Raw genomic sequence first — 57671 nt, 5'->3', positions numbered from 1 at the left:
CGGCGGCCGATGGCCTTGCCGACGAAATACGCGCCGATATCGGCCACCCAGACCAGCACCGCGACCGACAGCAGCACGGCGATGCCCTGCCCCCGCAGCACCATCACGGCATGACCGAATGCCGGCAGCATGATGACGCCGAGAATCGCCCCGAGACCCGTGAAGCCCGGCGTGGCCGTACGCACCCCGCGCGACAGCAGGACCAGCGCGACGGCCCACGCGACCACGGCGGCCGCGAGCAGCACCATCACCGAACGCGGATCCGGCGCGGCGTCCCACACCAGCAGCACGAGCAGGCAGACCACGGCGTAGACAACGGGCATCGACCCTTTCAGGCCGATCAGGCGGCCGAATTCCCACCCGGCCAGCAGCACGATAAGGGCGACAAGCCCCGCCAGCGCCACCGGCGGTGCCAGAAACAGGATCGGCAGGATCAACAGCAGCAGGCAAACGGCGGTGATGACGCGGGTAATGAGCATGCGCTGCGGTGTCCCGTAAGTGAATGGCCCGTGAACGGCAGGAGCGCCCCGAAGGCGCTCAGGCGGTTCCCGACAGACCCGGCGCGACCAGCTGCGCGCTGGTACGGCCGAAACGCCGTTCCCGCTGCCGGTACGAGGCGAACGCCTTGTCGAGTTCGGCGGCGTCGAAATCGGGCCAGTAGGTATCGGTGAAGTAAAGCTCGGAGTAGGCGAGCTGCCAGAGCAGGAAATTGCTGATGCGCTGTTCCCCGCCGGTGCGGATGAACAGATCCGGTTCCGGCGCGTAGGCCATCGCCAGATGCGGCGCGAGCACCGATTCGTCGATGGTTTCGGGATCCAGCATGGGCTGGCGCGCGAGCATCTTGCGCATGGCCTGCAGCAGGTCCCAGCGGCCGCCATAGTTGGCGGCGATGGTCACCGTCAGGCCGGTGTTCCGCGCGGTGCGCGCCTCGGCATCGGCAATGAGCTGCTGAATGCGCGGGCTGAAGCGGGACAGGTCTCCCACCACGCGCAGACGGATATTGTTGGCGTGCATCTTGACCACCTCGCGGCGCAAGGCGGTCATGAACAGGCGCATCAGGAACGAGACTTCGTCCGCGGGGCGGCGCCAGTTCTCGGAACTGAAGGCGAACAGCGTGAGGAACTGCACGCCACGCGCGGCGCTCGCCTCCACCACGGCCCGAACCGCGTCGAGGCCGCGGTTGTGGCCGGCGATGCGGGGCAGATGGCGCTGTGTCGCCCAGCGGCCATTGCCATCCATGATGATGGCAACGTGCTGGGGCACATAGCTGGTATCGGGAACGCCGAGCGTAGAACTGATGTGCTGCATGGTGTCAGACGGCTTCACACCGTCATGATCTCCTTCTCTTTTTCGGCGACAAGCTTGTCGATCTCGGCCACGAACTTGTCCGTCAGCTTCTGGACTTCGTCCTGGCCGCGGCGCTCGTCGTCCTCGGAAATCGTCTTGTCCTTGACCAGCTTCTTGAACTGTTCGTTGGCGTCGCGGCGCAGGTTGCGCACGGCGATCTTGGCGCCTTCGGCCTCGCCCTTGACGACCTTGGTCAGTTCCTTGCGGCGCTCTTCGGTCAGCGCGGGCATCGGCACACGGATCACGTCGCCCATCGTGGACGGGTTCAGGCCGAGGTCCGCGTCGCGGATGGCCTTCTCGACGGGCTGCACCATCTTCTTTTCCCACGGCTGCACGCTGATCGTGCGGGCATCGGCCAGGCCGACGTTCGCCACCTGGCTGATGGGCACCGGCGAACCGTAGTAATCCACTTGCACGTGATCGAGCAGGCCGGCATGGGCACGGCCCGTGCGGATCTTGGCCAGATCGGCCTTGAAGGCCTCGATCGACTTCTGCATCTTCTGCTCGACGCTCTTCTTTGTGTCGGCGACGGTCATGTTTACCTCCGGAAATGCCAGACAGGATCCCGCCCTGGGCGGAATCGAAAATGAACCATTCTACTCTCAAGGACCGCGCGAATTGCCATTCTGCCCCGGTCCGTCCACGTCAAACGTGCACTAGCGTACCTTCGTCTTCACCCTGGATCACGCGCAACAGGGCGCCCGGCTTGACGATCGAAAAGACCTTGATCGGCAGCTTCTGGTCGCGGCAGAGCGCGAACGCGGTAGCGTCCATGACCTGCAGATTGCGGGAGATCGCCTCGTCGAACGAGATCGTGGCATAGCGCGTGGCGCTCGGATCCTTCTTGGGATCGGCCGTGTAGACGCCATCCACCTTGGTCGCCTTCAGCACGATCTCGGCGCCGATTTCGGAGCCGCGCAGCGCGGCGGCCGTGTCGGTCGTGAAGAACGGATTGCCGGTGCCGGCCGCGAAAATCACGACCTTGCCCTCTTCGAGCTGGCGGATCGCGCGGGGGCGGATGTAAGGCTCGACCACCTGGTCCATGCGGAGCGCGGACTGGACGCGGCCCTCGATGTTGGCGTGGCGCATGGCGTCCTGCAGGGCCAGCGCGTTCATCATCGTGGCCAGCATGCCCATGTAGTCGGCCGTCGCGCGGTCCATACCGGCCGCGCCGCCCGCCACGCCGCGGAAGATATTGCCGCCGCCGATGACCACCGCCACCTGGACGCCCAGCTTCACGATCTCGGCGATGTCGTTGACCATGCTTTCGATGGTGGAGCGGTTGATGCCGAAGGCATCGTCGCCCATCAGGGCCTCACCGGACAGTTTCAGAAGGACGCGCTTGTAGGCTGGCATGTTCACCCTCGGGCAAATTTAACTGGGAACGCCGGTCGGTAACCGGTTTTCGTCGTGACCCGGGCGACGGGCGGGGCCCCGGATCACGACGAAAACTGGCTGCGGTGCTACTTGTGCAGAGGGGCACCTTGCGGCGCCCCTCGGCATTATACGGTGGCAGCGCCGGCATTCCGCATGGAACGCCCGCTTGCCACCCGGAACATCAGCCCTTCTGGGCAGCGGCCACCTGGGCGGCCACTTCGGCAGCGAAGTCGTCCTGCTTCTTCTCGATGCCCTCGCCCACCACGAACAGCGTGAAGCCCTTCACGGTCGTGTTGGCGGCCTTCAGCATCTGCTCGACGGTCTGCTTGTCGTTCTTCACGAACGGCTGGTTCAGCAGCGACACTTCCTTCAGGTACTTCTGCACCGAACCTTCGACCATCTTGGCGGCGATTTCAGCCGGCTTGCCCGACTCGGCAGCCTTCTGCTCGGCGATGCTGCGCTCCTTGGCGATCAGCTCGGCCGGCACGTCCGCCGACGACAGCGACACCGGCTTCATGGCGGCCACGTGCATGGCCACGTCCTTGGCGGCGGTTTCGTCGCCGTCGAACTCCACGACCACGCCAATGCGCGTGCCGTGCAGGTACGAGGCCAGCTTGCCGCCATTGGCGTAGCGCTTGAAGCGGCGGATCGCCAGGTTTTCACCGATCTTGCCGATCAGCGCGGTGCGGGTGGCTTCCACCGACACGCCGTCGATCTCGAGCGCCGACAGCGCGGCCACGTCGGCCGGGTTTTGCTTGGCGATCAGTTCGGCGATCTTGGCCGAGAAGGCCAGGAAGTCGTCGTTCTTCGAAACGAAGTCGGTTTCGCAGTTCAGCTCGACCAGGGCGCCGGTCGTGCCGTCGATGAACGTGGCGACCACGCCTTCGGCGGTCACGCGCGAAGCGGCCTTGCTGGCCTTGTTGCCCAGCTTGACGCGCAGGAGTTCTTCAGCCTTTTCTAGGTTGCCTTCGGCTTCCGTCAGGGCCTTCTTGCACTCCATCATCGGCGCGTCGGTCTTCGCGCGCAGTTCTGCAACCATGCTTGCGGTAATTGCCGCCATTTGTCACTCCTTGGTTGGTTCAGCGTCATCGGCGGGAAAGGGTACACGCCGCGGATGACAACTTGTCAGCTTGAAAAAAGGGGGCGACCATAGTGCCCCCTGTTTCGGGACGCGCGCCCGGCGCGCACCCCTGAATCCTGGACTCGCGCGCCGATCCGGCGCGCAAGCCCCGAATCATCAGCCTTCCTGCACTTCGACGAATTCGTCGCCTTCGCGAGCGGCTTCCACCACTTCCTGCACGGCGTTCGCACGGCCTTCCAGGATCGCGTCGGCCACGCCGCGCACGTACAGCGCCACGGCCTTGCTCGAGTCGTCGTTACCCGGGATCACGTAATCGATGCCTTCCGGCGAGTGGTTCGTATCGACCACGCCGATCACGGGGATGCCCAGCTTGTTGGCTTCGGTGATGGCGATCTTGTGGTAGCCGACGTCCACCACGAAGATGGCGTCAGGAATGCCGCCCATGTCCTTGATGCCGCCGATCGACTTCTGCAGCTTGGTCATTTCGCGCTCGAACATCAGCGCTTCCTTCTTGCTCATGGTTTCCAGCGCGCCGGCTTCCTTGGCGGCTTCCATGTCCTTCAGGCGCTTGATCGAGATCTTGACCGTCTTGTGGTTGGTCAGCATGCCGCCGAGCCAGCGGGCGTCAACGTAAGGCATGCCGGCACGGCCAGCTTCCTCGGCGAGGACTTCGCGCGACTGACGCTTGGTGCCCACGAAAAGGATGGTGCCGCGGTTTGCAGCCAGCTGACGCACGTACTTCAGTGCGTCCTGGAACATCGGCAGCGTCTTTTCGAGGTTGATAATGTGGATCTTGTTGCGATGACCGAAGATGAAGGGGGCCATCTTGGGGTTCCAGAAGCGGGTCTGGTGGCCAAAGTGGCAACCGGCTTCCAGCATTTCGCGCATGGTCACGGACATGTGAGGTGCTCCAATAGGGTTAGGTCTGAAGTCCGCCCCGACATTTCTGAAAAGAAACACCCCGGATGGGCGGACCAGCGATTTACAAAAGGTTCTCTGACATCAAGTCAGCCTGCGATTGTAGCAACAAACCCGGGTTTCCTTCAAGCAGACCCGCAAATCCCTGCCAAGCGACCGTGTTGGTGAGATAATCCTACTTTGCGATTTGATACTCGACAGGGTTTTTATGATCCTGTCGTCACATTTTCCCCAGCGCAGCATGAGCATCTATCTGAATACGGCCGAGGACGTGGCGCAAATGCGCGTCGCTTGCCGTCTGGCCTCCGAGGTTCTCGACTACATCACCCCGCATGTGAAGGCCGGCGTGACCACCGGCGAGCTCGACCGCCTGTGCCATGCGTACATGCGCGACGTGCAGGGCACCGTGCCCGCCCCGCTGAACTATGCGCCCCCCGGCTATCCGCCCTTCCCCGGCGCCATCTGCACGTCCGTCAACGACGTGATCTGCCATGGCATTCCCGGTGACCGCGTGCTCAAGAACGGCGACGTCGTGAACCTCGACATCACCGTGATCACGAAGGAAGGCTATTACGGCGACACGAGCCGCATGTTCGTGGTCGGCGAAGGCTCGATCCTCGCCAAGCGCCTGGCGCAGGTGACCTACGAATGCATGTGGAAGGGGATCCAGCAGGTGCGCAACGGCGCGCGTCTCGGCGATATCGGCCATGCCATCCAGACGCACGCGGAGGCCGCCGGCTACAGCGTGGTGCGCGAGTACTGCGGCCACGGCATCGGCAAGAACTTCCACGAAGATCCGCAGATCCTGCACTACGGCCGTCCGGGCACCGGCGCCGAGATCAAGACCGGCATGATCTTCACGGTGGAGCCGATGATCAACGCGGGCAAGCGCGACATTCGCACGATGCCCGACCACTGGACCGTCAAGACGCGCGACCGCAGCCTGTCCGCGCAATGGGAGCATACGGTGCTGGTGACGGATACCGGCTACGAGGTGCTGACTTTATCGGCGGGGTCGCCGGTACCGCCCGCCTTCATCACCGAACCCGTCGCGGCCTGAGGCCGCCATCGAACCCGGGGCGCCGACGATGGCGCCCTTTGTGCTTTCAGCCGTGAAGAATTCACTCGCCCACGCCATGGACACCACGCCGGAACTGCTGCTGTGCCAACGCATCCGCGACAGGCTGCGTGCCGACAAGCAGGCGCTGTTCGCCGAGTTCGAGGCGAGCAACCAGGTGCATCCGCTCGTCACCAGGCTGCGGCGCGCCGTGGATGCCGCGCTCATCGAGGCGTGGACCGGGCTCGAGCTGCCGCGCGATGCCGCGCTCGTCGCGGTCGGCGGGTATGGGCGTGGCGAGCTGTTTCCGCATTCGGACGTGGACGTGCTGCTACTGCTGCGCGCGGAGCCCGATGCCGAGTGCGCGTCCAAGCTCGAACGCTTTATCGGCCTGTGCTGGGATCTGGGGCTCGAGATCGGGTCCTCGGTGCGTACCGTCGACGACTGCATCCGCGAGTCCGCGGCCGACATCACGATCCGCACCTCGTTGCTCGAAGCGCGCCTGCTGACCGGCAGCCGCAGGCTGTTCGAGGAACTGCGCACGCGCTATGACGCCGACATGGATGCCGGCGACTTTTTCCAGGCCAAGCTGCTGGAAATGCGCCAGCGCCACGCGAAGTACCAGGACACGCCCTACGCGCTCGAGCCGAACTGCAAGGAGAGCCCGGGCGGCTTGCGCGATCTGCAGGTGATCCTGTGGATGACGCAGGCGGCAGGCCTTGGCGACAGCTGGAAGCAGCTGTTCGAGCGCGGGCTGCTGACCGAGCGCGAGGCGCAGGAGCTCACGCGCAACGAGCGCCTGCTGCGCACGATCCGCGCGCGCCTGCATCTGCTGGCCGGGCGCCGGCAGGACGTGCTCGTGTTCGATCTCCAGACGGCGCTGGCGGAGGCCTTCGGTTATCGCCAGAACAACCACAAGCGCGCGAGCGAGCAGCTCATGCGCCGCTATTACTGGGCGGCCAAGGCCGTTACGCAGTTGAACAGCGTGCTGCTGCTCAACATCGAGGCGATGCTGTTCCCCACCGAGTCGAAGGTGACGCGCGTGCTGAACGACCGCTTCGTCGAGCGCCAGGGCATGCTCGAGATCACGAGCGACGATCTCTACGAGCGCGAGCCGCACGCGATCCTGGAGACGTTCCTGCTCTACGAGCGCACGCCCGGGGTGAAGGGGCTTTCGCCGCGGACGCTGCGGGGGCTCTACAACGCGCGCACCGTGATGGATGCGTGCTGGCGCAACGATCCCGAGAACCGCCGGCTGTTCCTCGCCATCATGCAGGAGCCGCAGGGCATCACGCATGCGATGCGGCTGATGAACCAGACAAGCGTGCTCGGCCGCTATCTGATCAATTTCCGCCGGATCGTCGGGCAGATGCAGCACGACCTGTTCCACGTCTATACCGTGGACCAGCACATCCTGATGGTGCTGCGTAATCTGCGGCGATTCGCGATCGTCGAGCATACGCACGAGTTTCCGTTTTGCAGTCAGCTCATCGCCAGTTTCGATCGGCCCTGGGTACTGTGGACAGCGGCGCTGTTCCATGACATCGCCAAGGGACGCGGCGGCGACCATTCCAAGCTCGGCGTGGTCGATGCGCGGCGCTTCTGCAAGCAGCATGGAATCTCGCGCGAGGACACCGATCTGATCGCCTGGCTCGTCGAGCATCACCTGACGATGAGCCATGTCGCGCAGAAGCAGGATCTGACCGATCCCGAGGTCGTGCATGCGTTTGCCAAGGTGGTGGGCAACGAGCGTTATCTGACCGCGTTGTATCTGCTGACCGTCGCGGATATTCGCGGGACGAGTCCCAAGGTGTGGAATGCCTGGAAGGGCAAGCTGCTCGAGGACCTGTATCGCATTACGCTGCGGGTGCTGGGGGGCGCGCAGCTCGATCCGCATTCGCTCTGGGCGCAGCGGCGCGACGAGACCATCGCGCAACTGCGGCTCAAGGCCTTCGACCCCGATCTCGGCAAGCCGCTTTGGGACAAGCTCGATGTGTCGTTCTTCCTGCGGCACGATGCGCGCGACATTGCGTGGCTCACGCGCAATCTCTTCAACAAGGTGGACAGCGAGTCGGCCGTGGTGAAGGCGCGCATCTCGCCCGCCGGCGAGGGGTTGCAGATCGCGGTCTACGTGAAGGACCAGCCCGACCTGTTCGCGCGGATCTGCGGGTACTTCGAGCGCAAGGCGTTTTCCATTCAGGATGCCAAGATTCACACCACGCGTCATGGGTATGCACTCGATACCTTCCAGGTGACCGATCCCGGGCTCGCGGGCGACTATCGCGACATTCTTGCGCTGGTCGAGCATGAGCTCGCGGAGCGGCTGCGGCTAGAATGCCCGTTGCCGGAACCGACGCAGGGCCGTCTGTCGCGCCAGTCGCGCAGTTTTCCGATCAAGCCGCGCGTGGACCTGCGTCCCGACGAGCGTGGCCAGTACTACATCCTTTCGCTATCCGCCAATGACCGTACGGGTCTGCTCTACTCGATCGCGCTTGTGCTGGCGCGCCATCGGGTATCGGTGTTCTCGGCGCGGATCAATACGCTCGGCGAGCGTATCGAGGACGTGTTCCTCGTCGATGGCGGACGCCTGTCTTCGGACAATCGATTACAGCTTCAGCTCGAGCAGGACCTGCTCGATGCGCTGGCGGTCTGAACGACCGCCGCATTCGTACCCAATATGACCGATAGCAAAACGCCCGGGCGCAAGACGCTGGGCATCAAGACTTCCACCTCCTCCGAACCCGCGAAGAAGGCGACGCGGCCTGTGCGCGTGTCCGACCTCAATCGCAAGCGGGTGCAGGCGGTGCAGGAGGGGATCAAGCAGGCGAAGGAGAAGGCGGGCGCTGGGAAGCGGAAGCCCCAGACGGGTCAGGGGGACGAGGGCCGGGCGCCGCGCCGGTTCGAGGGCGACTCGCGTCCGCCTCGGCGCGATGGCGATGACCGTCCGCCCCGTCGCTATGGCGACGATGCCGGTCGTCCGCCGCGCCGCTTCGATGGCGACTCGCGCCCTCCGCGCCGCGAGGGCGACGATCGGCCGCCTCGTCGCTACGGCGACGATGCCGGTCGTCCGCCGCGCCGGTTCGATGGCGACTCGCGCCCTCCGCGCCGCGAGGGCGATGACCGCGCGCCCCGTCGCTATGGCGACGACGTCGGTCGTCCGCCGCGCCGGTTCGATGGCGACTCGCGCCCGCCGCGCCGCGAGGGCGATGACCGCGCGCCTCGTCGCTACGGCGACGATGCCGGTCGTCCGCCGCGCCGGTTCGATGGCGACTCGCGCCCTCCGCGCCGCGAGGGCGATGGCCGCGCGCCCCGTCGCTACGGCGACGATGCCGGTCGTCCGCCGCGCCGCTTCGATGGCGACTCGCGTCCTCCGCGCCGCGAGGGCGATGACCGTCCGCCGCGTCGCTACGGCGACGATGCCGGTCGTCCGCCGCGCCGGTTCGAGGGCGACTCGCGTCCGCCTCGGCGCGAAGGCGATGACCGCCCGCCTCGCCGGTTCGACGGCGACTCGCGCCCGCCGCGCCGTGAAGGCGACGACCGCCCGCCGCGTCGCTATGGCGACGACGAAGGTCGCGCGCCGCGCAGGTTCGAGGGTGATTCGCGTCCGCCTCGGCGTGAGGGCGACAACCGCCCGCCTCGGCGGGATGCGGAGCGGAGTGCGGGGACGCGCGAGCGGCGGTTCAGTGATGGCGCGGACCGTGCCCGCCCCGCCCCGCGCGCAACGGACGCGCCGCGCGTCGAGGAACACGCGGCCGCGCGCGCCGAGGACGATGGTCTCGTGCGGTTGTCCAAGCGCATGTCCGAACTCGGCTTATGCTCCCGGCGTGAAGCCGACGAATGGATCCCCCGTGGCTGGGTGCTCGTGGACGGCAAGCCCGTGACCGAGCTCGGCACGCGCATTCGCCCGGATGCCGAGATCGAGATCCTGCAGGCCGCGCGCTCCGAGCAAGGCGAGCGGGTCACCGTGCTGCTGAACAAGCCCGTGGGCTACGTGTCAGGCCAGGCCGAGGACGGCTACGAGCCCGCGGCGGTGCTGTTTGCCCCCGAGAACCAGTGGGAGGACGACCCCACGCGCAAACGCTTTGCCCCGTGGCAACGCAAGAACCTCGCGCCGGCGGGGCGGCTGGACATCGACTCCACCGGCCTGCTCGTGCTGACGCAGGACGGCCGCGTCGCGCGCGCGCTGATCGGCGACGACTCGACGGTCGAGAAAGAATACCTCGTGCGCGTGGTATGGCAATCGCCGCAGGGCGATGTCGAACGCAACATCAGCGAGGTCTTCCCCGCCGAGCAGCTCGAGCTCCTGCGACATGGCTTGTCGCTCGATGGCGTGGTGCTCAAGCCCGCCAAGGTCAGCTGGCAGAACGAGGAGCAGTTGCGCTTCGTGCTGCGTGAGGGCCGCAAGCGTCAGATTCGGCGGATGTGTGAGCAGGTGGGGCTCAAAGTCGTCGGCCTGAAGCGCGTGCGCATGGGCCGCATCGTCCTGGGCGACCTGCCCGTCGGGCAGTGGCGATTCCTTGGACCGTTCGAGAAGTTCTGATGTCTGGATAGACGGCCCGCTCCCCGCGGGAGAGGGGAGCCAACCGGTGGTGAACGGGCTACACGATCGCCGGCAGCCGCGACAGGCCCTGTTCGCTGGCCTCATCCATCGGCACATACACCAGCATCCGCACCCCATTCCGCGGCGACGACCACCAGTTGTTGCTGTGGAGGTTCAGCACCCCGGTCTCGGGGTGGAAAAAGCGTTTGGTCTGGTTCTCGAAGCCCCGCACCTGATACCGGGGCCATAGTTCGCTGAAGGTCTGCGACACCGCCATATACCGCTGCAACGCGGCCTGCCAGACCGGATCGTGCGTATGCTCGGCCATCTGCGCGCGGAACAGTGCGACCATCGCGGTCACCATGCCTTCCCAATCGACGACGACCGATTTCCAGCCAGGCTGGGTAAGTGACAGGTAGAGGCAGTTGCGGTCTTCGGGCGGCACGCGGGACAGATCCATGCCCACAAGCCTGCAATACGCGTCGTTGAACCCCAGGATATCGAACCGCGTGTTCTCCACCAACGCCGGCAACGGACTCAACTGGTCGAGAATGCGCTGCGTCGCGGGCGAGACCACCTCGCACGGTGCCTTGACCAGAGGCGGCCTGGGCATGCCCGCCAGCACGAACAGATGCTCGGTTTCCGACTCGCTGCATTGCAGGGCCGAGGCGACCGCGGACAGCACCTTGGTGGACACGCGAATCGGCCGTCCCTGTTCGAGCTTCGTGTACCACGTGATGCCGATATCGGCGAGCGCCGCGACCTCCTCGCGCCGGAGGCCCGGCGTCCGCCGCCGCCCCATGCGACCGAGGCCCATGGCCGAGGGATCGAGGCTTTCGCGGCGGGCGCGGAGGAATGCGCCGAGTTCCAGCGAACGGCTGTCACCGGGCGAATCGATGCCATCTTCAGCCAGATCGACAGGGTCGAGGATGCCGGGGCGCGCAGTCATGGGGACACTCCTGAAACCAAGGGTCAACGCGTAGGCTGACACAATTTATACCAGTCTAGGCTGGGCTCTTGTACCAGTCTAGGCGACCTCCGATACTACCGCACATCGCATTGCGACCGCAGGTATACCCCAATGAATACGCCCTCCTCTCCCTCGCTGGCGAAAGCCGGCCTCTACGTGCTGCTGGCAGGCCAACTACTGCCGCAGATCGATTTCTCGATCGTCAACGTGGCCCTCAACGCCATCGAACAGTCGCTGCACGCAACCGCCACCGAGCTCGAACTGATGGTCGCCGTCTACGGCGTGGCCTTCGCCGTGTGCCTCGCCATGGGCGGCCGCCTCGGCGACAACTTCGGCCGCCGCCGGGTGTTCAACGCCGGCGTGCTGCTGTTCGGCATCGCGTCCCTGCTCTGTGGTATCGCCGATTCCATGCTCATGCTGCTCGCCGCCCGCGTGCTGCAGGGCGCCGCCGCCGCGCTGCTCGTGCCGCAGATTCTCGCGACGATTCACGTGGGCCTGCGCGGCCACGCGCATTCCCGAGCCATCGCGTTGTTCGGGTCGGTCAGCGGCATCGCGTTCATCATCGGGCAGGTGCTCGGCGGCGTGCTGGTCTCCGCCGATATCGCCGGCCTGGGCTGGCGCAGCGCGTTTCTGATCAACCTGCCCGTCTGCGCGGCCATCCTCGTGCTGTCGCCGCGGCTGATCCCCGAGACGCGCCGGGAAAACGCGTTTGGCATCGACGTGCCGGGCACCGCGATCCTCGCGGTGATCATCATCGCTATCCTCGTGCCGCTCGCCATGGGCCCCACGATGCATTGGTCGTGGCCCCTGCTCGCGACGATGGCCGCCGCCGTGCTGCTCATCGCGCTGCTGTGGCGCGTGGAACTGCGCCAGGAACGCCTGGGCCGGCACCCCCTGCTGCCGCCCTCGCTCATGCGCCTGCCGAGCGTGCGCTTCGGCCTGACCATCGCCATCCTGCTGTTCACGAGCTGGAGCGGCATGATGTTCGTGCTGGCACTCGCGCTGCAATCGGGCGCGCACCTCACGCCGACGCAATGCGGCAACGCGTTCATCGCGCTCGGCACCGCGTACTTCATCTGCGCGGTGCTCAGCGCGCGCATCGTCGCGGCGATCGGCCGCACGCGTACGCTCATCGCCGGATGCTCGCTTCATATCGTCGGCATGCTGGCGCTGTGCTACACGCTGCATCATGTGTGGCCGCATCCCGACTGGATGGACCTTGCACCGCCGACCATCGTGATCGGCTTCGGCAATGCACTGATGGTGGGTTGCTTCTATCGGATCGGGCTGGCGGATATTCCGGCCGATCACGCGGGCGCGGGGAGCGCGATGCTGGCGACGATGCAGCAGGCGTCGTTCGGTCTGGGATCGGCGTTGCTGGGGACGGTGTTCGCGCAGGTGTTGCATCACCATGCGGCGGGCAATGCCGGTACGTCCACGTTCGTGCCGGCTGCGTACCTCGAAGCCACGCTGGCGGGGCTGGTCGCGGAGCTCGCGTTGATCGCGCTGCTGCTGGCGGCGGCGGTGCGCTACCACGCGCGGCATGGGCAGCCGGTGCTGGCCCCCGCCGCCCAGTCGTCTTGATGAGTCCTCGGGATTAGTCCTCGGGATTAATCGTCATAATCCGCGGGCAATTCAGGAAAGAGGACTTCGGTGAAGCCAAAGCGCGAGAAGTCCTCGATCCGCATCGGGTACAGCACCCCGAGCAGGTGGTCGCACTCGTGCTGCACGACGCGCGCATGAAAGCCGTCCGCGACGCGCTCGATGCGATGGCCTTCGATGTCGTAGCCCGAGTACCGCAGATGCGTGTAGCGCGGCACCACGCCGCGCATGCCGGGCACCGACAGGCAGCCTTCCCAGCCCTCTTCGCGCTCTTCCGATAACGGCTCGATGACGGGATTGATCAGCACCGTCTTCGGCACCATCGGCCGGTCCGGCTGATTTGGCACGCGATCGAATCCGAAGATCACGACCTGCAGGTCCACGCCGATCTGCGGCGCGGCCAGGCCCGCGCCATTCGCGTGGGCCATCGTGTCGAACATGTCCTCGACGAGCGCACGCAGTTCGGGCGTATTGAAACGCGTCACGGGTTGCGCGACGCGCAACAGCCGCGGATCGCCCATCTTCAGGATGTCTCGAATCATCGCTCTACCTCCGGTTCAACCCGCGCCCGCTTCACGCAGCAGCGCGAGCATGCCATCCTCGTCGATCACGGCCACGCCGAGCGCCTGTGCCTTCTCGAGCTTGCTGCCCGCCTCGGCCCCGGCCACCACGTAGTCCGTCTTCTTCGACACCGAGCCCGCCACCTTGGCGCCCGCGGCCTCGAGCATCTCCTTCGCCGCCTCGCGAGAGAGCGTCGGCAGCGTGCCGGTGAGCACGAAGGTCTTGCCCGCGAACGGCGCCGGCGCGCGCGCGGCGGGTTCGCTCTCGGAGGGCGTCACGCCCGATGCCAGCAGGTCCTCGATCACCTGGCGATTGTGCTCTTCCGCGAAGAAGTTCGCGATCGACTGCGCGACCACCGGGCCAACGTCGTTGACCTCGAGCAGCGCCGCCTCGTCGGCATCCATCACCGCCTGCAGCCGGCCAAAGTGTTTGGCCAGATCCTTGGCGGTAGATTCCCCGACATGGCGAATGCCCAGTGCGAAGATGAAACGATTGAGCGCTGGCGTGCGCGAACCGTCGATGGCCGCGACGATATTGGCCGCCGACTTCTCCGCCATGCGGTCAAGCGCCGACAGTTTCATCACACCGAGCTTGTACAGATCCGCCGGCGTGCGCACGATGCCCTGATCCACGAGCTGCTCGACGAGCTTGTCGCCGAGGCCTTCGATATCCATCGCGCGGCGCTGCGCGAAATGCAGCAGCGCCTGCTTGCGCTGCGCGGCGCAGATCAGCCCGCCCGTGCAGCGCGCGATGGCCTCGCCCTCGAGCTTCTCGATATGCGAGCCACAGACCGGGCACTCGGTCGGCATCACGAACGCCCGCGCGTCGTCGGGGCGGCGTTCCGCCACCACGGCCACGACTTCAGGAATCACGTCGCCCGCGCGGCGGACGATCACGGTGTCGCCAATATGCACGTCCTTGCGGCGGACCTCGTCCTCGTTGTGCAGCGTCGCGTTGGTGACGGTGACGCCGCCAACGAACACGGGCGCCAGGCGCGCCACGGGCGTGATCGCGCCAGTGCGGCCGACCTGCACCTCGATGTCCTCGACGATCGTGGTCATCTCCTGCGCGGGAAACTTGTGCGCCAGCGCAAAGCGCGGCGCGCGCGAGACAAAGCCGAGCTGTTCCTGCTCCGCCAGCGCGTTGACCTTGTAGACCACGCCATCGATGTCGTACGGCAGCTGGGCGCGGCGCTCGCCGATCTCGCGATAGAACGCCAGCAGGCCGGGCGCGCCCTTCACCACGCGGCGCTCGGTGCAGACCGGCAACCCGAGCCGGGCGAACCCGTCCAGCATCACGCTGTGGGTGACCGGGCGATCGACGCCCCGCAACTCGCCGATGCCGTAGGCAAAGAACGACAGCGGCCGCTTCGCCGTGATGCGCGGATCGAGCTGTCGCAGGCTGCCCGCGGCCGCGTTGCGCGGATTGACGAAGGTCTTCTCGCCGGCCTCGGCCTGACGGGCGTTGAGCCTGTCGAAGTCCTCGCGGTACATGAAGACCTCGCCGCGCACCTCGAGCACTTCAGGAGCGTCCCCGCGCAGCTTGAGCGGAATGGCCTTGATCGTCCGCACGTTCGCGGTCACGTCCTCGCCGGTCTCGCCATCGCCGCGCGTGGCGGCCTGCACGAGCTTGCCGTTCTCGTAGCGCAGCGACATGGCGAGGCCATCGAACTTGAGCTCGCAGGCGTACTCCACGGCGCTATCGATCTGCTCGGCCTGACTGAACAGATCCTGCGGCGTCTCCGCAGCCGGCACGGGCGCGGCACGGCCGAGGCCTTGCGCGCAGCGGCGGTCGAAGTTGATCACGTCCTCGTCCTCGAAGCCGTTGTTCAGCGACAGCATCGGCACACGATGGCGCACGGCATCGAACGCGGCGAGCGGCGCCCCGCCCACGCGCTGCGTCGGCGAGTCGTCGGTCAGCAGTTCGGGATGCTCGGTCTCGAGCGCCTGGAGTTCGCCGAACAGCGCGTCGTATTCCGCATCGGGAATGGTCGGCGCGTCGAGCACGTAATACTGGTAGCTATGGCGATCGAGTTCCTCGCGCAGCCACTGCACGCGCTCCGCGGGCGAAGAAACGCCAGCCGGCGCGGAGGCCGATGCCTGCGCGCCACGGGTATTTCCGGTCATCGTGGCGCTCCTACAGGCTGAACAGGCGCTGCGCCACAGGCGAGCCGGCGGGCATGCCGCGCGCCTCGAGCTTGTCGTACAGCTTTTCCAGCTGCCCGAAGATCGCGACGAACGATGCCTCCGTCAACGGGCGCATGTTGTCGTCGACGAGCTGCGCGCCCATGCGCTGGGCGAGGCTATAGCCGTACTCGCACACGGTCTTGAACGGCTTGGTCGATTGCGCGGAAACGGGCACGTCCAGCAGCAGCGTGATCTGGCGACCGGCATTGATCGTCAGGTCGTCGCGCAGGAAGTTCGTGTCGCCGAACTGCAGCGTGAACAGCGGACGCTGGACGCCATCGCTATCGGCCTGGTAGCGCGAGAAACGCGTGCCGTCGCGCGACAGCACGAGGCCATCCTGCGTGGCGACGTTCTGCACGTACGCGGCCGACCATGGGGCGCCGTCGGAGATCACGTTGACGCCGAGCTGCACGTCGCAACCCGCGGCAAACCCGTCGAGCTCGCGTGCGTTGGCCACGGTCTCGGTCATGTCGGGCAGCTCGGCCGATGCGTCGAGCGCCTCGGCGAGCGCCTCCACCGCGTTGACGAACTCCGAGAATTCCAGCGCATTGAGCGGGCCGCTGCGGTTGGCCAGCTGCACGGCCACCTGCAGGTCTTCGTACTGGTGGCCCGCGGTCACGGGCTCCCACGCATTGACTTCGGCGCGCAGGCCTTCGATATGGACCTGCTTGGTGCCGGCGCGGCGCAGGCGCCCCGTCAGCGGCAGGATGCGGTCGCCCGACGCCTTGCGCTCCAGGTGCATCGGCACGATGCAGTCGATCAGCGGATCGATCACGGCGGGCGATGGCTGGCCGTCGAGCGGCGACGGTTCGGATTTCGGTTCCGGCTTCAGGCTCGCGGTGCCCAGCTGCGGCGACGGTTGCGCCTCGGCGGCGGTGGTCGCAGCGTTCGCTGCCGCGAGCGCGGCGGCATCCTTGTCCTCCGCGACGGCGGTACCTGTGTCCGCGTCTTCGGCGGGATGAGCGGCGTCCGCGGCATGCGCCGGCTCACCGGGCTTGCGCGTCACGGCCGAGGCGTTGGCCACCTCCTCCGCGACGGCTTCGTCGGCATCGGCGCCGGCGGCCGCGGCATGGGCGGCATGCGCGGCCACCGCGGCCTCGCTGGCGTCGGCGTCCTGCACCGCCCCGGCACCGACGGATACGGCCGCGCCCTTGCCGGCGCCGCCAAGCGTCGGCTCACGGCGCGAGACATGCTCGGGCGGCGTCTCCTGCAGCCTGGCGGCGGTCTCGGGCCGCACGGTCTTGCCCACCACCGGCTCGCGCATCGGCGGCAGGTCGTCTTCCGGCATCAGCGGGCGCACGCGGCGCGATTTGTGGATTTGCCAACGGTTGTACGCCACCAGCAACAGCAGCAATACGACACCGGCGATGATCAGGGCATTCTGCAGTTCCATCAGGCGGCCTCCGCCATCGATACCGCTGCGTCCATATCCACCGCGACGATGCGCGATACGCCCTGCTCCTGCATCGTCACGCCGATGAGCTGATGGGCCATTTCCATTGCAATCTTGTTGTGCGAGATGAACACGAACTGCGTCTTGTCCGACATGCGCGCCACCATGTTCGCGTAGCGCTCGGTGTTCGCGTCGTCGAGCGGCGCGTCCACTTCGTCGAGCAGGCAGAACGGTGCGGGGTTGAGCTGGAACATCGCGAACACCAGCGCGATCGCGGTCAGCGCCTTCTCGCCACCGGACAGCAGGTGAATGGTCGAGTTCTTCTTGCCGGGCGGCTGCGCCATGACCTGCACGCCGGCGTCGAGGATTTCTTCGCCCGTCATGATGAGGCGGGCCTGGCCGCCACCGAACAGCGACGGGAAGAGCTCGCCGAAATGATGGTTGACCTGGTCGAACGTGCCTTGCAGCAGCGCGCGCGTTTCCTGATCGATCTTGGCGATCGCGTCCTCCAGCGTGTTGATCGCATCGTTGAGGTCGGCGGACTGCGCATCGAGGAACGTCTTGCGTTCGCGCGCGGCGGCCAGCTCGTCCAGTGCGGCCATGTTCACCGGGCCGAGCGCGTTGATCGCGTTATTGAGGCGCGTGACTTCGCCTTGCAGGTACGACGGCTTGAGATCGCCCGTGAGCTTGTCGGCGAGCGCGGCCTCATCGACTTCGGCCGTGGTCAGCTGCTCGCTGAACTGCTCCTGATTCAGGCGCGCGGCCTGTTCCTTGAGCTGGTACTCGGTGATGCGGTCGCGCAGCGGCTGCAGGCTGCGCTCGGCGGCCAGCCGCTGCTCGTCATAGGTGCGCAGCTGCGCGGACAACGCGTCGAGTTCGATGCGCGCGGCCGACAGCTTCTCTTCCTTCTCCGCGCGGATTTCGAGCGCTTCCTGCAGGCCCGTGTGCGCGGTTTGTTCGTTGATCGTCTCGAGTTCCGCGCGGGCGTTCTCGAGCGATTCGGCGATACGTTCCGACTGGTCGGCCGCCATCTGGATATTGCGGCGCAGTTCGTCGATGCGGCCCGACAGGTTGCGCTCGGCAAAGAGGGCTTCCTGCGCGGCGCGCTCGAAATCGCGCAACTGGTTTCGCGCGGACGCCAGCTTCGTGTCGAGCGCGTCGAAGGCCATCTGCTGGTCCTCGTGCGCGGCCTGCAGGTCCGCGAGCGCGGCGTCGTGCTGCTCGAACGCGGCCTCCGATTCGGCGCGCACCGCGCGCTGCTCCTCGATCTGCGCCATGATCTCGGCGAGTTCGTCGCGGATCTGGCCGCTACGCGCGGAGAAGCGTTCCATCGCCTGCGACAGCTTGAGCACGTCCATCTGCAGCGCATGCACGCGGCGCGTGGCCTGCTCGGCGCGGCCACGTGCTTCGCTCAGGGCCTGACTCGCCTGCGTGTACGCGGACTCCGCGCGCACGGCCTGGCTCTTCGCTTCGTCGGACAGCAGCATCTGCGCGCGCACCTGCTTCTGCAGGTTCTCGATCTCCTGCTCGCGCGCGAGCATGCCCGCCTGTTCCGAATCGGCGGCATAGATCTGGATCGCATTGCGGCCGATCAGGTGACCTTCCGCCACGACGAACGACGCGCCGTCGGGCAGCGTCTGGCGCGCGGCCATCGCCTGGGCGATGTCGGTCGCGGTGTAGATGTCGGCGAGCCAGTCCTGCATGACCGCGCGGATGCCGGGCTCGGTGATCTGCACGAGCGACATCAGCGGACGCAAGCCGGCCGGTGCCTCGATCGGGCGGGCGGCGGGCGGCGGCGTGTAGAACGCCAGCTTGGCCGGCGGCGCATCCGAGAGGAACGCCTTGACCCAGTCGAGGTTCGACACCTCGAGCGCCGCGAGCTTTTCGCGCAGCACGGATTCGAGCGCGTTTTCCCAGCCCGGCTCGATATGGACCTTCTTCCAGAGCCGCGGCAGTTCCGCCAGACCATGGCGTTCCAGCCAGGGCTGGACCTTGCCGTCCGTCTGCACGTTTTCCTGCAGCTGCCGCAGCGCGGCCAGGCGCGCCTCCAGCGAGGCAATCGCGGCGGCTTCGCTCTGCACGCGTTCCTGCGCGGCTCGGCGTTCGGCATCGAGGCGCGGCACGCTGTCCTCGCTGTCCATCAGCACGGCCTGCGCTTCCTCGAGCATCGCTTCCTGCTCGGCGAGTTCCTCGCGCTGCTGTTCCAGGCGGGTTTCGTCCGGACGATCGAGGCCCTTTTCCTCGAGCGACAGGCGTTCGCGGCGCTGCTCGAGCTGCTGGAGCATCTGGTCCGCGTTGCGCTGCTGCGCGGCTTCGAGCTTCAGCGTCTGCTCGGCCTGCGCGATCCCCGTGCGTTGTTCGTTGAGGCGCTGCTGCGCCTCGCGCCATTGCGCTTCGAGCGTCGGCAGTTCGTCGGTCTTCTGCGCGACGGCCTCCTGCGCTTCCACGGTGCGGCCCTCGGCCACGGCGAGGTTTTCCTCCGCCTGCGCGAGTTCGTCGGTGGCCTGTTCGGCCTTGCCCTGCCATTGGTCGCGTTGCGCGGTGAGCGCGGCGATCTGGGCCTGCACGCGATTGCGCGATTCCACGACGAAGCGGATCTCGGCCTCGAGCTTGCTGACCGTTGCATTGGCTTCGTACAGCGCGCCCTGCGCGGCGTGCATGCCGTCCGACGCGGTGTAATGCGCCGCGCGCATCGTCTCGAGTTCGGCCTCGACATGGCGCAGCTGCGCCGTCTGGGCTTCCAGATCGATCTGCGCCTGCTCGATGGCGCGCTGGTGGCGTTCCTGCTCGGCCTGCGCTTCGCGCTTGCGCAGCAGCCACAGCAGATGCTGCTTCTCTTCGCCTTCCGCCTGCAGCGTCTTGAAGCGCTGCGCCACCTCGGCCTGCCCTTCGAGCTTGTCGAGGTTGGTGCCGAGCTCGCGCAGGATGTCTTCCACGCGCGTCAGGTTCTCGCGCGTGTCGGAGAGACGGTTCTCGGTTTCGCGGCGGCGTTCCTTGTACTTGGACACCCCCGCGGCTTCCTCGAGGAAAATCCGCATGTCGTCGGGCTTGGCCTCGATGATCCGCGAGATCATGCCCTGCCCGATGATCGCGTACGCGCGCGGACCGAGACCGGTCCCGAGGAAGATGTCCTGGATGTCGCGGCGGCGAACGGGCTGGTTGTTGATGTAGTACGACGAGGTGCCGTCGCGCGTCAGCACGCGCTTGACCGCCACTTCCGCGTACTGGCTCCACTGGCCGGCGGCGCGGCCCTCGGCGTTGTCGAACACGAGTTCGACGCTCGCCCGGCCGGCCTGCTTGCGCGCCGTGGAACCGTTGAAGATGACGTCCTGCATGGACTCGCCACGCAGCTCGGACGCGCGTGATTCGCCCAGCACCCAGCGCACGGCATCAATGATGTTCGATTTGCCGCAGCCGTTGGGACCGACGATGCCGACCAGTTGGCCCGGCACTTGAAAATTGGTGGGATCGACGAAGGACTTGAAGCCCGCCAGCTTGATCGATGACAGTCGCACGTTGTCGTGTGGTTTTCGGCGTTACGGATGGGAATGCGGGCGGGCGCGGTGTGCGTGTGGATTAACATCCACTTTCACCCTGTGTCGCCCGGCGGAATGGCGACAATCATACCATCGCGAAACGCCCCGCCGGCCGCTTTATCCACCGTTGCGCGCGGCATGAAAACCCGAACGGGCATATGGGAAAAGCGTTGTACATCCGCGACTTGCGCGCAATGCTTGATCCAGTCTCTAGAAGTAGAATGGGCGACACGAGATTGTCACAGTGGCAATTCGGACCGAAACTTCTTAGGGTTACGCCTGAGACAACATGGAGAAGTCACATGACGTGGTCGGTGGATGAAATCGATTACGGTGCAATCGACGTGTCGCGCGTGCGGCCAAACCGCACGCTGTTCTATCTGCTGACCTCCGCCTCCTACATGGAGAGCGGCTCCGATACCTATGCGGGCAATCTCGCGCGCCATTACGCGGATACGCCCGAGGCGGCCGGCTGGCTCAGGCAGCACTGGGAGCGGGAGGAATTGCAGCACGGCCTCGCGCTGCGCCGTTATGTGGAGCATGTGTGGCCCGAGTTCGACTGGGAGGCCGGCTACGCGCAGTTCTTCGGCGAATACGAGAAGACCTGCAACGACGACAACCTCGAGTCCTCGCGCGCGCTGGAAATGGCGGCGCGATGCGTCGTGGAAACCGGTACGGCGTCCTACTACCGCGCGCTCGAAGCCGCGAGCGACGAACCGGTGCTGCGGGATCTCTCCCGCCGGATTTCCAGCGACGAGGTCCGCCATTACAAGCATTTTTTCCGCTACTTCAACGATCTGAACGGCCGCGAGCGCCAGGGCCGGTTCAAGGTGCTGGGCGTGCTGGCGCGCCGGCTGCTCGAGATCAAGAACGACGACGCGGAGATCGCGCTGCGCAATATCCTCCGCGTGGAGCGCGGCCGGGACGACATCCCCGCCGCGGAAGTGGCGGCGCTCAATTCCCAGTGCAGCACGGTGGTGAGGCGCAACCTGCCCATCGAGATGACGATCAAGATGCTGCTCCGGCCGCTGCATCTGCATGCGCGCGTCGAGCGCTTCGTGCATCGCCCGCTCGTGGCGATGGTCTCGCTGGCGATCCTGCGCTAGCACCGCGGCGGCGCGGTAGGAGCGGGGTCGGCATTCCTTTATAATGCTGCGTTTCCACCGCATGCACTGCTACGCCACCGTGAATCCGCGCCTCGACCTGCTCCAGACCTATCCTTTCGAGAAACTGCGCGCGCTGGTGGCGGACGTCAAACCCGCCGAGGTCCCGGCGATCAGCTTCGGCATCGGCGAACCCAAGCACCCGACCCCGCAGTTCATCAAGGACGCGCTGCTCGAATCGCTGGGCGGCCTCGCCGTGTACCCGAGCACGATCGGCTCCGATGGACTGCGCCAGGCCGTCGCGCGCTGGCTCGAGCGCCGCTACCACCTGCCCGCGGTCGACGCACTGACGCAGGTGCTGCCCGTCGCGGGCTCGCGCGAGGCGCTGTTCTCGTTCGCGCAGACCGTGATCGATGCCTCGCGGCCGAACCCGCTGGTCGTGTGCCCGAACCCGTTCTATCAGATCTATGAAGGCGCGGCGCTGCTCGCCGGCGCGCGCCCGGTTTTCGCGAACAGCGACCCCGCGCGCAACTTCGCGCCGGCGTTCGAACAGATTCCCGACTCCGCATGGGCCGACGTCCAGTTGCTGTACGTGTGCTCGCCGGGCAATCCGACCGGCGCCGTGATGTCGCTCGACGACTGGAAGCAGCTGTTCGCGCTGTCCGATCGCCACGGCTTCGTGATCGCGTCCGACGAGTGCTACTCCGAGATCTATTTCGACGAGGCCAACCCGCCGCTGGGCGCGCTGGAAGCCGCGCACAAGCTGGGCCGCGGCTTCGAACGGCTCGTCATGTTCTCGAGCCTGTCCAAGCGCTCGAACGTGCCGGGGCTGCGTTCGGGCTTCGTCGCCGGCGATCCGTCGCTGCTGAAGAAATTCCTGCTGTACCGCACGTACCATGGCACCGCGATGAGCGCGTCCGTGCAGGCGGCCAGCGTGGCTGCGTGGAACGACGAAGTGCACGTGCGCGACAACCGCACCGCGTACGTCGAGAAATTCCGCGAGGTCACGCCCATGCTGTCGGAAGTGCTGGACGTGAAGCTGCCCGATGCCGCGTTCTACCTGTGGGCCGACGTGTCGCGCACGGGCCTGTCGGATACCGAGTTCGCGCGGCGCCTGCTTGCCGCGCAGAACCTGACGGTTTTGCCCGGCAGCTTCCTCGCGCGCGACGCGCATGGCGTGAATCCCGGCGTCAATCGCGTGCGCATGGCGCTTGTGGCCACGCCGGACGAATGCCGCTCCGGCGCGCGCCGTATCGTCGAGTTCTGCAAATCGCTCGGCTGAGCGGAATCCCCCTTCTTCGCGATGCCGCGCGGCATCGCACCGATCCTCAACATTACGAACGCAAGAGCGAGAAAACATCATGACGCAAGCACTGCAAGCCCTGATCGACCAGGCCTGGGAAGACCGCGCAAGCCTGTCGCCGAAGTCGGCCCCGAACGATATCCGCGAGGCCGTGGCGAACGTGATCTCGCAACTGGACTCGGGCGCGCTGCGCGTGGCCGAGAAGCAAGGCAAGGAGTGGATCGTCAACCAGTGGGTCAAGAAGGCCGTGCTGCTGTCGTTCCGCCTGGAAGACAACGCGCCGATGAGCGCCGGCGGCTTTGCCCAGTTCTACGACAAGGTGCCGACCAAGTTCGCCAACTGGTCCGCCGAAGACTTCGCCAAGGCGGGCTTCCGCGTGGTGCCGCCCGCCGTGGCGCGCCGCGGTTCGTACATCGCCAGGAATGCCGTGCTGATGCCGTCGTACACGAACATCGGCGCGTACGTCGATGAAGGCACGATGGTCGATACGTGGGCCACGGTCGGCTCTTGCGCGCAGATCGGCAAGAATGTGCACCTGTCGGGCGGCGTGGGCATCGGTGGCGTGCTGGAGCCGCTGCAGGCCAACCCCGTCATCATCGAAGACAACTGCTTCATCGGCGCGCGTTCGGAAGTCGTGGAAGGCGTGATCGTCGAAGAGAACTCGGTGATCTCGATGGGCGTGTACCTCGGCCAGTCGACCAAGATCTACGACCGCGAAACCGGCGAGATCCATTACGGCCGCGTGCCGGCGGGCTCCGTGGTCGTTGCCGGCAACCTGCCGTCGAAGGATGGTTCGTACAGCCTGTATTGCGCCGTGATCGTGAAGAAGGTCGACGCGCAGACGCGCGCCAAGACCAGCCTGAACGACCTGCTGCGCGGCGACTGATCGCCATCGGCCGACGACTCATGGGACTGGACCCCGCTACCGTCGGCACCGTGCTGTCCCTGCTGCCGACGATTCTCGAACAGGCCAACAAGACCATCGAGAAGATCAAGAAGGCGCGGCGCAAGGACGGTACGGACGATAGCGCCGCCAATGCCGACAACGCCGACGCGGGGGGCAACCGCGCGCTCGGCGATGCCGCGCGCACGGCGGCCCGCATCGCCGAGCTCGAAGCCGCCGCGCTCCAGCAGGCGGAGGCCGTCAAGATGCTGGCCGAGCAGCACGCGATCACGATCGAGGCGCTGCGCAAGGAAGCGGCCCGCCTCGATCGCCGCCTGCGCCTGATGACGGCGGTGGCGATGGGTGGCGTGGCGCTTGGCATCGGCGCGCTCGTCATCGCCCTCAACCTCCTGCTCCGCACATCATGACTGTCCTGCTCTACGGCATTCCCAACTGCGACACCGTCAAGAAGGCCCGCACGTGGCTTACCGACCACGGCGTCGACTACACCTTTCACGACTTCAAGAAGCAAGGCGTCAGCGAAGCGATGCTGCGCGGCTGGCTGAAGCACGTGCCGCTGACCACGCTGCTCAACAAGAAGGGCAACACGTACCGCGCGCTGTCGGACGCCGACAAGGCGCTCGCCGAGAGCGAAGCCGGTGCGATCGCGCTGATGCAGCAGAGCCCTTCGCTGATCAAGCGGCCGGTGCTGGAGTCCGGCGGCAAGGTCGAAGTCGGGTTCAAGCCCGAGCAATATTCCGGCGCGTTTTGAGCTCTATACCCAAGCCCGCGTTTTTTTGCCTAGCCATATCGTCATGAATCCCACGCTCGCCCTCACCGAAGACCTGATGCGCCGCCGCTCGGTCACGCCCGCCGACGAAGGCTGCCAGGCCGTGCTCGAATCGCGCCTCAAGGCGCTCGGCTTCACCTGCGAAGCCATCGTCAGCGGACCTGACGACTTCCGCGTGACCAACCTCTGGGCGGTCAGGCGCGGCACGCGGGGCACGGACGGCAAGCTGCTCGCGTTCGCGGGCCACACCGATGTCGTGCCGACGGGCCCGCTCGACCAGTGGACGTCGGATCCGTTCCTGCCGACGCATCGTGACGGCAAGCTCTACGGCCGCGGCGCGGCGGACATGAAGACGTCGATCGCGGGCTTCGTGGTCGCCGTCGAGGAATTCGTGCAGGCGCATCCGGACCATGCCGGTTCGATCGCGTTCCTGATCACCAGCGACGAGGAAGGTCCGGCGCACGACGGCACCGTCAAGGTCGTGGAAGCGCTGCGCGCGCGCGGCGAGCGCCTGGACTACTGCGTGGTGGGCGAGCCGACCTCGGTCGATACGCTTGGCGACATGGTCAAGAATGGCCGCCGCGGTTCGCTGTCGGGCAAGCTCACCGTGAAGGGCGTGCAGGGCCATATCGCCTACCCGCACCTTGCGCGCAACCCGATCCATCTGGCCGCGCCGGCGCTGACCGCGCTCGTCGGCGAGACGTGGGACGAAGGCAATGAGTACTTCCCGCCGACCACGTGGCAGATGTCGAACATCCACGCGGGCACGGGCGCGACCAACGTGATTCCAGGTCACGTGACCATCGACTTCAACTTCCGCTTTTCCACGGCAAGCACGCCGGACGGCCTCAAGGCGCGCGTGCATGCGATTCTCGATGCGCATCAGCTCGACTACACGCTCGACTGGACGCTCGGCGGCGAGCCGTTCCTGACGCCGCGTGGCGACCTGTCGGAAGCCCTCACGGCGGCCATCGCCGCCGAGACCGGCGTGAAGACCGAGCTGTCGACGACAGGCGGTACGTCCGATGGGCGCTTCATCGCGAAGATCTGCCCGCAGGTCATCGAGTTCGGGCCGCCGAACGCGAGCATCCACAAGATCGACGAGCACGTGGAAGTCCGCTTCATCGAGCCGCTGAAGAACGTCTACCGCGGCGTGCTTGAACGTCTGATCGCCTAACCAAGATTTTGCATCATGGCCCCCACCCCTTCCCATTCTTCACTGCGCACCGTGCGCGATCTGCTGCGCTACGCGGTATCGCGCTTCCATGGGGCCAGGCTCTCGTTCGGTCATGGCAGCGCCAATGCGTATGACGAAGCCGCCTACCTGGTGCTCCATACGCTGACGCTGCCGCTGGATACGCTCGACCCGTTCCTCGACGCGCGCCTGCTGCCGGAGGAAATCGATGCGGTGCTCGCCGTGATCGAACGCCGCGTGACCGAGCGCGTGCCCGCCGCGTACATCACGCACGAGGCGTTCATGCACGGCCTGCGTTTCTACGTGGACTCGCGCGTGATCGTGCCGCGCAGTTTCGTCGGCGAACTGCTGCAGGAAGGGCTCGAGCCCTGGATCGGCGACGTGTCGCAGATCGGGCCGGTGCTCGAACTCTGCACGGGCTCGGGTTGCCTGCCCATCATCGCGGCGCACGTCTGGCCCGCGGCCCATATCGATGCGGTGGACCTGTCGCCGGACGCGCTTGCCGTCGCACGCCGCAACGTGGCCGACTACCGCATGGAAGACCGCATCACCCTGTTCGAGGGCGACCTCTATGATCCCCTGCCGGCTGGCGCTACATACGACGTGATCCTGACCAACCCGCCCTACGTCAACGAAGCCTCGATGCGCGACCTGCCTCCCGAGTATCTGGCGGAGCCGCGCATGGCGCTGGCGGGCGGCGACGACGGCATGGACATCGTGCGCCGGATCGTCGCGGGCGCGAAAAAACGGCTCAATCCGGGCGGTGTGCTGGTTGTCGAGATCGGCAACGAGCATGCGAACGTCGAGGCCGCGTTCCCGCACCTCGAGATCGTCTGGCTGCCCGTGAGCGCCGGCGAGGAGCAGGTGTTCCTCGTAACCTACGAAGCGCTGCCCGGCTAGTTTCGTTTCACACAACAGTGGCAGGCCTGCCACGTTTCGTTGTTGCTTCTTCGTTGCAAGACGCGGTTCGCTTGACGGCGTACCGCGTCCGATAGGATCATTCGGGCCGTTACGAATCGTAATGCGAGTTGTTCTCATTGCGATTCGCCATTCGATTCTTGCCCCTGCAATTTCCTGAATTTTCCTATCTCTCCGCCGTCATGACCCTTCGCCGTTCCCCTCGCGTTCGTCCCATTGCCGCGCTCGCCCGCACTGTCGTGCTGGCCGGCTTCCCGCTCTGCGGGGCCGCGCTCGCCCAGACCGCCACGCCTGCGCCGGAAGCCGCCCTGCCGACGGTCACCGTGCAGGCGCGGCAGGACATCGATGTCGGCCCGCAGCTGGACAGGAAGGCATCGGGCGGCGCGCTCGGCAACCGCACGCAGCTGGAGACGCCGTTCTCGACGACCGTCGTGACCGGCGAAGACCTCGCCGACCGTGGCGTCACGAAGATCGGCGACGTGTTCTTCAACGATGCGTCGGTGACGGACAACAGCAACCCCGGCAACGCCTGGGCGTCGTACACGACCGTGCGCGGCCTGCAGCTGGACTGGCGCAACGCGTACAAGATCAACGGCATGCCGTTCATCGCGTACGGCCTCACGATGCCTTACGAACAGCTCGAACAGGTGGAACTGCTCAAGGGCGCGTCGGGCTTCATGTATGGCTTCGGCAATCCGGGCGGCACGGTCAATTACGTGACCAAGAAACCGACGGAGCAGTTCACCGCCAGCGTCGACCTCGGCTACCGTTCGTCGCACGTGTGGACCGAGCACGTCGACATCGGCGGACGCGCGGGTCCCGACAACATGTTCGGTTACCGCCTGAACCTCACGCACGAGGAAGGCAAGCCGAGCAACGCCGTCGGTCTGAACCGCAACACCGTGTCGCTGGGGCTCGACGCGCGCCTCACGCGAGACCTCACGTGGACGTTCGACGGCATCTATCAGGATCGCAACACCTGGGGCGGCACGCCGTCCTTCTACGTCGGCAGCATCGCCGCGAATGGCCAGCTGCCCGGCACGATCAGCGGCCGTGGCGGACTCTACGCCGGCAACGATGCGCACTTCTTCTCGAACCTGCAGGTATATCAGACCGGTCTGCGCTACAGGCTCAACGACGACTGGACCGTCAGCACCACGTACAGCTTCAGCAAGCAGTCGCGCACGCGTAACGAGTCGACGTTCTTCCTCTCGAACGCGGCCGGCGACTACACGGACCTGCGCTACGACGGCTCCGAAAGCCAGCAGTTCACGAACTGGACGACGATGGTCGAAGGCAAGTTCCGCACGGGATTCCTGCGCCATGAACTGGTCGCGGGGTTGAGCTGGCAGGAACAGATCGATCGCTACAGCAGCAACTACGTCAATACCGCGCTCCCGGGCGGCAATCTGTTCGCCCCTTATGTGGGCCAGTACTGGAGCCAGTGGGGCATGACGAAGTATCGCGCGGGCGATACCACGCAGAAGGCCGCGTTCGTCAGCGACACGATCCATATCACCGACAAGTGGTCGGTGCTTGGCGGCCTGCGCGTGACGAACTACGAGCAGAACGGCTACGGCACGCCGGGATCCGTCGGGGCCGACACCAACTACACGAAGCATGGCCTGCTCACGCCGACCGCGGCGATCATGTTCAAGCCGATGCCGAGCACGATGCTGTACGCAAGCTACGTCGAGTCCTTCGACGGCGGCGGTATCGTGTCGTCGTTCTACTCGAATGCGGGCCAGGCGCTGACGCCCGCAAAGAGCCGCCAGTACGAAGTTGGCGCGAAGACCGAACAGGGTATCTGGAACGGCACCGCGGCGCTCTTCCGCATCGAGCAGCGCACCGAGTACGGCCGCGACGCGGGCGCGGGCACGCTGCCGGTGTTCGTGCAGGACGGCAAGTCGATCTATCAGGGCGTGGAACTGGCCGCGGGCGCGCGCATCGGTTCGCAGTGGGAAGTCGGCGGCAGCGCGATGTACCTCGACAGCTACTACGATCAGGGCCAGGCCAATATCGGCAACCGCGTGGCGGGCGCGCCGAACCTGATGCTGACGGGCCGCCTCGCCTATCGCGTGCCGCTCGTGCCGGGCCTGAAGGTCGGCATCGACGGCAAGTACACGAGCACCGTCAAGGCGCGTCCGGAAGGCGACCTGACGCTCGGCGGCTATACGATCTTCAACCTCGGCGCGACCTACAACACGCGCATCGCGGGCAAGGAAGTCACGCTGCGCGCGGCGCTGAGCAACCTGACCAACAAGCGCTACTGGGGCTTCCAGTACGCGAACTACATCCAGCCCGCGGACCCGCGCGCGGTCAGCCTGAGCGCGAAAATCTCGTACTGAGTCCACATACCGGGTCCACTCGCCGGGTCCACTCCCCGGGTCCACTCCCCGGGTCCACTCCCGCGCGCGAGAAAAAAAAGGGCGCACCGCGTGCGCCCTTTTTTTCATCGCGGGGTGCGCTTATTGCGGACCGACCGAGAAGATCGTGCCATTCGACGAGACCTGATAGTAGTCGGCGCCGACGCCGACCCAGTGATGGCCCTTGCGCGGCGCGGGCAGGTCATATTGCTTGTAGTTGTCGATCACGTATTGCCGGTCGCGGAACTCGGTGGGCAGCTTGTCCCCCTTGCTCCATTTCTGCGGCGCGTACGGCGACTGCGCGCCCATCGGCGGCTGCGGCGGACGTCCGCCGCCGCTCATCGCGGGCGGCGGGCCCGGCGGGCGTTGCTGCGACATGCCGGGGTCGCCCTGCATGCCCGGACCGCCTTGCATGCCGGGACCGCCAGGACCGCCGGGACCGCCAGGACGCGTGGGACGGCCATACGCGCCGCCACCCGTAGCGGGCGGCATCGGCGTGGCCGTGGAAGGGGTGCCGCCCTGCTGGCCTGGCGACGGCATCGGACGCGGACCCATCGGCGCGGTCTGGCCGGGGACATCGCCCGGCATCTGGTTCGTCGGCTGCGCGTGGACCCACGGGGTGGCCAACAGCCCCGTGGCGACGAGAAGGGATGGTATTAACGACTTCGTTTTCATCGTGATCTCCTCACTGATGGAACGTTGGGCCGCCCGACCGGGCAACCTGAACTCAGGTTAGTAGCAAATGCGAGGCCTGATTTTCCGCATGCCTGCTTTTCCCGGGTTTTTCCGCAGCAGAGCCGCTGCGCTTCTGCGCTTTTCCGCATGACGACGGGCGGCTTCCGGGCGCCTCATGGCCCCAGTCTGTCCCGCCCCGGCTTGTAGATTTGGGAGTCCGCGTGTCAGATTGACTTGCTGCACCGCGCCACAAGTTGTTCTTGCCGATCACGAAGGTGTCTCCTACAAATTGGTCTGACCAGCTGACCTTTTGACCCATCGTCGATGCCCATCCAGCAGATCGAACCGCGTCGCCTCTACCGTCAGATCGCCGATCAGCTGCGAAGCCTGATCGAGCGTGGCGAGTTTCCCGTCGGCAAGCGGCTGCCGGCGGAGCGCGATCTTGCCGTGCAGCTGGGCGTCTCGCGGCCGTCGGTGCGTGAGGCGCTGATCGCGCTCGAGGTGGAAGGCTTCGTCGAGGTCCGCATGGGGTCGGGCATCTACGTTCGCGACGTCAGCGACATGAGCGCGACGGATCGTGCGCGCGCGGCGAGCGTCATGGCCGAATCGCCGCTCGACGTCATTCGCGCGCGCCAGACCATCGAAGGTGAAATGGCCGCGACCGCCGCGCGCCGCTGCACGCCCGCGCTACTGCAGAGCCTCGATGCGGCCATCGACATGATGGTCGAGGAGGCCGGCAGCGGACAGATCCCCGCGCGCGGAGATCGGCTGTTCCACCTTCGCATCAGCGAGGCCGCGGAGAACACGGTGCTGGTGCGGCTCGTGGCCGAATTGTTCGACGAACGGCAGAACCCGTTGTGGGCGCAGTTCGGCAATCACTTCGAGAACGCGCAGAGCTGGCACGCCGCGATCGCGGAGCACCGCGCGGTGGTCGATGCCATCGCGTCCTGCTCGCCCGATGCCGCGCGCGCGGCGATGTGCGAGCACCTCGAACTGTCGCACCAGCGCTTCTATGCGGCATGGCCCGCCGCGTCCGACGCCAGCCGTGCCGCGGTGGCATCGCTCAAGGAGACGTCGTGATGGCAACCGCATCGCTCACCTGTCATATCCACGGCAGCGAAGACCTGCGCTTTACCGAGGTCGAGGCGCCCTCACCCGGCCCAAACGATGTGCTCGTACGGCTCGGCGCGGCGGGCATCTGCGGCTCGGACCTGCACTACTTTTTCCACGGAAAGGTCGGCGCGTTCGTGATTCGCGAGCCGCTGACGCCAGGCCATGAGGCAGCGGGCATCGTCGAGGCCGTGGGGAGTGCGGTCACGCGTCTTGCGCCGGGCATGAAGGTGGCGATCAATCCGTCGCATGCATGCGGCCACTGCGATTACTGCCGCGAGGGCCGCGACAATCTCTGCCGCAATATGCGTTTTCTCGGCAGCGCGAGCGTGTATCCGCACGTGCAAGGCATGTTCCGGCAACACTTCCTGATGCACGAGCGGCAGCTCACGCCCGTGGAGAGCGACCTGTCGCTCGGCGAGCTCGCGTTCGCGGAACCGCTGTCGGTCGCGCTGCATGGCGTCAATCGCGCGGGCCCGCTGCTCGGCAAGACCGTGCTCGTGACGGGCGGCGGCACGATCGGCAGCCTCACCGTGATGGCGGCGCGGCTGGCCGGCGCGGCGCGCATTGTCGTCTGCGATATCGCGGATCGCCCGCTGGAGGTGGCGCGGGGCGTCGGCGCCGATGACACGCTTCGCGGCGATCTTGCGGCCGCGGCGGACCTGCAGGACATCGCCGATATCAGCCTCGAAGCCGCCGGCAGCCCCGGCGCGCTCGCCACCTGTCTGACGGCGACTCGCCGCGGGGGACGCATCGTGCAGATCGGCACGCTACCCGCGGAGGGTCTGCATTTTCCGGCCAATAGCGTGATGGCCCGCGAGCTCGACTACGTCGGCGCGTTCCGCTTCGGCCGCGAGTTCGACTGGGCCGTGCAGACGCTGGCGCGGCGCCGGCTCGACGTGCGTCCGCTGCTGTCCGCGCAGTTGCCGCTCGCGCGGGCCGTGGAAGCGTTTCACCTGGCGGCCGACAAGGGCCGCAGTACCAAGGTGCAGTTGACCGGCTAGCCCGGGCGAATCCCTTTCGCGTGATGGCTCGCAGAGGCCGCGTCGCGTCCACAACGAAGATCAGGAGACAACCATGATGCATCGTCGTCGGCAGTTCTCGTCGTTCGTCCTTGGGGCCGCGCTGCTGATGGCCGGCGCCGTCATGCCCGCCGCCGCGCAAACCGCGCAGGCGCCCACCAAGCTCAAGTGGGCGCACGTCTACGAGACGTCCGAGCCGTTCCACAAGTGGTCCGTGTGGGCCGCCGAGGAAATCAAGAAGCGCAGCAACGGCAAGTACCAGATCGACGTGTTTCCGGCCTCTCAGCTGGGTAAGGAAAACGACATCAATCAGGGCCTCGTGCTGGGCACGGTGGACATCATCATCTCCGGCTCCAGCTTCGCCGCCAAGTCGTTTCCGCGCATCGGCGTGACCTACTACCCGTACACGTTCCGCGATCCCGCGCACCTCGTCGCCTACACAAAGAGCGATATTTACAAGGAACTCACGCGGGGCTACGAGGAGAAGACAGGCAACCACATCGTGTCCACGACGTACTACGGCACGCGCCAGTCCACGTCGAACAAGCCGTTTTCCCACTGCGCGGAGATGAAGGGCCTGAAGATGCGCGTGCCCGACGTGCCCGCGTATCTGGCGATGCCGCGCGCGTGCGGCGTCAACACGTCGCCGATCGCGTTCGCCGAGGTCTACCTCGCGCTGCAGAACGGCACGGTGGAGGCGCAGGAGAACCCGCTCGGCACCATCGAGGCAAAGAAGTTCTACGAGGTACAGAAGTACATCGTGCTGACGGGCCATATCGTCGATCATCTCAACACCATCGTCTCCGGCGCGCTGTGGAAGAAGCTGCCCGACGCGGACAAGCAGATGTTCACCGACGTGATGCAGCAGGCCGCGGTCAAGGCGACCGAAGACGTGGCCGCGCGCGAGAAGGAGCTCGTCGATGTGTTCACGAAGAAGGGCATCACGGTGACGCAGGTCAGCGTGCCCGAGTACCGCGACGCCGTGCTCAAGAACGTGAGCTTCGAATCGCAGGGGTACCGCAAGGCCGATTGGGAAAAGATCCAGGCGGTGAAGTGACATGGCCACGCACGCCTCCAACGCGGTACGCAAGCCGGTAGAAGATCCGGCGGCCGGCCCTGCGCCCCATATGTCCTCGGTGGAGGACCTCGTCCAGAGCTTCGAGGAAGCCGACGCGCAGCCCGTCGACATCTCGGGACATGGCGTCGAGGACTGGTTCACCGTCCTGCTGTTCTGGGTCATGACGGTGCTCGTGTTCCTGCAGTTCTTCACGCGCTACGTGATGAACGACTCCCTGTCCTGGACCGAGGAACTGGCCACGTACTGCCTGATCGGCGTGGTCTTCATCGGCGCCTCGATGTGCATGCGCCGCTGCCGGCATATCCAGGTGGACCTGCTCTACCGCTATCTGCCGCACGGTGCCGCGCGCGTGCTCTCCACGCTCGTCGATATCGTGCGCACCGCGTTCTTCGCGTACGCAAGCTGGCTCGTCTGGCGCTATATCGGCATTGTGGGCGACGAACCCATGACCACGATCGACTGGAACAAGGACCACGTGTACTGGTTCGCGCTGGTGGGCTTCGTCATGATGTTCGCCCGCTCCTGTCAGGTGAGCTGGGAGAACTGGCGCCGCGGCTACTCGATCCTCGAGCGGCCACAGGCATTCGAAGCCATCGACGACTGACCCGGAGCGCGCACCATGTGGATCCTGATCCTGTCTTTCCTCGTCCTGATGCTGGTCGGCATGCCGGTGGCCGTTGCGATGGCGCTGGCTTCGCTGCTCTATATCTGGACCAGCGGCACGGTGCCCGATGTCATCCTCGCCCAGCGGATGATCGCAGGCGTCGAGAGTTTCCCGCTGCTCGCCGTACCGTTCTTCATCCTTGCCGGCAACCTGATGAACGTCGCCGGCATCACAGGCCGCATCTACAACTTCGCGGTCGCGCTCGTCGGATGGATGCGCGGCGGCCTCGGGCACGTGAACATCATCGGTTCCGTGATCTTCTCAGGCATGTCGGGCACGGCCATCGCGGACGCGGCGGGCCTCGGCACCATCGAGATCAAGGCCATGAAGGACCACGGCTACGAGACCGAATTCGCGGTGGGCGTCACCGCGGCCTCCGCCACGTTGGGGCCGATCATCCCGCCGTCGTTACCGTTCGTGATCTACGGGATGATGGCCAACGTGTCGATCGGCTCGCTGTTCCTCGCCGGCATCCTGCCGGGACTCGTGCTTACGGCGTTCATGATGGCCACGGTCGCGTGGATCGCGCACCGGCGCGGCTGGGGCGGCGACACGGCGTTTTCGTGGAATCTGCTCGGATCGGCCACGATCGAGATACTGGTCGTGCTCGCTTTTCCTCTCGCGATCTGGCTGATGACCCGGGCGGGCGTCTCGACAAACGTGGCCGCGATGTCCGCGCTCGTGATCCTGCTCGCGCTCGACTGGTACTTCGACTTCTCGGCCGTGATGGCGCTGATGGCTCCCGTGATCCTGATCGGCGGCATGACGCTCGGCTGGTTTACACCGACCGAAGCGGCGGTGGCCGCGGTCATCTGGGCCCTGTTCCTCGGCCTCGTGCGGTACCGCTCCATGACGATGCGCGCGCTGGCCAAGGCCACGCTTGACACGATCGAGACCACGGCTTCCGTGCTCTTCATCGTCACCGCGGCGTCGATCTTCGCGTGGCTGCTGACCACGAGCCAGGCCGCGCAGATGCTGACGGACGCCATTCTCGGCTTCACGCACAACAAGTGGTTGTTCCTGCTGCTTGCCAACGTGTTGATCCTCATCGTCGGCTGCTTCATCGACACGACCGCGGCCATCACGATCCTCGTGCCGATCCTGCTGCCGATCGTGTTGAAGCTCGGCATCGACCCCATCCACTTCGGACTCGTGATGACGCTGAACCTGATGATCGGACTGCTGCATCCGCCGCTGGGGATGGTGCTGTTCGTCCTCGCGCGCGTGGCCAGGCTATCGGTGGAGCGTACGACGATGGCGATCCTGCCCTGGCTCGTGCCGCTGTTCCTGACGTTGATTGCGATCACCTACGTGCCGCAAATCACCCTGTGGCTGCCACAGATGGTGGGCAGCAAATAACCGATCCATCCCTTCCGGGAGACCCCATGTCACAGAGACTGGCGGGCAAACTCGCCCTCGTCACCGCCGCAGGCCAGGGGATCGGCCGCGCCACGGTCGAAGCGTTCCTGCGCGAAGGCGCGCGCGTGATCGCCGCCGATATCAACCCCGAGACGCTCGCCGAACTCGGGCAACTGCCGCAATGCATCGCGCGGCGGCTCGACGTGACCGATGGCAGGGCCATCGACGCCGCGGCCGCGGAGATCGGCTCGGACATCGGCGCGATCGACATCCTGTTCAACGGCGCGGGCTACGTGCACCACGGCACCCTCCTCGACTGCGACGATGCGGCCTTCGAATTCTCGATGGCGCTCAACGTCACCGCGATGTACCGCATGATGCGCGCCTTCCTTCCCGCCATGGTCGAGCGACGGCGCGGGTCGATCGTCAACATGTCGTCGGTGGCGGGCAGCATCAAGGGTGCGCCGAACCGCTTCGTATATGGCGCAAGCAAGGCCGCGGTCATCGGCATGACGAAATCGGTGGCGGCGGACTTCATCGCGCATGGCATCCGCTGCAACGCCATCTGCCCCGGCACGGTGGAGTCGCCCTCGCTGCGGCAACGCATCGACGATCAGTCGCGCCGCAGCGGCCGTTCCCTCACGCAGGTGGAGGCGGACTTCGTCGCGCGCCAGCCGATGGGCCGCATCGGCACGGCGGCGGAAATCGCGGCGCTCGCGGTGTACCTGGCGTCCGACGAATCGGCGTTCACGACCGGCACCGCGCAGATCATCGACGGCGGCTGGTCCAACTAGCGCCATGACGACCCCCAACGTGGTTCGCATGCACGACCGCGACGACATCGTCATCGCATGCCGTCAACTGATGTCTGGCACCGTGCTCGCGGAAGAAGGCGTCACCGTGCAGGGCCTGATCCCGGCCGGGCACAAGGTCGCGGTGCGCGCCATTGCCGCGGGCGCGCCCGTGCGGCGCTACAACCAGGTGATCGGCTTCGCGCGGCAGGACATCGCACCCGGCCAGCACGTGCACACGCATAATCTGGCGATGGGCGACTTCGCGCGCGACCATGCGGCCGGCGCCGATGTGCATGCGACCGACTATGCCACCGAGAAGGCCACGTTCGATGGCATTGTGCGCGCCGATGGCCGCGTGGCCACGCGCAACTATATCGGCATCCTCACGTCGGTCAATTGCTCGGCCACCGTGGCGCGCGCCATCGCCGATCATTTCCGCCGCGATATCCATCCGGAGGCGCTGGCGCCCTACCCCAACGTCGACGGCGTGATCGCGCTCACGCATGGCGCCGGGTGCGCGACGGACAGCGATGGCGAGAACCTGCGTGTGCTGCGTCGCACGCTGGCCGGCTACGCGCGCCACCCGAACTTCGCGGCCGTGCTGGTGGTGGGCCTCGGCTGCGAGACCAACCAGATCGATGCGCTGCTCGCGGAACCGGGGCTTGGCGATCTCGCGGCCGGCCCTCGCTTTCACAGCTTCAATATTCAGGACACGGGCGGCACCGCCAGGACCGTTGCCCGTGGCGTGGGCGTGGTGCGGGCGCTGCTCGAAGATGCCAACCGCATCACGCGCCAGCGCATGCCCGCGAGCCATCTGATCGTCGGCCTGCAATGCGGCGGATCGGATGGTTACTCGGGCATCACGGCCAACCCGGCGTTGGGCGCCGCCGTCGATCTGGTCGTCCGGCATGGCGGCACGGCGATTCTCTCCGAGACCCCAGAAATCTACGGCGCCGAGCATCTGCTCACGCGCCGGGCGGTGTCGCCCGCCGTCGCCGAGCGTCTGCTCGCGCGCATATACTGGTGGGAGGACTATTGCGCGCGCAACGCGGGCAACCTCGACAACAATCCATCGGCCGGCAACAAGGCCGGGGGCCTCACCACGATTCTCGAGAAATCGCTTGGCGCGGTGGCCAAGAGCGGTACCACCAACCTCGTCGAGGTGTACGAGTTCGCGGAGCCGGTCCAGGCGCAGGGGCTCGTTTTCATGGACACCCCGGGGTACGACCCCGTGTCCGCCACCGGACAGGTGGCCGGTGGGGCCAACCTGATCTGCTTCACCACGGGGCGGGGCTCCGCCTACGGGTGCGCACCCTCGCCTTCCCTCAAGCTGTCGACCAACAACGCGCTGTTCGCGCGGCAGGCCGAGGACATCGACATCAACTGCGGCGACATCCTCGATGGCACGAGCACCGTCGCGCAGAAGGGCGAGGCGATCTTCCGATTGATGCTGGAGACCGCATCGGGCCGCAAGACATGCAGCGAACTGCATGGCTATGGGCAGAACGAGTTCGTGCCATGGGCGCTGGGCGCCGTGATGTAGAGACAATAAACAGGAGACACGGATGAAGATTACCGGCGCGCGCGTGATCGTCTGCAGTCCGGGGCGCAACTTCGTGACGCTCAAGATCGAGACCGACGAGGGGCTCGACGGCATCGGCGATGCCACGCTCAATGGCCGCGAGCTCGCGGTGGTGGCCTACCTCGAGGAGCATGTCATCCCGTGCCTGATCGGGCGCGATGCGCATCAGATCGAGGACATCTGGCAATACCTGTATCGCGGCGCGTACTGGCGGCGCGGCCCCGTGACGATGACGGCCATCGCGGCCGTGGACACGGCGTTATGGGACATCAAGGCCAAGGCGGCGGGCCTGCCGCTGTATCAGCTGCTTGGCGGGAAGAGCCGCACGGGCGTGATGGTGTACGGCCATGCCAACGGTAGCGATATCGCCTCCACCGTCGATGAAGTGCTGCGCTACAAGGAGATGGGCTATCGCGCGATCCGCGCGCAGTCGGGCGTGCCGGGGCTCAACAAGGTCTACGGCGTCTCCCGCGACCGCATGTTCTATGAGCCCGCCGATGCGAATCTGCCTTCCGAGCACGACTGGAGCACCGAGCGCTACCTCGACCATACGCCGAAGCTGTTCGAGGCCGTGCGCGAGGCCGTCGGCTGGGACACGCATCTGCTGCACGACGTGCATCACCGCCTGACGCCGATCGAGGCGGGACGGCTGGGCAAGTCGCTGGAGCCCTATCGATTGTTCTGGATCGAGGACGCGACGCCCGCCGAAGATCAGGAGGCGTTCCGGCTGATTCGCCAGCACACGGTCACACCGCTCGCCGTCGGCGAGATCTTCAGCAGCATCTGGGATTGCAAGGGCCTGATCGAGGCGCAGCTCATCGACTATATCCGCGCGACGGTCGTGCACGCCGGCGGCATCACGCATCTGCGGCGCATCGCGGACTTCGCGTCGCTGTATCAGGTGCGCACAGGCTGTCACGGCGCCACCGACCTCTCGCCCGTCTGCATGGGCGCGGCGCTCCATTTCGACCTGTGGGTGCCGAATTTCGGGGTGCAGGAGTACATGCGGCATAGCGAGGAGACCGATGCGGTGTTCCCCCATGCGTACACGTTCGCCGACGGCATGATGTACCCAGGCGATGTGCCCGGACATGGCGTGACGATCGACGAGACGCTGGCCGCGAAGTATCCGTATCAGCGCGCCTATCTGCCGGTGAACCGGCTCGCGCATGACGGGACGCTGTGGCACTGGTGACGAGGATGGACATGGGAATGGACACGGGGAGGGAACGCCTGCATCCGTCGCGCCTGAACGCGCTCGCCGTGCGCGGACCGCGATATCGCCGGGAAGCGCTGCGCGGCGGCATCGTGCATCTCGGCATCGGCGCGTTCCACCGCGCGCATCAGGCGGTGGTCACCGAGGACGCGCTCGAAGCCGACGCGGAGGACCGACGCTGGGGCATCGTCGGCGTGTCGCTGCGGCGCCCCGACACGCGCGACGCGCTGATGCCGCAGGGCGGGCTTTATACGCTCGCCGTGCGCGATGGCGCGGGCGAGTCCCTTCGTGTCGTCGGCGCGGTGATCGACGTGCTGGTAGCAGCCGAGGCTCCCGATGCCGTCATCGATCGTATCGCGCACCCGGACACGCGCATCGTGAGCCTGACGATCACCGAGAAAGGCTACTGCCATGATCCCGGCACGGGCGCGCTGAATCCGCACGATCCGGATATCGCGCATGACCTGAGGCACGAGGTCGCGCCGGTCACCGCACTGGGTTACCTCGCCCGAGGCCTGCAGCGCCGGCGCGAACGCGGCCTCGGCCCCGTGACGCTGCTCTCCTGCGACAACCTCGCCAGCAATGGCGATACGCTGCGCGGCGTGCTGCTGGCCTTCACGGAGCGCTACGATCCCGCGCTGCGCGCCTGGATCGACGCACACTGCGCGTTCCCGAACAGCATGGTCGATCGCATCGTGCCGAAGACGACGGAGGAAGATGTCGCGCGGGTGTCGTCGGCGCTGGGACTGCACGACGCATGGCCCGTGGCCGGCGAACCGTTCCTGCAATGGGTCGTCGAAGACCGCTTCGCAGCGGGCCGGCCGCATTGGGAAGCTGGCGGCGCACAGTTCGTAGACGATGCCCAGCCCTTCGAACGGCTCAAGCACCGGCTCGTCAATGGCAGCCAGTCGATGATGGCGTATTTCGGCGTGATGGCCGGCTGGTCCACCACCGACCGCGTGATCGCGCAACCGCCCGTCCGCACCTTCATCCACGAGGCGATGCGGCACGAGCTGCAACCCACGCTACCCCCGCTGCCGGGGCTCGACGTCGACGCCTACCGGGACAGCCTGCTGCCGCGCTTCGAGAACCCCGCGCTCGGCCACCGCACGCGCCAGATCGCTATGGACGGTTCGCAAAAGATTCCGCAACGGCTGCTGGCGCCGATCGCCGAACGGCTCGCACGCGGCGAACCCTTCGACCGCCTCGCGCTGGGCGTGGCCGCATGGATCCATTTCCTGCGCGGGTACGACGAGCGGAGCGAGGCCTATCCGATCGAGGATCCGATGGCGGCGGCGTTACGGCCCCTCGCCGGCGATGTCGCGCGGATCACGGGTTACGTCCCCGTGTTCGGCGACCTCGGCACGTCGGCAATTTTTGTGGAAACGGTGGGCCGGCAGCTTGCGCGGCTGCGCCAGCTCGGCACGCTTGCCGCCGTTACAGCACCTTAGGCACGGCCGCCGTCAGCATCGCCACGCCCGACAATGTCAGCAGCGACAGCACGATGCGCCGGAATGCGAGGTCGCTGATGCCAAGGTAGACGCGCGTACCCAGCAGCGTGGGAATCAGCATGGCGGGCGCCACGATCGCGAACTTCGGGAGCATGTCCGTGGTGACGATGCCCGTGCCGACATAGACGGCCATCGTGACGATCAGCGCGCCGAGATTGAAGTTCTGGATGATCGTGCGTTGCGTGTCCTTCTCGAACCCGCGCAGCGTGCACCAGAGGGTGGGGATCATGCCCGTGAAGCCGCCAATGCCGCCCATGATGCCGCCGAGCCATCCCGCGATGCCGTCGGCGAAGCGGCCCCCGTGCGTGATGCGCGGAATGCTGGCCGAGAACAGCATGATCGGGCACCAGATCACGAGCACCGTGCCGAGCACGATCTTGAACCAGTGGACGTTCAGCACCGGCAGCAGCATCACGCCCACGGGAATCCCGAGCACCCCGCCGAGCAGGAATGGCAGCAACGCGGTCAGATGAAACTTGCGGCGCACCGAGAAGGCCGCAAGCAGTTGCCCGGTCAGCGCGCCGAACACCGACATCGCCGCGGCGAGCCTGGGCTCCACGGTCCAGGCCCAGAACGACATGGCCACCATGCCGAATGCGAATCCCGAAAGCCCCTGCACAAATCCCGCCACGACCGCACCGAGCGCGATCACCAGCAGCGTGGTGTCGATTGACATGTCTCTTGTCGTTATAGGTTGTAGTGATACGTCGTTGTTATGTCAGCGCACGATACCCTTTTCCACCGCGTCCGTCACCTGCGCGACCACGCTCTCGCGCCAATCGTCGCTGTCGATATAGAACGCCTGCCACATCGCGCGCCGGATCAGCGCGCGCTGGTTCTCGTCGGCATCGGGATGCAGGTGTAGCCAATGGTCGCCGCGCAGGGCCTCCAGCACTTCGGCGATCGGCAGCGTGCCGAACTCGAGCGCGATGCCCGCATAGTCGAGCAATGGCAATGGGCCCAGCGTCTGCGGCAACGCGAGCCATGCCACGCCGTTCAGCTGCGCGGACGTCGACGAACCGTCGTACATCGAGGTCACGCCGTTGCCCCACACTTCTCGCGTGCGCGCGAGTTGGGCGGCATCGTCCGGGCCCATGTAGATGGGCTCGCCATACCCGCGCGGGCCGAGGCCCGTGTGGATGTCGATCCAGCGGAAGGACGCGCGCTCTGCCCCGCCGTTGGATCCATAGCGCGCGAGGATGCGCCGCAGCGTGTAGTTGCTCCACGTCGCCTGCGTGCCGCCAAAGAACATGCCATCCGGATCCTGATACTGGCCCGCGCTGACCGCGGCCTGATACCACGCCATGCCGCGCGCGGCGATCGCCTGCATCAGCGCGGTATGGTCGGCCTGCGACGGCGGCCACTGCGACGGCAGCAGCAGCGGCGCCACCTCCGCGTAAGCGGGGTTGTCGGGCAGCGGCTGGTCGAAGTCCATGAAGTTGCGGTTCAGGTCGACGTTGTCCTCGTTCACGCGGCGCAGATGCGAGAAGCCATACGGGTTCACCGCATGCACCAGCAGCAGCGCCACCCGGGCCTCCGCGCAGGCGGCACGCAGGGTCGCGTCGCGCAGCAGCGCCACCTGCGCGCCCGATCCGCAGTAGCCCTCGGTGCCGTGGATGCCCGACGTGATCATCAGGCAGTGCGGCGCGTCCGGTGCGCCGACGAGCGCGACATCGATGGCCAGCGGTTCTTCCTCGCGGCCCAACGCGGTGGGATGGGGGAATTCCGTCAGTGCGGCGCCCGCAGCGCGCGCGGCATCGAGGAACTTCTGGCGCGCGACGGCATAGCTCTGCGCGAAACAGTCGGAGGCTCGCATGGCGACGTGGGGCCAGGGCGGCCCGGAGTCCGGAGGACGATGCTGCGATTAGACGCCAATTTGGCTTGCCTTTCCACCCTCGCCTTCAGCTTCGCGCGGCGATGCCCGACCGGAACGCGTGCGGATGCATGACGATGCCCGCGGCGGCGATCTGCGCGGCCGATAGCACCAGATGCCGCGCCAGCCAGTCATGCACGCCACGCAGGAAGCGGATGTTCTCCACGTTGTTCGACTCGGCAATCAGGCGTTCGAGCTTGGTATGGGCGGTGTAGACGTCGAGCAGGTTCTCGGCCTTGAGGCGCGGCGGCGTGCTTGCGCTGCGCTCGATGCCGAGCACGCGGGTGACCTGCGCATCGGACAGAGGCTCGCCGCGCGCGATCTGGCGATAGAGGTCTTCCAGCGCGGGAAACCGCACGGTGGGCTGCACCCGGGGAACCGCGGCGACCTTCTCCATGCGCAGGACCACATAGCGCGTAGCGGTATTGCGGCGGGCCAGCTTGCGCGCTGCATCCTTGTCCATACGGGGGAGCGAGGCGGCTGAGGGCGGTACGTCGCGTTCGGTGTAGTCGGGGACCGTCTCGAGCAGTGACGGCTCGGGGAGCACGGCCCGCGCGCAGTCGGCGCCGAACGGGTACTCGTGCCCCTCGGCATCGCGCAGGATATACGCGTGGCCTTCCGGGAAGCCATGATGGCGGCCGCCGAGCGGCGAGCGGGCATGGCAGCGGGTGGTGGCGGGATCGACGAAGTCCTTGCGGACTGGGGTCCAGCCGTTCGGGACGGTCATGGTCGGGTACAGCGGGGATGAGACAGGCGCCATTATCGCGCACAAGCCCGCCACCCTTCCCCACGCCTCCCGCGCAAAGGCATGCGCCCCGCGCTTACTTCAACATGAACGACATCGCCGAGAGCGAGTTGAGCATCCGCACGGCCGACTGCACGGCGTCCGCCTCGAACGCAAGCAGATCGCCCTCCACGCGCTCCAGCGCAGGCCACTGGCAGAACAGATCCGCATGCGCGGGCGTCATGGTCTGGAGCCGCACCTTGATCGGCCCCGTCAGTTCGAAGCACCGCGCCTCGGGCCGTGTGAAGGCGAGGCGCGTCGCCGCCTCCGCCGCCTCGGCGATCGCCTGCCGCGCGCCGGCCGGGGACAGCGTCGTGCCGCTGCCCTGCCCGCCGGCCTGCTTGGTCTCGACGTAGCGGACCCACGGCATCAACGGTCGCGTCTCCGCAATGAACACATCATCGCCGCTCGCCATCAGAACAGGCACATCGAACTCGCCAGCGAGCGCCGCATAGATCCCCGCCTCGCCAAGCTCGAGCCCATTGAGCCAGACACGCGCAAATGCCCCGCTATTGATCGTATGCGCGAGTACCCCGCGGCTCTGCGCGCGGCCGTGATAGCCGATCATGAACACGCCATCGCAATCCTGCTCCACGCCGGCCATCATGCCGAGGTAGCGCGGCTTGCCAAGCACCAGTTGCACGCGCGGATCGAGCTGGTCCGGCAGCAGGTTGCGGAACCCGCCATGCGAATCGTTGACGATGACGGCGGACGCCCCGCCCGCAAACGCGCCCTGCGCGGCCGCATTGGCCTCCGCCGTCATCCACGCGCGCGCGCGTTCGTATTCGCCGTTGCCGGCGCGCGTCTGCTCGGGATGAAATACGCCAGCCACGCCTTCGATATCGGCGGAAATCAGGATCTTCATGGTCTACGGTTCAGAGGGCGAGCGCGTCTCGCAGCGATGCGCGACGATGGCCGTCGCGGCCGGTCACGGCCTCGGCATGCCACAGCGCGTGAATGATGGCCTGCTCCACGCTGTCCGCCGCGGCACGGAACAGGGGATCGAGGCAGGTTTCGTGCAGCATTGCTACGGCCGGCATCGCCGCGTCGTGATGCGGCACGGCATGGGGAACGGTATAAGCGGTGGAAAACGCGAGCGCGATATCGCCGGAGCCATGCCCGAAGACGGAGCCCGTGCGCGCAAGTCCCGCGCCCGCGCGCAGCGACAGGCGCCGCAGTTGCCGCGCGTCGAGCGGCGCGTCCGTGGCGACGATCATGATGATGGAGCCTTTTTCTGGCGCGGCCACCTCATTCGCCAGACTGGCGGCCAACGTTGCACTCAACCGGTCGCCGACATGCTCGCCCGCGAGCACCAGCGACTCCGGCGTGCCGAAGTTGGACAACACGAGCGCCCCGACGGTGTAGCGCCGCCCCCCGCACTCGACCACGCGCGACGCCGTGCCGATGCCGCCCTTCACGCCGAACGACGACATCCCCCGACCGGCCCCGATGGCGCCCTGCGCGACCTCCACGCCGGCGCCGGTCAGCGCGCGCGCGTAGTGGTCGCCCGCGACGACCATCGCCTGGATGTCGTTGAGGTACCCATCGTTGCACTCGAAAACGAGCGGATTGACGGTGGGCCATGCGCGGCCGATCTCGGGATTGTCGGCAATCGCGGCCCGGATCTGCGCCTGCGCCACGGCCCCCACGGAGAACGTATTGGTCAGCGCGATCGGCGTCTCCAGCACGCCGAGTTCTTCCACCTGTACGAGGCCGATGCTCTTGCCAAAGCCGTTGATCACCGCCGCCGCGGCGGGCACCTTGTCGGTATAGACATTGCCGCCGTGCGGCAGCACCGCCGTCACGCCGGTCTGGCAGCCATCGTGCGCAAGCGTGCAATGGCCGACGGTCACGCCGGCCACGTCCGTGATGGCATCGCGCGCGCCCGAGGGCAACCGCCCCACGCGCGGCGGCGCGGCCGCCGGTTCGATTGGCGTCGGTGTCATCAACGGCGATCGATCTTCGGATCCAGCGCGTCGCGCAGGCCGTCGCCGAGCAGGTTGAATGCCAGCACGGTCAGGAAGATCGCCACGCTGGGAAAGATCGCCACGTGCGGCGCCGTCACCATGTCCGCGCGCGCTTCGTTGAGCATCGCGCCCCATTCCGGCGTGGGCGGCTGCGCGCCAAGCCCCAGGAACGAGAGACCCGCCGCCGTGATGATCGACGTGCCGATCCGCATCGAAAAATAGACGACGATCGACGAGACGGTACCCGGCAGGATATGGCGCATCAGGATGGTCCAGTCGGACGCCCCGATACTGCGCGCGGCTTCCACGTAGGTCAGTTGCTTGAGCATCAGCGTGTTGCCGCGCACGAGGCGCGCGAACGCCGGAATGCTGAACACCGCCACCGCGAAGATCACGTTGGTCATGCCGTTGCCCAGGATCGCCACGATACCGATGGCGAGCAGAATGCCCGGAAACGCGAACAGCACGTCCGAAATCCGCGTCACGATGCGGTCCCACCAGCCTTCGTAGTAGCCGGCCAGCAGGCCCAGCACGGTACCGACGATGGCGCCGATGATCACCGAGAAGAAACCGGCGGCCAGCGAGATGCGCGTGCCCGCGATGATGCGGCTGAAGATGTCGCGGCCGAGCGAGTCCACGCCCATCCAGTGCGCGACCGACGGGCCCGCGTTCAGCGCGTCGTAGTCGAAGTAATTCTCCGGATCGTAGGGCACGATGTACGGCGCGAGCACCGCGATCACGACCAGCATCAGCACGAACACGCCGGCGGCGATGGCCAGATGCTGCTTGCGGAATTTGCGCCAGAACTCGGTCCAGGGCGTGCGCACGCGCTCGCGCGAGAACGGGTTGACGGTGGCCGCTTCGTGCGAACCGGAACTGGCTGGCGTAGAGATATCAGACATTGCCGGCCCTCCCTTATTTGTAACGGATAGCAGGATTGATCACCGTGTAGAGCAGGTCCACCACGAGGTTGATCAAAATGAATTCGAGCGAGAACAGCAGCACCTCGGCCTGGATGACCGGGTAGTCGCGCATCTCGACGGCGTCCACCAGCAGGCGGCCGAGGCCGGGCCAGTTGAACACCTTTTCGACGAGGATCGAGCCGCCCAGCAGGAAGCCGAACTGCAGGCCCATCATCGTCACGACGGGAATCATCGCGTTGCGCAGCGTGTGCTTGACCACGACCACGGTCTCGCGCACACCCTTGGCGCGCGCGGTCCGCACGAAGTCTTCCTGCAGCACCTCGATGAACGACGCGCGCGTGAAGCGCGCCATCACGGCGGCCACGGCGGCGCCGAGCGTCAGCGACGGCAGGATGTAGTGCTTCCAGCTATCGGCGCCGATCGAGGGCAGCCAGCCCAGCTGCACGGAGAACACTTCCATCAGCAGCATGCCGAGCGCGAAAGCCGGGAACGAAATACCCGACACCGCGAGCGTCATGCCGAGGCGGTCCGGCCATTTGTTGCGGAACACCGCGGACCCGATGCCGATGGTCATGCCGAAGGCCACCGCCCAGGCCATCGACGTCAGCGTCAGATAGAGGGTCGGAAGGAAACGCTCGCCAATTTCCTCGCTGACGGGACGCTTGGTCCGCAGCGATGTGCCGAACTCCCCCTGGAGCGCGTTCGAGAAGAACCGGACGAACTGTTCGTGCATCGGACGGTCGAGACCGAGGTCCTTGCGCACGAGCTCCACGGTGGCCTGGTCGGCTTCGGGGCCGGCTGCCAGCCGCGCCGGATCGCCGGGCAGCATATGGACGAACAGGAACACCATCACCGCCACGAGCAGCAGTGTGGGAATCACGCCCAGGCATCGTTTGAGGAAGTAATTCAGCATAAGAATTCGATGTAATGATGCTCCCCTCTCCCGGAGGGAGAGGGGTACTGCTTGCTGCGACTGCTTGCTACTGCTTACTGCTTGATGTCGATCTCGTCGAAGTTGAACGAGCCGTCAGGCATTGCGTAGGCGCCCGACAGACGCTTCGAACGCGCGAACAGCACCTTCTCCGTCACGAGGAACGCCCACGGCGCGTCCTTCCAGATGCGCTCCTGCGCGTCCTTGTACAGACGTGCCTTCTCGGCGCGATCGGTCGTACGCAGTGCGCCCGCGATATCGGCATCCACCTGGTCGTTCTTGTAGTAGGCCGTGTTCAGCAGCTTCGGCGGCATCGATTCCGAAGCCAGCAGCGGACGCAGCGCCCAGTCGGACTCACCGGTCGACGACGACCAGCCCACGTAGTACAGACGCACGCCGGCGTCTTCCGGTTTCTGCACGCTCTCCACTTTCTCCACGCGCTGGCCGGCTTCCAGGGCCTGCACCGACGCCTTGATGCCAACCTGCTGCAGCTGCTGCTGCACGAACTGGATCACCTTCTGCGCGGTGGTGTGGTTATACGCGGACCACAGCGTGGTCTCGAAGCCGTTCGGATAGCCGGCTTCCTTCAGCAGCTCGCGCGCCTTGGCCGGATCGTACGGCCACGGGCCCAGCTTCTCGGCGTAGTCCACGCCAGCGGGCACCACCCCTTCGGACGGGGTCGCGTAGCCGGCGAATGCCACCTTGGCCAGCGCGTCCTTGTTGATCGCGTAGTTGATGGCCTGGCGGACCTTCGGGTCGTTGAACGGCTTCACCTGCGTGTTGAACGAGATGTAGCGCGCGATGATCGACGGCGCATCGATCAGATCGACCTTCGGGCTAGTCTTCAGCACGGCGGCCTGCTCGAACGGAATGCGGAACGCGAAATCGGCTTCGCCGGTCTGCATCACCGCGGCGCGCGTGTTGTTGTCCACCACGGGCTTCCACGTGATCGTGTCGATCTTCGGGTAACCGGTTTTCCAGTAGCCGGCGAACTTCTTGCCCTTCAGGTAGTCGGTCTGCTTCCACTCGACGAATTCGAACGGGCCGGTACCGACCGGGTGGAACGCGATTTCCTTGCCCCACTTCTTGAGCGCCGTCGGCGAGATCATCACGGCCGACGGATGCGACAGCACGTTGATGAACGGCGAGAACGGCTCCTTCAGCGTGATCTTGACCGTGTTGGCGTCGATCACGTCGGTCTTGGCCACGCGGTTGAACAGCGTGTAGCGCTTGAGCTTGTTGGCCGGGTCGATCACGCGATCGAAGTTCGCCTTGACGGCGTTCGCGTCGAACGTGGTGCCGTCATGGAACTTGACGCCCTTCTTGAGCTTGATCGTGTACGTCAGGCCGTCCTTGCTGGCTTCGTAGCTTTCGGCCAGCACGTTGACGAGCTTCAGGTCCTTGTCCAGGCCGAACAGGCCCTGGTAGAACGACTTGGTCACGGCCTGCGACAGCGTGTCGTTCGAATCGTACGGATCGAGCGTGGTGAACGTGGAGTCCACGGCCATCACGGCGTCCTTGGCGGCAAACGCGGGGCTCGCGCCGAGCATGCCCAGAGCGCCGACTGCAACGGCGCCGGCGAACAGCCTGGGCGAAACCATACGGATCGTCATTCTTTTTCTCCTGGTGGAAAGGACCACAAACTTCAGTAGGCGCCGCCGACCGGATGGCGGGCGACATAATGTCCATGCGCGCCGCTGCCGGAGACGGGCACCAGTGGCTTGACCACGGGCTCGTCGCCGACCGCGCGGATCGGGCTGGGGATTTCATCGGACAGCGGTTCGCGCTTCATGTGGCGGCGCGCCGGATCGGCGATCGGCACCGCCGACATCAGCTTCTTCGTGTACGGGTGCTGCGGGTTCTCGAAGATCGCGCGACGGGGGCCGATCTCGACGATCTGGCCGAGGTACATCACGGCCACGCGATGGCTCACGCGCTCCACCACGGCCATGTCGTGCGAAATAAACAGGAACGCCACGCCGAGTTCGCGCTGCAGGTCGAGCATCAGGTTGACGATCTGCGCCTGGATGGAAACGTCGAGCGCGGACACCGATTCGTCGGCGACCACGACCTTCGGGTTCAGCGCGAGCGCGCGCGCGATGCAGATGCGCTGGCGCTGGCCGCCCGAGAACTCGTGCGGATAGCGTCCGGCCTGCTCGGGCGTGAGACCCACTTTCTCGAGCAGCCATGCCACGCGCTTTTCCGCTTCCTTGCCGCTCGCGACCTTGTGGACGAGCAGCGGCTCCATGATCGAGTAGCCGACCGGCACGCGCGGGTCCAGCGACGCGAACGGATCCTGGAAGATGAACTGGATATTGCGGCGCAGGCTTTGCAGTGCGGAGCCCTGCATCTGGCTGATGTTCTGGCCCGCGAATTCGATGGTGCCGCTCTGCGCGTTGACCAGGCGCAGCAGCGAACGGCCCGTGGTCGACTTGCCGCAGCCGGACTCGCCCACGAGCGCGAGCGTCTCGCCCGGATACAGGTCGAAGCTCACCTGCTCCACCGCGTGCACGCGGCGCTGCACCCGGCCGAACAGGCCGCCCGGCACGTCGAAGCGCGTCACGAGGTCGCGCACGCGCAGAATCGGCTCGGCGTCGGGCGCGACCGTGTCCTGCGGAATCTCCACCACGGGGGCCGCGGCGTCGTTCACCTGCACGAGCGGGAACTTGGCCGGCAACTCCGTGCCCGTCATCGCGCCGAGCTTCGGCACCGCGGACAGCAGCGCGCGCGTGTACGGATGCGCGGGCGTATGGAACACATCGTCGGACGCGCCCTCTTCCACCTTCTCGCCACGGTACATCACGAGTACGCGATCGGCGACCTCGGCCACCACACCCATGTCGTGCGTGATGAAGACCACGCCCATGTGCATCTCGGCCTGCAGGTTGCGGATCAACTGCAGGATCTCGGCCTGAATGGTCACGTCGAGCGCGGTAGTCGGCTCGTCGGCGATCAGCAGCGCGGGCTTGCACGAGAGCGCCATCGCGATCATCACGCGCTGGCGCATGCCGCCCGACAACTGGTGCGGGAAGCGGTCGAGCACGCGGCGCGCTTCGGGAATGCGCACGAGTTCGAGCATGCGCAGCGCCTCCGCGCGCGCGGCCGATCGGCTCATGCCCTGATGCAGGCGGATCGACTCGGCAATCTGCTCGCCAACCGGGAATACCGGGTTCAGCGAGGTCATAGGCTCCTGGAAGATCATCGCCACGTCCGCGCCGCGCACGCTGCGCAGCGTGGCGTCGTTCGCGTTGACGAGGTCGATGACGTCGCCGCTGCGGCGGCGCAGCGACATGCTGCCGCTCACGATGCGGCCGCCGCCATGTTCGACCAGCCGCATCAGCGCGAGCGACGTAACCGACTTGCCGGAACCCGACTCGCCGACGACAGCCAGCGTTTCACCGCGATCGACGTGGAACGACAGGTTGCGCACGGCTTCCACGCTGCGTTCGCTCGTGGCGAAGCGCACCGTGAGACCGCGCACGGCGACGACGCGTTCGGGCGGCAGCACCAGGCCGGAGGGGGAGATTCGAGAATTCATGCTCAACCGTAAATCCAGACGTTGACGGGCTCGCCCACGCGCGCGATGCCGCGGTACATGCCTTCGGTATTGAATGGCAACGTGACGTTGCCCGCGCGATCCACCGCGATCAGACCGCCACGGCCGTTGATCGCGGTCAGTTTCTCCATCACCACGCGGCGTGCGGATTCTTCCAGCGACAGGCCCGCGTAGCGCATCTGCGCGGAGACATCGAAGGCCGCCACCGTGCGGATGAACATTTCGCCGGTACCGGTAGCCGAGACCGCCGCGACGTCATCCGCATAGCAGCCCGCGCCGAACACCGGCGTGTCGCCGACGCGGCCGACCTGCTTGTTCGTCACGCCGCCGGTCGACGTGGCCGCGGCAAGGTTTCCCCGCGCGTCGCGGGCCACGGCGCCGACCGTGCCGAACTTGCGGTCCGGGTCGATGGGATCGGTCCCTTCCGGCTGTTTCGCCCGCGCGGCTTGCGCGGCGAGCGCTGCTGCATCGTGATCCAGCAGCGCCATGCCTGCCGTGGCGCGCGCGCGCTGCCACTGGTCATGCCGTGCCTGCGTGAAGTAGTAGTCGGGGGACACGAGTTCGAGGCCCTGTGCCTCGGCGAACGCCTCCGCGCCCTCAGCCGCGAACAGCACGTGTTCGCTGTGCTCGAGCACCGCGCGCGCGGCCAGCACCGGATTGCGCACGCGCTTGACGCACGTAATGGCGCCGGCGTTCAGCGTCGCGCCGTCCATCACGGAGGCGTCGAGCTCGTACGTGCCGGCGTGCGTGAGCACGGCACCCTTGCCCGCGTTGAACAGCGGGCAGTCCTCGAGCAAACGCACGGCCTCGGTGACCGCGTCGAGCGCGCTGCCGCCACCGGCCAGCACGCGCTGGCCTTCCCGCAGCACGTGCTCGAGGGCCTCGGTGTACTCGCGTTCGCGTTGCGCGTCCATTGCGGCGCGGGTAATCGTGCCGGCGCCACCGTGGATGGCAATGACAGCGGAATTCATCGGTTCGGGTAACTCAGTCAGGAGATTTCGGGGCGGCACGGCGCGAGGCGCCTTGCCGGGAAGGGGTCGCGATATCGCCGCCGGGCGTATCGGCGCCGTGGGCACCGCGCGCGCCGGGCGCGCCGTATAGCCATGGCAGCAGGAATTCGGTCATCTCGGCCGCAGCCTTCACCGAACGCGCGGAGCGATAGGCCACCGCGCCGCACAGCGCTTCGATCAGCGCGAGGACGGTAGCATCGGAGTTGGCCGACAGACGGTTGCCCGCGTTCGCGTACAGCGCGATGTCGGCGAGCGGTGCGAGCGGCGAGGTCGGGCCATCGGTCAGCGCCAGCAGGCGGCCACCGTGGGCCTTCACGCGCTGGGCGAGCAGCATACTGTCGGCGACGTAACGCGGAAACGCGATGGCGATCACCAGGTCTTGCGGCTGCAGCTTGAACAACTGCCGCGCGGCATGCGAGGCGCCGCCCGCGTTGGACACCGAGGTCACCATGCGGCAATGCATCTCGAGGCCGTGTTGCAGCAGGCCCGCGAGGAACCCGCTGGCGCCGAAGCCCATGACGTACACACGTTCGGCGCCGAGAATGGCGTCGACGGCGCGCTCGCAGGCATCGGCATCGAGCGAGCGGCGGGTGGCATCGAGGTTACGCGCCCCATCTTCGAGCGCGGCGGCGATGACGTCGGCCACCGAAGACGGACGCTCCAGCTCGGTGCGAAGACGCTCCACAGGGGCGAGCGTGGCCTCGAACCCGCGCACGAGTTCGGCGCGGAACTGGGGATACCCTTCGAATCCCAACGCGCGGGCGAAGCGATTGGCGGTGGCCACGGATACGTCGACGGCGGTGGCAAATTCATCGATACGCATCGTCGCGGCGCGGAACAGATTGTCCAGCACGTAGCCCGCCATACGCTGATGCGCGGGCGTCAGCGTGGGGAGGCTTCGGGCGATACGCTCGGAAATCGACAAACCTTCGTGCATGGGGCGGCTGGTATCCTGCGGGCGGGCAGGCTTCAATCTGGTGCAATATTCGGCGCGCGCACCAATAGCGGGACCGATGGGCGCGGCGAGGAAAGCAGGCTTGATGAAAAGGCACTTTCCTCGTGCGCCAACTCATGTAAATAAATTTACACGCAAACGGCATACCAGGAGAACCCTGAGGAACCCGAATACGGGTAATCCCCTAGGCGACGGGATCGGCGTCTCCGCACGCTACAATGCCGCCCTGCAACGACCGTCCATCGCCTGTCTCCCGTGATCCGAATCGACCAGCTAGTCCTCCAGCGCGGCACCAAGGTGCTGTTCGACCATACCAGCGTGACCCTCAACCCCGGCGAGCGGGTCGGTCTTGTTGGCGCCAACGGCAGCGGGAAATCGACGCTGTTCGCCATGCTGAAAGGCGACCTCCACCCCGACGGTGGCGATGTCTTCATCCCCGCCAGCTGGCGCATCGCCCACGTCGCGCAGGAAACCCCCGCCGTCGCGCGCAGCGCGGTGGACTACACCATCGACGGCGACACAAGGCTGCGCGAGATCGAAGCCCGCATCGCCGCGGCCCAGGCCTCGGGCGATGGCGCGGCCGAGGGGGAAGCGCATGCCGCCTATGCCGACGCCGACGGCTACACCGCGAGCTCCCGCGCCGAAGCCCTGCTGCTGGGCCTGGGCTTCACGCTGCAACAGGTCTCGCAACCGGTGTCGTCGTTTTCGGGCGGCTGGCGCATGCGCCTGAACCTTGCCCAGGCGCTGATGTGCCCCTCCGACCTGCTGCTGCTCGACGAACCGACCAACCACCTGGACCTGGACGCCATCGTCTGGCTGGAAGACTGGCTCGCGCGCTATCAGGGCACCCTCGTCATGATCTCGCACGACCGCGAGTTCCTCGACGCCATCTGCACCGTCACGGTCCATATCGAACATCTGAAGCTCAACCGCTACGGCGGAAACTACACGCAGTTCGAGACGCAACGGCTGCAGCAAATGGCGCTGCAACAGGCGGCCTACGCGCGTCAGCAGAAGGAAATCGCCCACCTCGAATCGTTCATCACGCGCTTCAAGGCCAAGGCAACGAAAGCCCGGCAAGCGCAGAGCCGCGTCAAGGCGCTCGAACGGATGGAGCGGCTCGCCCCCGTCCACGCCGCCGCCGGCTTCGCCTTCGAGTTCCGGGAACCCGAGTCCGCCCCGAACCCGATGATGGTGCTCGACGGTGTCGACTGCGGCTACCCCGACGCGGAACCGCCCGTGAAGATCCTGCACAACCTCGCGCTCTCCATCCAGAACGGCCAGCGCATCGGCCTCCTCGGCGCCAACGGCCAGGGCAAATCCACGCTGGTGAAAACGCTCGCCGGCACGCAGGACCCGATGACCGGCACGCTCAGGCACGGCAAGGGCCTCGTCATCGGCTACTTCGCCCAGCATCAGCTTGAGACGCTGCGCGACCACGACTCGCCGCTGCAGCACCTCGCCCGCCTCGCTCCCGACACGCGCGAGCAAGAGCTCCGGGACTTTCTCGGCAGCTTCAACTTCCGAGGCGACATGGCCACCGCGCCGATCGAGCCGTTCTCGGGCGGCGAGAAGGCGCGACTTGCCCTCGCCCTCATCGTCTGGCAAAAGCCCAACCTGCTGCTGCTCGACGAACCGACCAACCACCTGGACCTCGACACGCGCGAAGCGCTCACCATGGCGTTGGCGCAATTCGAAGGCACGCTGATCCTCGTTTCGCACGATCGCCACCTGCTGCGCGCCACGTCGGACCAGTTCATGCTCGTGGCGGATGGCACCATCCGCCCGTTCGACGGCGACCTCGACGACTATCGCGACTGGCTGCTGCAACAGGCGGCCGCCAAGCGCAATGCCGCCACCGCCGCGCACGCGGGCGACGCCGCGCCGGCCGTCAACCGCAAGGACCAGCGCCGCGCGGAGGCCGACGAACGCCAACGGCTCGCGCAACTGCGCAAGCCGCTGACGAAGGAAGTCGAGAAAATCGAAAAGCGGATGGCCGTGTTGCAGGCCGACAAGGAGACCATCGACGCGTTCATGGCCGATGAGTCGAGCTACGCGGACGCCAACAAGGCGAAGCTCATGGAGATGCTGAAGCGCCAGGGCGAGGTCACTGGCGAACTGGATCAGCTCGAAGAACGCTGGCTCGAACTACAAGAGCAAATCGAGCAGATCCTGTAAACCAGGGCGACGCCCGAATCGTACCGAAGCGGTCTCAGCGGTAGTGCTTCTCGCGGCGGATCAGTCCGACCGCAAGCGTCAGCGTCAGAATCACGAGCCAGATCAGCGACCACGCCGGAATCGACAGCCCGAGAATCGGCGGCAGCTCGGCCGTGCACAGGCCATCGGAATAGAACAGCTGCGGCAGCACGCGCGCGGTGGGCAGCTGGTTGACCCAGTTCTCGAGCGGATCGATGCCGCACGATGCCTTGGGATTCAGCAGCAGCGACACGTGATACCCGGCGACCGCAATGCCCGCGACGCCGGACAGCATGCCGAGCCCCTGCCACAGCGTCCGCGTGTTCTGCGCCACGACGGCAAGCAGTGAGAAAATGCCGATCCCGAGGAACGCAAACCGCTGCATGATGCAGAGCGGACAAGGCTGGTAGCCCTCCGCCATCTGCAGATACACGGCAAAGGCGACGGCGCCGAACGACAGGATGGCGATCAGCAGAAAATAAGCGCGGGAATTGGCTTGCATGGGCATCGAATACTGGTGAGGTCATGCGCAGCATGACGAACGTTTCGACGCGCATTATGGCCGATTTTCCCGATCGCGTCGGACCCGCTTACGCAATCCCCGCGCCCCGCGCTGCGGCGGATTGCCGCAGCGCGCATCGTTCATGCCGCTGGCTGCGCGGACAGATACCGACGACGCCACGGCTTGAGGACAGCAATGGCCAGCACGGCAGTGAGAACGTCCAGCGTAATGGCCACGCCAAATACCGGCATCCAGCTGCCCATGCGCTCATGCATCAGCGCCGCGAGCGGGCCACCGAAGATCGAGCCGATACCCTGCGAGATATAGAGCCAGCCGTAGTTCGTCGTCGCGTACTTCGTGCCGAAGGTATCGGTCAGCGTCGACGGGAACAGCGAGAAAATCTCGCCCCAGCCGAGGAACACCACGCCCGACAGCAGCACGAACAGCACGGCGTTCTCGCGCGTCAGCAGCCACAGCGTCATCGCCACCGCTTCCAGTGCGAATGCGAAACACATCGTGTTTTCACGCCCCCATTTGTCGGACACCCACCCGAACAGCGGCCGCGTCAGGCCATTGGTGAGGCGATCGATGGTCAGCGCAAGGGGCAGCGCGGCCATGCCAAACACCACCGCGTTGGACACACCGAAGTCCTTCGCGAACGCGGCCATCTGCGACGTGACCATCAGGCCCGACGTCGACATCATGGTCATCATCGCGAAAAGCAGATAGAACAGCGGCGTCTTGAGCATCGTGCGCGTCGGCACGTCCGCCACGTTGGAGGTCACCTGCGAGGACGCTGCCGGCAACACGTCGCTGGCATCCGGCGCACGCAGGCCCTGCGAGGCGACGAAGCCGATCGCCGCGAACAGCAGGCCGAACTGCCACAGCGTGGATTCGAGCCCCTTGCCCGCGAGCGACGCGGCAATCGGGAACGTCGTGACGATCGCGCCCATGCCGTAGCCCGCCGCGACCATGCCCACCGCAAACCCGCGCCGATCGGGGAACCAGCGCACCATCTGGCCGACTACGCCGACGTAGACGATGCCCGTGCCCAGCCCGCCGACGATGCCGTAGCTCAGATACAGCATCCCCACGGTCTGCGCCTGCGACGCCAGCACCCAGCTCAGGCCCGACAGTACCGTGCCGAGCGCAATCAGCCGGCGCGGCCCGAAGCGTTCGATCAATGCGCCCTGGAATGGCGAGAAGAACGTCTGCAGCACGATCAGCATCGAGAACGTGATCTGCAGCTCCGACAGCGGCACACCGAGCTTGGCGGACAGCGGCTTGGTGAACAGCGTCCAGACATACTGCGGGCTCGAGATCGCCATCATGCAGGCGAGGCCCAGCAACAACTGAATCCAGCGCGTGCGCGCCAGCGGCAATGCCTGCGACGCTGGCAGCGCCGCGTCTGCCGCGTTATTTGCAACCGTACGCATGGAACCACTCCTTCAGACTGTGAGACGGACTTCAATGAAAGCCGCGCGCCGATGGGAGCGCGGCGGAAACCTGCCGGCAGGCAAACACCCCACTACCACCCGACCGCCGCGCCATCGCTGCGCGGGTCGCTGCCGCCCTCGTAGAGCCCATCGGCACCGAGCACGATCGCGCCCGCATGGCCCATGGTTTCGTCGTACGGCAGCAGCATCTCCACGTCGTGCCCGAGCGTTCGCAGCGCGTGCTGGGTGGCCTCGGGAAAGCGCGATTCGAGTTTCAGCGTGTCGCTGGTCTGGCCCCACGTGCGGCCGAGCAGCCAGCGCGGCGCGTCGATCGCCGCCTGCGGGTGCATGCCGTAATGGACGATGCGCGAGAACACCGCCGACTGCGATTGCGGCTGGCCATCGCCGCCCATGTTTCCGTAGACGAGCGTGCGGCCATCGTCGAGGCGGGCCATGGCGGGGTTCAGCGTGTGAAACGGCTTGCGTCCCGGCGTCAGCGGATTGCGGGCATCGGGGTCGAGCGAGAAGCTGCAGCCACGGTTCTGCCAGTTGACGCCGGAGTCCGGCAGCACGATGCCACTGCCGAACTCGTGATAGATGCTCTGGATGAAGCTGACGGCCACGCCCTGCCGGTCGATCGCGCCCATCCAGACCGTATCGGCCGGGCCCATGCCCTCCCCCCATGGCAGCACCGCGTCGGGACGAATGCGCGCCGCCGCCGCATCGAGCCACGGTGGCGCGAGCAGGTCGCGCGGGTCGATCTCCATGTAGGCCGGGTCGGTGATATGGCGGTCGCGCACGCGAAACGCCTGCTTGGTCGCCTCCACGCATGCATGCACGAAGGCCGGGCCGTTGGGATCCGTGCCGAGTACGTTTTCACGCGCCAGACGATCGAGTTGCCCGAGGATCAGCAGCGACACGAGCCCCTGCGTCGGCGGCGGCATGTTGTAGACCGTGCCGCGCGAGTGCGCCAGCTCCAGCGGCGTCTTCCAGACCGCGCGATGCGCGTGGAGATCGGCGAGCGTCAGCGGACTGCCCGCCGCCGCAAGTTCGCCCGCGAGCGTATTGGCGAGATCCCCTCGATAAAAATCGTCGAAGCCCGCCCGCGCCAGTTGTTCGAGTGTGCTGGCAAGGCGTGGCTGGCGGAAACGCTGCCCCGTCTTCGGCAGCCCCGACGAGAGGAACGTCGCGGCGAAACCGGGAATGTCGTGAAGTTCGTCGGCCTTCAGCGCGACGCACGCGGCCTGGCTTTGCGTCACGGGCACGCCATCGCGCGCGTAGGCGATGGCGTCGGCCAGCAGCCGCGTGCGCGGCAGACGGCCGCCGAGCGCTTCACGCGACCATTCGAGCGCGGCATGCCAGCCAGAGATCGTCCCGGCCACCGTGTTCGCGGCCATGCCA

General features: G+C 66.4%; 48 protein-coding genes (2 of these 48 cut by a window edge). 22 read left to right on the top strand and 26 right to left on the bottom strand.

All coding sequences use genetic code 11. The annotated features are described in order from the left end of the window. The 6 genes from KHP16_RS06340 to rpsB form a co-directional block, all read right to left on the bottom strand. Positions 1-479, bottom strand: partial view of a phosphatidate cytidylyltransferase gene (locus KHP16_RS06340; protein WP_211959762.1) — the 5' portion only. The gene continues 343 nt to the left of window position 1, outside the view; the window shows 479 of its 822 coding nt (coding positions 1-479); it begins with the start codon at positions 477-479; its stop codon lies beyond the left edge, outside the window. A gap of 58 nt (positions 480-537) precedes the next feature. Further along, on the bottom strand, positions 538-1308 hold the full coding sequence (locus KHP16_RS06335; RefSeq protein WP_115952184.1) for an isoprenyl transferase: 771 nt from the start codon (positions 1306-1308) through the stop codon (positions 538-540). 14 nt (positions 1309-1322) lie between these two features. Beyond that, a complete protein-coding gene (gene frr / locus KHP16_RS06330) occupies positions 1323-1883 on the bottom strand; it encodes a ribosome recycling factor (protein WP_109581247.1) in 561 nt (186 codons plus the stop codon). A gap of 109 nt (positions 1884-1992) precedes the next feature. After that, positions 1993-2703, bottom strand: a complete 711-nt coding sequence (pyrH, locus tag KHP16_RS06325) for a UMP kinase (RefSeq protein WP_109581248.1) — start codon at positions 2701-2703, stop codon at positions 1993-1995. 202 nt (positions 2704-2905) lie between these two features. Then, positions 2906-3784, bottom strand: coding sequence for a translation elongation factor Ts (gene tsf, locus KHP16_RS06320; protein ID WP_109581249.1), 879 nt, complete (start codon positions 3782-3784; stop codon positions 2906-2908). A 177-nt stretch (positions 3785-3961) separates the two neighbouring features. Then, positions 3962-4705, bottom strand: coding sequence for a 30S ribosomal protein S2 (rpsB, locus tag KHP16_RS06315; RefSeq protein WP_109581250.1), 744 nt, complete (start codon positions 4703-4705; stop codon positions 3962-3964). A gap of 259 nt (positions 4706-4964) precedes the next feature. On the opposite strand from rpsB, the gene map reads away from it, so the two are divergent. The 3 genes from map (at position 4965) to KHP16_RS06300 (ending at position 10320) form a co-directional block, all read left to right on the top strand. Then, positions 4965-5783, top strand: a complete 819-nt coding sequence (map, locus tag KHP16_RS06310; RefSeq protein WP_115952857.1) for a type I methionyl aminopeptidase — start codon at positions 4965-4967, stop codon at positions 5781-5783. A 76-nt stretch (positions 5784-5859) separates the two neighbouring features. Continuing rightward, positions 5860-8433 carry a [protein-PII] uridylyltransferase gene (locus tag KHP16_RS06305; protein ID WP_211959993.1) on the top strand — a complete coding sequence of 858 codons (2574 nt, stop codon included), beginning with the start codon at positions 5860-5862 and terminating at the stop codon, positions 8431-8433. A 24-nt stretch (positions 8434-8457) separates the two neighbouring features. Continuing rightward, complete coding sequence (locus tag KHP16_RS06300) at positions 8458-10320, top strand: pseudouridine synthase (RefSeq protein WP_211959761.1); 1863 nt, start codon at positions 8458-8460, stop codon at positions 10318-10320. Positions 10321-10378: 58 nt separating this feature from the next. On the opposite strand, the gene KHP16_RS06295 is transcribed toward KHP16_RS06300, so the two are convergent. After that, a complete protein-coding gene (locus KHP16_RS06295; protein ID WP_211959760.1) occupies positions 10379-11269 on the bottom strand; it encodes a helix-turn-helix transcriptional regulator in 891 nt (296 codons plus the stop codon). 132 nt (positions 11270-11401) lie between these two features. On the opposite strand from KHP16_RS06295, the gene KHP16_RS06290 reads away from it, so the two are divergent. Further along, a complete protein-coding gene (locus KHP16_RS06290) occupies positions 11402-12874 on the top strand; it encodes an MFS transporter (RefSeq protein WP_115952181.1) in 1473 nt (490 codons plus the stop codon). A gap of 26 nt (positions 12875-12900) precedes the next feature. On the opposite strand, the gene def is transcribed toward KHP16_RS06290, so the two are convergent. Genes def through smc form a run of 4 tightly spaced genes read right to left on the bottom strand, consistent with a single transcriptional unit; the run spans position 12901 to position 20547 of the window. Continuing rightward, positions 12901-13434, bottom strand: coding sequence for a peptide deformylase (def, locus tag KHP16_RS06285; RefSeq protein ID WP_115952180.1), 534 nt, complete (start codon positions 13432-13434; stop codon positions 12901-12903). 15 nt (positions 13435-13449) lie between these two features. Further along, positions 13450-15579 (bottom strand): NAD-dependent DNA ligase LigA, encoded by a 2130-nt coding sequence (gene ligA / locus KHP16_RS06280; protein WP_211959759.1) that lies wholly within the window; start codon positions 15577-15579, stop codon positions 13450-13452. Positions 15580-15589: 10 nt separating this feature from the next. Next, positions 15590-17032, bottom strand: coding sequence for a cell division protein ZipA C-terminal FtsZ-binding domain-containing protein (locus KHP16_RS06275; RefSeq protein ID WP_211959758.1), 1443 nt, complete (start codon positions 17030-17032; stop codon positions 15590-15592). Then, positions 17032-20547 (bottom strand): chromosome segregation protein SMC, encoded by a 3516-nt coding sequence (smc, locus tag KHP16_RS06270; RefSeq protein WP_109581258.1) that lies wholly within the window; start codon positions 20545-20547, stop codon positions 17032-17034. Before smc ends, KHP16_RS06275 begins: the two co-directional genes overlap by 1 nt. A gap of 323 nt (positions 20548-20870) precedes the next feature. On the opposite strand from smc, the gene KHP16_RS06265 reads away from it, so the two are divergent. The 8 genes from KHP16_RS06265 to KHP16_RS06230 all read left to right on the top strand — a co-directional run bounded on the left by KHP16_RS06265 (position 20871) and on the right by KHP16_RS06230 (position 29108). Then, positions 20871-21674: a ferritin-like domain-containing protein gene (locus KHP16_RS06265; protein WP_109581259.1), complete on the top strand. Its 804-nt coding sequence runs from the start codon at positions 20871-20873 to the stop codon at positions 21672-21674. A 79-nt stretch (positions 21675-21753) separates the two neighbouring features. Then, on the top strand, positions 21754-22953 hold the full coding sequence (gene dapC, locus KHP16_RS06260; RefSeq protein ID WP_115952855.1) for a succinyldiaminopimelate transaminase: 1200 nt from the start codon (positions 21754-21756) through the stop codon (positions 22951-22953). A gap of 79 nt (positions 22954-23032) precedes the next feature. Further along, on the top strand, positions 23033-23860 hold the full coding sequence (gene dapD, locus KHP16_RS06255; protein WP_115952177.1) for a 2,3,4,5-tetrahydropyridine-2,6-dicarboxylate N-succinyltransferase: 828 nt from the start codon (positions 23033-23035) through the stop codon (positions 23858-23860). A 20-nt stretch (positions 23861-23880) separates the two neighbouring features. Beyond that, positions 23881-24285 (top strand): hypothetical protein, encoded by a 405-nt coding sequence (locus KHP16_RS06250; protein ID WP_179592978.1) that lies wholly within the window; start codon positions 23881-23883, stop codon positions 24283-24285. Further along, positions 24282-24629 carry an arsenate reductase gene (locus KHP16_RS06245; RefSeq protein ID WP_211959757.1) on the top strand — a complete coding sequence of 116 codons (348 nt, stop codon included), beginning with the start codon at positions 24282-24284 and terminating at the stop codon, positions 24627-24629. Before KHP16_RS06250 ends, KHP16_RS06245 begins: the two co-directional genes overlap by 4 nt. Positions 24630-24672: 43 nt before the next feature. Further along, positions 24673-25824 (top strand): succinyl-diaminopimelate desuccinylase, encoded by a 1152-nt coding sequence (gene dapE, locus KHP16_RS06240; protein WP_211959756.1) that lies wholly within the window; start codon positions 24673-24675, stop codon positions 25822-25824. 15 nt (positions 25825-25839) lie between these two features. Next, the gene (prmB, locus tag KHP16_RS06235; protein WP_121490993.1) at positions 25840-26742 is read left to right on the top strand and encodes a 50S ribosomal protein L3 N(5)-glutamine methyltransferase; all 903 of its coding nucleotides are present in this window, start codon (positions 25840-25842) and stop codon (positions 26740-26742) included. A gap of 200 nt (positions 26743-26942) precedes the next feature. Then, a complete protein-coding gene (locus tag KHP16_RS06230) occupies positions 26943-29108 on the top strand; it encodes a TonB-dependent siderophore receptor (protein ID WP_211959755.1) in 2166 nt (721 codons plus the stop codon). Positions 29109-29228: 120 nt separating this feature from the next. Here the strand turns inward: KHP16_RS06230 and KHP16_RS28305 are convergent, their stop codons facing one another. After that, on the bottom strand, positions 29229-29801 hold the full coding sequence (locus KHP16_RS28305; protein ID WP_244835656.1) for an RcnB family protein: 573 nt from the start codon (positions 29799-29801) through the stop codon (positions 29229-29231). A 324-nt stretch (positions 29802-30125) separates the two neighbouring features. Between KHP16_RS28305 and KHP16_RS06220 the strand changes: the two genes are divergently transcribed. From KHP16_RS06220 to KHP16_RS06180, 9 genes are all read left to right on the top strand, one after another. Continuing rightward, positions 30126-30881, top strand: a complete 756-nt coding sequence (locus KHP16_RS06220) for a FadR/GntR family transcriptional regulator (protein WP_109581265.1) — start codon at positions 30126-30128, stop codon at positions 30879-30881. After that, on the top strand, positions 30881-31915 hold the full coding sequence (locus tag KHP16_RS06215; protein ID WP_211959754.1) for an L-idonate 5-dehydrogenase: 1035 nt from the start codon (positions 30881-30883) through the stop codon (positions 31913-31915). The genes KHP16_RS06220 and KHP16_RS06215 overlap by 1 nt, the downstream gene beginning before the upstream one ends. Before the next feature lie 127 nt (positions 31916-32042). Beyond that, on the top strand, positions 32043-32990 hold the full coding sequence (locus KHP16_RS06210; RefSeq protein ID WP_415831207.1) for a sialic acid TRAP transporter substrate-binding protein SiaP: 948 nt from the start codon (positions 32043-32045) through the stop codon (positions 32988-32990). A gap of 1 nt (position 32991) precedes the next feature. Beyond that, the gene (locus KHP16_RS06205; RefSeq protein ID WP_121490996.1) at positions 32992-33615 is read left to right on the top strand and encodes a TRAP transporter small permease; all 624 of its coding nucleotides are present in this window, start codon (positions 32992-32994) and stop codon (positions 33613-33615) included. Between the two features lie 15 nt (positions 33616-33630). Continuing rightward, complete coding sequence (locus KHP16_RS06200; RefSeq protein WP_211959753.1) at positions 33631-35034, top strand: TRAP transporter large permease; 1404 nt, start codon at positions 33631-33633, stop codon at positions 35032-35034. Positions 35035-35060: 26 nt separating this feature from the next. After that, entirely contained in the window at positions 35061-35828 is a 768-nt protein-coding gene (locus KHP16_RS06195; protein WP_109581269.1) for an SDR family oxidoreductase, read from the top strand. A gap of 4 nt (positions 35829-35832) precedes the next feature. Then, positions 35833-37371: a UxaA family hydrolase gene (locus tag KHP16_RS06190; RefSeq protein WP_211959752.1), complete on the top strand. Its 1539-nt coding sequence runs from the start codon at positions 35833-35835 to the stop codon at positions 37369-37371. Between the two features lie 22 nt (positions 37372-37393). Then, entirely contained in the window at positions 37394-38605 is a 1212-nt protein-coding gene (manD, locus tag KHP16_RS06185) for a D-mannonate dehydratase ManD (RefSeq protein ID WP_109581271.1), read from the top strand. An 11-nt stretch (positions 38606-38616) separates the two neighbouring features. After that, positions 38617-40077 (top strand): mannitol dehydrogenase family protein, encoded by a 1461-nt coding sequence (locus tag KHP16_RS06180; RefSeq protein WP_244835654.1) that lies wholly within the window; start codon positions 38617-38619, stop codon positions 40075-40077. On the opposite strand, the gene KHP16_RS06175 is transcribed toward KHP16_RS06180, so the two are convergent. The 11 genes from KHP16_RS06175 to KHP16_RS06125 form a co-directional block, all read right to left on the bottom strand. Continuing rightward, entirely contained in the window at positions 40064-40813 is a 750-nt protein-coding gene (locus tag KHP16_RS06175) for a sulfite exporter TauE/SafE family protein (protein ID WP_407935120.1), read from the bottom strand. The genes KHP16_RS06180 and KHP16_RS06175 overlap by 14 nt on opposite strands. Positions 40814-40855: 42 nt before the next feature. After that, a complete protein-coding gene (locus KHP16_RS06170) occupies positions 40856-41953 on the bottom strand; it encodes a M14 family metallopeptidase (RefSeq protein ID WP_121491000.1) in 1098 nt (365 codons plus the stop codon). 85 nt (positions 41954-42038) lie between these two features. Continuing rightward, positions 42039-42737: a hypothetical protein gene (locus KHP16_RS06165; RefSeq protein ID WP_115952171.1), complete on the bottom strand. Its 699-nt coding sequence runs from the start codon at positions 42735-42737 to the stop codon at positions 42039-42041. Positions 42738-42831: 94 nt separating this feature from the next. Then, on the bottom strand, positions 42832-43659 hold the full coding sequence (locus KHP16_RS06160; RefSeq protein ID WP_109581276.1) for a M55 family metallopeptidase: 828 nt from the start codon (positions 43657-43659) through the stop codon (positions 42832-42834). A 10-nt stretch (positions 43660-43669) separates the two neighbouring features. Next, the gene (locus tag KHP16_RS06155; protein ID WP_115952170.1) at positions 43670-44740 is read right to left on the bottom strand and encodes a DmpA family aminopeptidase; all 1071 of its coding nucleotides are present in this window, start codon (positions 44738-44740) and stop codon (positions 43670-43672) included. Beyond that, positions 44740-45663: a glutathione ABC transporter permease GsiD gene (gene gsiD, locus KHP16_RS06150; protein WP_109581278.1), complete on the bottom strand. Its 924-nt coding sequence runs from the start codon at positions 45661-45663 to the stop codon at positions 44740-44742. The genes KHP16_RS06155 and gsiD overlap by 1 nt, the downstream gene beginning before the upstream one ends. Before the next feature lie 13 nt (positions 45664-45676). After that, positions 45677-46597, bottom strand: a complete 921-nt coding sequence (gene gsiC / locus KHP16_RS06145; RefSeq protein ID WP_109581279.1) for a glutathione ABC transporter permease GsiC — start codon at positions 46595-46597, stop codon at positions 45677-45679. A 74-nt stretch (positions 46598-46671) separates the two neighbouring features. Beyond that, positions 46672-48228: a glutathione ABC transporter substrate-binding protein GsiB gene (gene gsiB, locus KHP16_RS06140; protein WP_109581280.1), complete on the bottom strand. Its 1557-nt coding sequence runs from the start codon at positions 48226-48228 to the stop codon at positions 46672-46674. Positions 48229-48260: 32 nt separating this feature from the next. Next, complete coding sequence (locus KHP16_RS06135; protein ID WP_109581281.1) at positions 48261-50153, bottom strand: dipeptide ABC transporter ATP-binding protein; 1893 nt, start codon at positions 50151-50153, stop codon at positions 48261-48263. A 2-nt stretch (positions 50154-50155) separates the two neighbouring features. Continuing rightward, positions 50156-51142: an isoaspartyl peptidase/L-asparaginase family protein gene (locus tag KHP16_RS06130; RefSeq protein ID WP_211959750.1), complete on the bottom strand. Its 987-nt coding sequence runs from the start codon at positions 51140-51142 to the stop codon at positions 50156-50158. Positions 51143-51155: 13 nt separating this feature from the next. Next, the gene (locus KHP16_RS06125) at positions 51156-52118 is read right to left on the bottom strand and encodes a MurR/RpiR family transcriptional regulator (RefSeq protein WP_109581283.1); all 963 of its coding nucleotides are present in this window, start codon (positions 52116-52118) and stop codon (positions 51156-51158) included. 273 nt (positions 52119-52391) lie between these two features. Between KHP16_RS06125 and KHP16_RS06120 the strand changes: the two genes are divergently transcribed. After that, positions 52392-54314, top strand: a complete 1923-nt coding sequence (locus tag KHP16_RS06120; protein WP_211959749.1) for an ATP-binding cassette domain-containing protein — start codon at positions 52392-52394, stop codon at positions 54312-54314. Positions 54315-54348: 34 nt separating this feature from the next. Here the strand turns inward: KHP16_RS06120 and KHP16_RS06115 are convergent, their stop codons facing one another. The 3 genes from KHP16_RS06115 to KHP16_RS06105 all read right to left on the bottom strand — a co-directional run. Next, the gene (locus tag KHP16_RS06115; RefSeq protein ID WP_109582689.1) at positions 54349-54834 is read right to left on the bottom strand and encodes a disulfide bond formation protein B; all 486 of its coding nucleotides are present in this window, start codon (positions 54832-54834) and stop codon (positions 54349-54351) included. Between the two features lie 140 nt (positions 54835-54974). Then, complete coding sequence (oxlT, locus tag KHP16_RS06110) at positions 54975-56270, bottom strand: oxalate/formate MFS antiporter (protein ID WP_211959748.1); 1296 nt, start codon at positions 56268-56270, stop codon at positions 54975-54977. Between the two features lie 92 nt (positions 56271-56362). Further along, positions 56363-57671, bottom strand: partial view of a gamma-glutamyltransferase family protein gene (locus tag KHP16_RS06105; protein WP_109581286.1) — the 3' portion only. The gene runs 266 nt beyond the window's last position; 1309 of the gene's 1575 nt are visible here — the last part of the coding sequence; the start codon falls outside the window, past its right edge; its stop codon occupies positions 56363-56365.

The sequence above is a fragment of the Cupriavidus plantarum genome (genome assembly GCF_905397285.1).
Taxonomy (GTDB): Bacteria; Pseudomonadota; Gammaproteobacteria; order Burkholderiales; family Burkholderiaceae; genus Cupriavidus; species Cupriavidus plantarum.
This window is presented reverse-complemented; position numbering and strand designations above follow the sequence as displayed.

What these genes read in the sequence shown, in the direction of transcription:
- def (WP_115952180.1), bottom strand. Translation starts at nt 13,434, where the DNA reads ATGATTCGAGACATCCTGAAGATGGGCGATCCGCGGCTGTTGCGCGTC.
- KHP16_RS06295 (WP_211959760.1), bottom strand. Translation starts at nt 11,269, where the DNA reads ATGACTGCGCGCCCCGGCATCCTCGACCCTGTCGATCTGGCTGAAGAT.
- KHP16_RS06215 (WP_211959754.1), top strand. Translation starts at nt 30,881, where the DNA reads ATGGCAACCGCATCGCTCACCTGTCATATCCACGGCAGCGAAGACCTG.
- KHP16_RS06160 (WP_109581276.1), bottom strand. Translation starts at nt 43,659, where the DNA reads ATGAAGATCCTGATTTCCGCCGATATCGAAGGCGTGGCTGGCGTATTT.
- KHP16_RS06165 (WP_115952171.1), bottom strand. Translation starts at nt 42,737, where the DNA reads ATGACCGTCCCGAACGGCTGGACCCCAGTCCGCAAGGACTTCGTCGAT.
- KHP16_RS06155 (WP_115952170.1), bottom strand. Translation starts at nt 44,740, where the DNA reads ATGACACCGACGCCAATCGAACCGGCGGCCGCGCCGCCGCGCGTGGGG.
- KHP16_RS06300 (WP_211959761.1), top strand. Translation starts at nt 8,458, where the DNA reads ATGACCGATAGCAAAACGCCCGGGCGCAAGACGCTGGGCATCAAGACT.
- KHP16_RS06190 (WP_211959752.1), top strand. Translation starts at nt 35,833, where the DNA reads ATGACGACCCCCAACGTGGTTCGCATGCACGACCGCGACGACATCGTC.
- KHP16_RS06245 (WP_211959757.1), top strand. Translation starts at nt 24,282, where the DNA reads ATGACTGTCCTGCTCTACGGCATTCCCAACTGCGACACCGTCAAGAAG.
- ligA (WP_211959759.1), bottom strand. Translation starts at nt 15,579, where the DNA reads ATGACCGGAAATACCCGTGGCGCGCAGGCATCGGCCTCCGCGCCGGCT.
- gsiD (WP_109581278.1), bottom strand. Translation starts at nt 45,663, where the DNA reads ATGTCTGATATCTCTACGCCAGCCAGTTCCGGTTCGCACGAAGCGGCC.
- KHP16_RS06230 (WP_211959755.1), top strand. Translation starts at nt 26,943, where the DNA reads ATGACCCTTCGCCGTTCCCCTCGCGTTCGTCCCATTGCCGCGCTCGCC.
- KHP16_RS06305 (WP_211959993.1), top strand. Translation starts at nt 5,860, where the DNA reads ATGGACACCACGCCGGAACTGCTGCTGTGCCAACGCATCCGCGACAGG.
- oxlT (WP_211959748.1), bottom strand. Translation starts at nt 56,270, where the DNA reads ATGCGTACGGTTGCAAATAACGCGGCAGACGCGGCGCTGCCAGCGTCG.
- KHP16_RS06250 (WP_179592978.1), top strand. Translation starts at nt 23,881, where the DNA reads ATGGGACTGGACCCCGCTACCGTCGGCACCGTGCTGTCCCTGCTGCCG.
- gsiB (WP_109581280.1), bottom strand. Translation starts at nt 48,228, where the DNA reads ATGACGATCCGTATGGTTTCGCCCAGGCTGTTCGCCGGCGCCGTTGCA.
- tsf (WP_109581249.1), bottom strand. Translation starts at nt 3,784, where the DNA reads ATGGCGGCAATTACCGCAAGCATGGTTGCAGAACTGCGCGCGAAGACC.
- map (WP_115952857.1), top strand. Translation starts at nt 4,965, where the DNA reads ATGAGCATCTATCTGAATACGGCCGAGGACGTGGCGCAAATGCGCGTC.
- KHP16_RS06205 (WP_121490996.1), top strand. Translation starts at nt 32,992, where the DNA reads ATGGCCACGCACGCCTCCAACGCGGTACGCAAGCCGGTAGAAGATCCG.
- rpsB (WP_109581250.1), bottom strand. Translation starts at nt 4,705, where the DNA reads ATGTCCGTGACCATGCGCGAAATGCTGGAAGCCGGTTGCCACTTTGGC.
- KHP16_RS06130 (WP_211959750.1), bottom strand. Translation starts at nt 51,142, where the DNA reads ATGAATTCCGCTGTCATTGCCATCCACGGTGGCGCCGGCACGATTACC.
- KHP16_RS06195 (WP_109581269.1), top strand. Translation starts at nt 35,061, where the DNA reads ATGTCACAGAGACTGGCGGGCAAACTCGCCCTCGTCACCGCCGCAGGC.
- frr (WP_109581247.1), bottom strand. Translation starts at nt 1,883, where the DNA reads ATGACCGTCGCCGACACAAAGAAGAGCGTCGAGCAGAAGATGCAGAAG.
- KHP16_RS06180 (WP_244835654.1), top strand. Translation starts at nt 38,617, where the DNA reads ATGGGAATGGACACGGGGAGGGAACGCCTGCATCCGTCGCGCCTGAAC.
- gsiC (WP_109581279.1), bottom strand. Translation starts at nt 46,597, where the DNA reads ATGCTGAATTACTTCCTCAAACGATGCCTGGGCGTGATTCCCACACTG.
- prmB (WP_121490993.1), top strand. Translation starts at nt 25,840, where the DNA reads ATGGCCCCCACCCCTTCCCATTCTTCACTGCGCACCGTGCGCGATCTG.
- dapD (WP_115952177.1), top strand. Translation starts at nt 23,033, where the DNA reads ATGACGCAAGCACTGCAAGCCCTGATCGACCAGGCCTGGGAAGACCGC.
- KHP16_RS06275 (WP_211959758.1), bottom strand. Translation starts at nt 17,032, where the DNA reads ATGGAACTGCAGAATGCCCTGATCATCGCCGGTGTCGTATTGCTGCTG.
- pyrH (WP_109581248.1), bottom strand. Translation starts at nt 2,703, where the DNA reads ATGCCAGCCTACAAGCGCGTCCTTCTGAAACTGTCCGGTGAGGCCCTG.
- KHP16_RS06265 (WP_109581259.1), top strand. Translation starts at nt 20,871, where the DNA reads ATGACGTGGTCGGTGGATGAAATCGATTACGGTGCAATCGACGTGTCG.
- KHP16_RS06210 (WP_415831207.1), top strand. Translation starts at nt 32,043, where the DNA reads ATGGCCGGCGCCGTCATGCCCGCCGCCGCGCAAACCGCGCAGGCGCCC.
- KHP16_RS06170 (WP_121491000.1), bottom strand. Translation starts at nt 41,953, where the DNA reads ATGCGAGCCTCCGACTGTTTCGCGCAGAGCTATGCCGTCGCGCGCCAG.
- KHP16_RS06335 (WP_115952184.1), bottom strand. Translation starts at nt 1,308, where the DNA reads ATGCAGCACATCAGTTCTACGCTCGGCGTTCCCGATACCAGCTATGTG.
- dapE (WP_211959756.1), top strand. Translation starts at nt 24,673, where the DNA reads ATGAATCCCACGCTCGCCCTCACCGAAGACCTGATGCGCCGCCGCTCG.
- KHP16_RS06175 (WP_407935120.1), bottom strand. Translation starts at nt 40,813, where the DNA reads ATGTCAATCGACACCACGCTGCTGGTGATCGCGCTCGGTGCGGTCGTG.
- KHP16_RS06115 (WP_109582689.1), bottom strand. Translation starts at nt 54,834, where the DNA reads ATGCAAGCCAATTCCCGCGCTTATTTTCTGCTGATCGCCATCCTGTCG.
- manD (WP_109581271.1), top strand. Translation starts at nt 37,394, where the DNA reads ATGAAGATTACCGGCGCGCGCGTGATCGTCTGCAGTCCGGGGCGCAAC.
- KHP16_RS06200 (WP_211959753.1), top strand. Translation starts at nt 33,631, where the DNA reads ATGTGGATCCTGATCCTGTCTTTCCTCGTCCTGATGCTGGTCGGCATG.
- KHP16_RS06135 (WP_109581281.1), bottom strand. Translation starts at nt 50,153, where the DNA reads ATGAATTCTCGAATCTCCCCCTCCGGCCTGGTGCTGCCGCCCGAACGC.
- KHP16_RS06220 (WP_109581265.1), top strand. Translation starts at nt 30,126, where the DNA reads ATGCCCATCCAGCAGATCGAACCGCGTCGCCTCTACCGTCAGATCGCC.
- KHP16_RS06290 (WP_115952181.1), top strand. Translation starts at nt 11,402, where the DNA reads ATGAATACGCCCTCCTCTCCCTCGCTGGCGAAAGCCGGCCTCTACGTG.
- KHP16_RS28305 (WP_244835656.1), bottom strand. Translation starts at nt 29,801, where the DNA reads ATGAAAACGAAGTCGTTAATACCATCCCTTCTCGTCGCCACGGGGCTG.
- KHP16_RS06125 (WP_109581283.1), bottom strand. Translation starts at nt 52,118, where the DNA reads ATGCACGAAGGTTTGTCGATTTCCGAGCGTATCGCCCGAAGCCTCCCC.